The organism is Psychrobacter sp. AOP7-C1-14 (genome assembly GCF_052376135.1).
Classification (GTDB): Bacteria; Pseudomonadota; Gammaproteobacteria; order Pseudomonadales; family Moraxellaceae; genus Psychrobacter.
Genome location: NZ_JBQSVH010000001.1, coordinates 1 through 57,671 on the forward strand (window position 1 = coordinate 1; position 57,671 = coordinate 57,671).

Genomic DNA, 57,671 nt, shown 5'->3' on the forward strand with positions numbered 1-57,671 from the left:
CAATCAGTGCTAATGACGGGTGTACCAAGTGCTAATGACTCTGCAATCACTAAAGCAAATCCTTCTCTATCAGAAGTCAATACTTTAAATTTCGCATGTTTTATATAGGGGAAAGGATTATCATGAAAACCTAAAAAGGTGACCTTTTCTTTCAAGCCCAGTTCTGTCACTAGCTCCTTCATACTATCTTTTAATTTACCTTTGCCCAAAAGAAGTAAGGGTAAAGACTGATCTGTCTTTGCATAAGCTCTTATGAGCACATCATGTCGTTTTGCTTCTTTAAAGCTACCAACATGGATAATATAGTTTTGAAGTTCTGGAACAAATGCGTTAGCTAGTTTTTGAATGCTATCTCTGTCTATCGGATTATGAATGGTAGTTGTGGGCATTGTGCTGCCAAAAATTCCTATAAAATCTTCTTTCACACCGTTACTCACACATACACAACGATTTTTCGAATAAATACGAGCCAGTGCCGATTTTTTTTGATAGTCACTTAAACTCTTATTTTTATGTAGTAGTGATAGCGTAGTATGGATAATATGAACAATGTTATCCATACGGCTATGACTTAACACACTATCTGCGCGATCTAGATTGGACAAAACAAGATCAGGCTTACCAATATATTTTGAGACGTACCTATCCACTATGATTGAAAAGAATTTATCACGACGTTCTAGTTTCGGTATCAACTTGTAGCGCTTGAAATTAAGAAAATGATAGTTCAACTTTGGATTAATCTCGTACTCTACTCTAGGCTTAAATCTTAGAATATGTACATCATAACCTAACTCATGAAAACCCTGACCCAATGTCAATACAACACGTTCAGCACCACCACCTTGCAGACAATTAATGACCAAAAGAACTGTCTTTTTATCTTCTTTAGCTGCTTTTTTCTTGTTTTAATCACACTATTAATCATTTTAAATTTTCTTAGCAACGAATATTTTAGTTATAAAAATAGCTGAGACTATTGAGTAGTCATACCGACTTGTTCAGTGAACTCTACATATTTTGCTGCTATTTTAACTGGTAGTAACGATTCATCGAATGGCGCATGAAACGCTTGCGGATTATTCATAGCCTGACGCATTTTTTTGGCAATGGCATCAACATCGTCCATTGGCATTAAATTATGTTCAGGCAGTAACTCACTTGGACCTGATGGGCATTTGGTACTGATAACAGGCGTACCTAGTACGAGAGCTTCGGCAATAACCAAGGCAAACCCCTCCCAATCAGAGGTCAATATTTTGAACTGCGCATGCTTGATATAAGGGAAAGGGTTATCTCGAAAACCTAAAAATATGACTTTGTCTGTTAGATTCAACTCTGTCACTAGCTCTTCTATCTCACTTTTGTGCTTGCCTTGACCTAAGAGTAATAACGGCATAGATTGATTTGTTTTTGCGTAGGCCTTTACCAATACATCATGGCGCTTAGCATCCTTAAAACTACCAACATGAATGATATAGTTTTGATATTCAGGGACAAAAGCATCAGCCTGTTGTTGAATACTGTCTTTATCAATTGGATTATGAATGGCAGTAGTTGGCGTGATGTGACCAAAGCTCTTGATAAAATCTTTTTGAGCGCCCTCACTCACACAAACACACGGATGCTTAGCATATATCTCCACCATTCTTTTCTTCAGTTGCTCAGCATCATGATTTTTATTAAATTTGTAGAGTAGTGATACTGTGTTATGAATAATATAGGTGATATTAGGCAGTTTGCTACTACTTAAGATACTATCCGCACGATCTAGATTGGACAGTATGATGTCAGGCTGACCAATATGTTGCAAAACGTATTTATCAACCGCACGTGCAAAAATGCTATCACGCCTTTGTGCACCTGGTATTAGTTTGTAGGGCTTAAATTTTAGTACATGATAATTAAGGTTTGGGCTCAAATCGTACTGTACTAGTGGCTTGAATCTCAGAATATGCACTTCATACCCTAATTCATAAAACCCTTGCCCCAATGTCAATACAACACGTTCAGCACCGCCGCCTTGTAAACAATTAATAACGAGTAACGCTATTTTTTTATGCTGCTTCATAAATGACAACCTATGGAGTAAATCTTTGTCTTCTTAAAAGGATTTATCACTGTTTCACTAAAAAACTAGCGTTTGAATAGCTTCGCAAAAAACGACTTGGAAGCCTTTGGACGAGTCACTTTATTGCCAATATATCCTTGTTGCGACTTCTTTGGAAAACTTCCAAAAGGCTCAATTCGATAGCTTTCTAGATCATATCCAGCAGCAAGTGCCTCATTATAATACTCATCAAAAAGGACGACCAAATCTTGTCTTGGATGTGGCATTATTTCGCCATCAAACCAATGCTCGATCCCCTCCTCGCTTACTCTAGGCAATGCATATTTATGACTGAATTGTGTACCCATATCTGAATAGTGCAATATTTTCATGTCTTCGACTGCTAAGTTTTCACCATCTATACAGTTATAACTGTTTTGATAAGGCTCAATCAGCTGTTTATTTTTTTTGAATACAGCCATCATCTCTTTATGGCTTTTGGGATCTTTCCTAAGCTTTTGTATCGGTAGAACAAGGTTCTTTGCAGCGTCACAGTCCCATACGCACGTGCATAGTCGTGTCATGTCAGCATTTGTCTTAGCCGCTACTATAGACTGCCCTTCGATAGGATGTTCCCACAGCTTCACTAAATCATCTAGAATAACAACATCAGCATCCATATATATAGCGCGACCAGAGTAATTGCAATACTCCGGAATTGCCCATCTAAAACCAGAGAAAGGTGTTGACCATTTGGTAGTATCCCAGCCTTTACCTGTCTCAGGATTTGAATACCAGTAGCTATTAGGGTCGCGCGATAACTGCATCCACACTATTTCCACTGGTATGCTGGTATGTTTATGAATACTATAATCTAGAACCATCATCTGCTCTAAATCACAGTTATTTGGGTCGCAGCCAACAAAGACTCTGATGGTATCAGTTGTTGTCATAATTCTATCCATTCACTGGGTAATGTCTCTATCCTTATAAATATAAGGATAGAAAACATCAATACTAATATCTGCTAAGACAATAATAACTACAAAGTTAAACCTACTCTTTCCAGTATTTCTCAATCCAACCTACTGGCAAGATAAAGTGGCGCAAATGGCGCAATGGGCGTTTCAAGTTTTTAGGCTCAGTGAGTCTTCTTAGATGGTCTTTAGCATTGTTGGCAGCGTTTTTATTGTATTTGCCTTCAATAGCATGCGTAGGATACAAATCACCTGGAAAAATAACAATACGAGCACCTTTGGGAATCTTCGGTTCTTTGATATAGTTAAGCGGAAACGGTTGACGACATTTACGTCTAAAGTGTGCCACCCAAGCTTTTGGAAATAGTTTTACACCACCTGGTGCATTGCGAGTGACAAAACGCTGCTCAAAACGATATTCATCAGCGATACCTTGTGGATCAGCTTTGAATTTCTCTTGAAGTGAAACAAGTGACCCTATCTGAAATCTAAAGCAAGAGGTCTGTCCTAAGCGCTCTAGTGGATTACTTGGATTGTAAGACAAGATAACATCATCTGGCTCGCCACATTCGAAAAAAGGATCGAGACTATCAACTATAATCACATCCAAATCTACAAATAATACAGTTCCTGTTAAATTACCAAGCTTTTTACCCCACAAGCGAGATTTTGGCCATTTTCCCAATGTATTGGTTGGCATAGTGACATCTAACGGTGGTAACTCTTGACATTCAATTTCTGGACGTACGTCAGTCGTATCATCGGTAAAACATACGAAGCGAAACGGTGGCGTAATATTACGAGATACCATACCATATAGTTTATTGGCGTAATCAGCACCGTATTTCGTACCCCATTTGATACAAATAATTTGTTTGATATTTTTCTTATCGGCTGCACTAGAATCTATTGGCATTGACTGCTCACTTTGATCGTATGAATAAATATGATGGCTATATTAGCATAAAAAAAAGACTGAACAATTATGTTCAGCCTTTTTGATCTTTAAAGTAACGGCATTGTTAATCAATAAAGCTTAACCAGTCCATATATTTCTCATTGCGACCGTGTACCACATCAAAGTATAAGGTCTGCAACTTTTCAGTGATTTCCCCGCGGCCACCATTACCGATGATACGATCATCATATTCACGGATAGGTGTAACTTCAGCAGCAGTACCTGTCATAAATATCTCGTCAGCTAAGTAGAACTCGTCACGAGTGATACGACGTTCGATGACATTGATACCTAGATCAGCCGCGAACTGCAAGATAGTACGACGAGTGATACCATCTAACGCGCCACCTGATAAGTCTGGCGTATGTAACTCACCATTTTTTACCAAGAATAAGTTCTCGCCTGCGCCCTGACATACAAACCCTTGTGGGTCCATCAAGATAGCTTCATCGTAGCCATTACGCGTTACTTCTTGGTTGGCCATGATAGACACAGGATAATTACTAGACGCTTTAGCCTTACACATAGTCACGTTTGGCATGTGATGCGTATAAGATGAAGTCTTTACACGAATACCATTCTTGATGCCCTCTTCGCCAAGATAAGCACCCCAATGCCAAGCAGCAACCATTGCATTGATACTGTTGTCACGTGAAGACAAGCCAAGTTTTTCTGCACCTACCCAAATGAGCGGACGAATATAGGCTTCTTCCAAATTGTTTTGCTTGACCACATCCTTGTGTGCTTGCTCTAGAGTGGTAGCATCAAAAGGTACGTCCATTTGAAAAATTTTGGCTGAGCCAAGTAGGCGCTCAGTATGTTCTTTTAAACGGAAAATAGCAGTACGATTATCAGCTGTTTGGTAAGCGCGTACACCTTCAAAAACAGCCATACCGTAATGCAAGCTATGTGTAAGCACATGAACTTTAGCATCTGGCTGTTCGATCATCGTGCCATTCATCCAAAGCTTACCATCTTGTGTTGCCATATTCATTTTATTGTCCTTATGCTAGCACTGATGTCTAACTTTTTTTAGGTAGGTTTTATTTAACAGTATTGATCAACATCGTATGATAACACCGCAGCGTCAATTTTTATTGCCTAAACAACAGCTTCATTATAACGAACGACTGACAGTACCATGATGATGTTTGATCGATTATATCACTGGCCGTATTAGCAAATGAAATCTTTTGGTTTGGCACTATATGGTTTTTCATTATATCGTGCCTAGCTACCGTTTCTGTCCATAGTTTTTATCTATAGTTTTTATGCACGGTTTTTATTCATCGCTTTTATACATAGTAGCGCATTACAGTTTAAGCGTCTCTTGGACTATCGGCAAGACCTTAATCATACGAGTTTCGATATTACTCGTCGTCTGTCTCCACGCCCATGAGATGTTGCCACTGTGACTGTACCAACGCTCGCGTCTCCTGCCATAGCGACTCATCAACGAGTAAAGATTGCTCTGATAGTGCCAACTGATGCGTAGCAGCACGTATCCTTAGATAGGCATCGGTCAAATCTTGACAAACCTGATTATCCCAAATACCAAGCAAAGCCACTTCTTCAAAAATTCGCACATTATCGCTCCATTTGGCCAAACTCGGATATTCGTGCGAGTAAGCCAATACAGCAAACTGTGCTAAAAACTCAATATCTACAATACCGCCTGCATCTTGCTTAAGATGAAATTTGGCTGCCTCCCGTTGCCATTGCTTCGTACCAAGATGCTTTTGCATTTTGATACGCATACTAGTGACCTCACTACGCACTTGATCCAGTGTCCGAGGTAGTGACAGTACGTCGCGGCGAATATCACAGAAGCGGGCGGTGACACGCTTATCTCCGCAGATTGCGCGAGCACGTACCAGCGCTTGATGCTCCCATGACCATGCTTTATCCATTTGATAGGTTTCAAAAGCATGACAAGACACCACCATCATGCCAGCATTGCCTGAAGGCCGCAGACGCATGTCAATCTCATAGGCACGTCCATCACGTGTTTGAGTATTGAGATAGTTCATCAGCTTTTGTACCAGACGCGCGGCAAACTTCATACCACTAACTGACTTCTCACCAGTGGTCATGCCCTGCTCTTTTATCTTGTGTAAGAATACCAAGTCCAAATCTGAAGAATACGACAGCTCTAAGCCACCAAGTTTGCCATAACCGATAATCGCAAAGCCGCAGTCCGCTTCAGTTACCGGATCGCCATCTTGTCCAATAGGATATCCATAACGGTTAACAATCTCTGCAAAAGCGCGTTCTAATGCTGCTTCTAGCACCACTTCAGCGATGTAAGTTAATGAATCTGACACCTTCATAATCGGGCGTTCAGCCAATACATCACTAGCAGCGACAGCCAAAACTTGGTTCTTTTTGAATAGTCGCAGGACGGTTAATAGCTCTTCTTCATCATTTGGTTCAACACGCAATAGCTGTTGGCGCAGGATGTCACGCAGCTCAAGTTTTTCTGGCAGATGGCGATAACGCTGCTGTAAGAAAGTATCCAATAGCACAGGGTACTGAGCCAACTCTTTTGCAATCCATGGGCTAGCAGACAGCATTGGAATCAGTTCAATCGTTGCGTTGGGATTTTCAGCAATCATAACCAAATAGATAGAACGACGACAAATCGCTTCAAGCAGTGAAATCAATCGCGGTAAAGCAGCGTTGGCAAGTTGCTGTTGTTCTTGATGCGCTAACAATGCATGAACAATAACAGGATATGCGTCATCTAAGCGCTCTCTGGCCTCATCGCTTAAGTTAGCCACCATTTTTGATTGCCAGAAATTCTGTAGTAACTCGCGATTTTCTTCTGTTAATACCTCATTTAAACGGGCAATTTGCTCCTCTAAATGCTCTGGCTCCAAATCAGTATCTTCGTTGTCAGGTACTTGACGCTCAGTGACCATACGCTCAAACGGCACATTGACACTCTCACGATGACGATTAAGTTGGTCTAATAAGGCACTCCAACTTTCAAAGTTCAGCGTCACTGCCAAATTGTCCTGCCACTGCTCATCATGTGGTAAGCGCTGGGTCTGCTGATCGTTAATTGCTTGAATAGCATGTTCCAGCCGGCGTAAGAACCGATATGCTGCCTGCAGCTGCTCATAAGTTGAATGCTCTAGGTAGCCGAGTTCGCACAATACTTGCATCGCTTGCAAGCAAGGTTTGATTTGTAGCTGTGGATGCCGCCCGCCATAGATCAGCTGAAAGGCTTGTACGATAAACTCAATATCCCTGATGCCGCCAGCACCAAGCTTGATATTATCTAAATCTTCACGTTGTGCAACTTGATTTTGAATAAGAGACTTCATCTCTCTCAATGCCGAAAATGCACTGTAGTCCACGTAATAACGAAAAACAAACGGCTTAATCAGTACTTGTATCTCATCATAAAATGGTTGGTCTATTTGTCCGACCACGCGCGCTTTTAACCATGCAAAACGCTCCCATGCACGCCCATGCATCGTAAAGTATTTTTGTAATGCGGACAGATGAATAGCCAAATCACTGCCATCACCCCAGGGTCGCAGTCGCATATCTACTCGAAAAACAAAACCATCAGCGGTCTTATTATCGAGTAATTTAATGATACCTTGACCCAATCTGTTCATAAAGCGTTTGTTGTCTACGCTACGTGTGCCTTTTGCTTTATTTCCATTGGTTTCGCCGCGTGCTTGATGCACAAAGATTAGATCAATATCACTTGATAAGTTCAGCTCTTGTGCACCGAGCTTACCCATGGCCATAATCGCCATATCATCAATCTGTACATTGCCTTGCGCATTGATAAAGGTCGGCTCACCATACTTAGCAGCCAAGTGTTGATAGGTATAATCTTTAGCAAAGGAGATACAACCATCTGCAAATTCAGACAACTCATCAGTCAGCTGCTCCAAACTGATCGTCTGTAAGGCATCTTGCCAAATCCATCGCATCATCAGCAGCGTACGCAAGTGACGCAGGCCACTCATAACCTTGGCCTCATCAGCGAGTTGATAGTTTTCATCTAGCGTATAATCTTGTATTAGATCATCGATTTGCTGGCGGGTTAACGTACTGTTCAATGGGTAACTGCGCAAAAATGTCTGACATGAAACGGTCCGACTTTCCCAAATTTGATAAGCGAACTCACTCGCTGTTTCTAGGACTTGCAGTTGTTCTACGGTAGGCTGATAATCTGTACCATTGTTAACACGTGAGGGCATAGCAGGTAACATATTGACAAAAACTCCTTACATAGAATGGTAAGACTACGTGAACCTAGCTCATAAGTTTATTGTTTTTTCTTACGAGGCAGTCACAGCATCAAGCAATAATACTCAGTGTGCCTACACTTGAGATAAAACCATGTTAAATAACAGTGACTCTATTTGGTTTGCGGCGCTTTATGTTAGCATAAACATCTTTGATAGAAACGACTCACCTATCTTTTATGACATAACCATATTTGATGTGACAGTATGATCCGCTATACATCATATTATCAGTATAAATTCTGTTTTCTGTCACGAAAGTCCGTACACAAGCGCTATAATAATAACGACCAAATTACTTTATAAAAAGTATTTATAGCAATTCGGCCATGATTTTTAAACTCTTATTTACAATATGTGATACTGCGCCTTATGACAACCACTACCCCATTACTACTGATTACTGCTGATCCTAGTCATCCATTGGCACATTTGGCGTTACGCTACGCACGCGCTTACTTAGAGAACGCAGCGAATAGTCATGATATTAATGACACTGACACTAGTAGTACAGGCAGCAATGATAACGCTACCACTGAACAGCCTCTGCTCAATATCTTCTTCTATGGCGACTCGGCTCATATAGCCAATCGATTGCGTTGGCAGTCAGCCGATCAACTAGACTTGACCAAAGAGTGGCAGTCTTTGGCTGAGCGATACCAATTACCACTACCTGTATGTGTCAGTACGGCACTTAGCCGCGGTGTGAGTGATGTAGACAACAGCACACGCCATCAGCTCGACGGAGCCAATCTTGCGACAGGATTTACGTTAGTGGGACTCAGTGAGCTTGCAATAATGATGCAGGATGACTGTCGTTTGATACAATTTTAATAGCGTGTCGTTTGATAGTGTATCTATTGAGATCACTGGTAGCAGTAAATATTTTTAGGAACAGATTATGAGATTATTAATTCAGCTGCATACGCCCACTGAATCAGCAAGCTACGAAGGCTGTGCGCTGGCGCTAACGTTAGCGACATTTGGTCATGAGGTTCAACTATTCTTAGATGCGCCGGTCTTTGGATTATTGATGCAATCTGACTCGCGGCTGCATGGTATGATTCAATCACTTGAGCTTTACGATATGCCCGCAGCTTGGCTACCCGATGACGTCTTTAGTGGCTGGGTCACTGGTATGTTGCCCACAGATCTGGCATCACAGCTCACACTCATACCAGAAATCATTAACTCACAAGATTTCGAACAGATACTCACCTTTTAAATTACTACATAGCTTAGACTTATAAAATAATAAAGCACGTAATCGGACACCTTTATGGCAACTTTATATCAATTGCATAGCACGATGGATACCCTTAGACGTAGCACCGAAGATATGTCTCGTACTTGGCGCACAGGGGACAGTATACTCTTGCTTGGCAGCACTCCTGCTTTTCTTGATTGGTTCAATGCTTATCTAAATGATAGCGATATGGATGGTATTGCTGGTATGTACGCATTAGCAGATGACATCGCACAGCTCACACCAAATACAACTGGCAAGCTTAATTTAGAGACTAAGTTGACTGCTATTTTAACCGATGCAGAATGGGTTAATCTGACTCATAGCAGTCGGTTTGACAAAGTGGTGACAATTGCCTTATGAGTAATGATATGACCACTCACGACACTACCATAACAGCGACTGATATTGAATTAGATCAAGACGGCCATCTGTGTGACCATACGATTTGGACACCTGTTATCGCGCAGCAATTGGCAGACACACTAGAGGTCAATCTGAGCGATGAGCATTTAGAAATCTTGCTACAAGTGCGCGCGTTTTTTGATAAATTCAATCACGCGCCAGCAACCCGTCCATTAATCAAATGGCTACAAAAGACCTTGCCAGAGCTCGATATTAGCAATCAAAAACTGCAGCAGCTGTTTAATACAGGTTTGGTCGCACGTCATGTCAATCGTTTGGCAGGCTTACCCAAGCCCCCAAACTGTTTATGAGTGATTTATAAGCAATAAGACAAACTAGGTATCATGCTAAATACTCAGTATAAGTGAGTGAATGAGCAGTATCTAATATTTCACTGCTCATTGAGTACGCAAATACTTTTAAGTCCATCGCTACTGTCTTATTAAACGTCTATTTTGGGTCATAGACTGTCAATGTCTCGTATCCGACACTACGACCTTCATCGCCTGCGAATCCTTGCTGTCTCCATATCTCGTACAAACAAATGGCTACGCTATTTGATAAATTCAAACTACGTGAGTCAGCTAACATGGGCAGTCTGAGCCAGTTGTCAGCACCAATATCTTCACGGATGTCATCTGCAAGTCCCGCTGTCTCAGAACCAAACACCAACGCAATATGGGGTGCGGCCGCTTTATCAGAGGCTTTATCAGTAGCTTCGTTGACTTTGGGTCCACCAAAATCATACTCATAAAATGGTTTGCTCAGCTTGGTGGTCAATGCAGTAACGATATGACAGTCGGCGGCTTGTAGGGCTTGCCTTGCTGCGCTCCAATCATCGTGTACTTGCAAATGCGCGTATTCATGATAATCGAGGCCTGCTCGGCGTAGCTTCTTGTCATCCAGCTCAAACCCAAGCGGTCTTACCAAGTGCAGCTGTGCACCGCTATTGGCACATAGCCTAATAATATTGCCCGTATTGCTCGGCATCTTTGGTGCTACTAGCACGATATGAATGGTCATTCTCTCTCCGCAAATATTTAACGCTCTATTATTGAAATTTATGAGCGGTAGGTAAACGAAAGTTACAGTTTACTGCCAATAATTACATTTTGATACTGTGCAGCGTTTTTAACTTTCACTATGATGTCTGTATTGGATAACGCGATAGCATTTAAGTGTGACTGTCTCATCCTATACCCCTTCAGTGACGCTTAGCATCACTGTTGTTATTTATAACCATTCATTTATCTTTGAGGATACTATTATGAAAAAAGTAATCATCGCATCTTTAACTGCTATGTTCGTTCTAACTGGTTGCAACACGTTCAAAGGCCTTGGCCAAGACGTATCAAGCGCTGGAAACGCTGTAACTGGCGGCGCACAAGACGTACAAGACAAAATCTAAGGTTTGATTTTTTTAGATTTTCAAAAGGGCTTATCATTTATTTGATAAGCCTTTTTTAGTTTTTGGCGCTGCTGTATGACTGATCCTTTTGCTTCTTCTACTCTTATTAGCCATCTAATCTAAATGCTCAGCAATAACACACAAACACCAGTCACATGAGTAAATACTATAAAAATGCGCGCAATATTTGATTGAGATAGCGCTGACCCAATACGGTCGGTTGCAACGTTGTATCACTGTCTACCAATAGCCCTTGCTCAACTAAGCTGTCCACTTGCTTAGCTATCCCTTCAAGCGTTAGTCCAGTTCTCTCTGTAAACAACGACCATGCAACGCCGCCGTGCAAACGCAGCGCATTTAGCATAAATTCGCTGACCAATTCATCTGCGTCTATCGCCTGCCAGCCCACCATTTTAGGCGCATGTTGGTTTACATCAGAACGATCTGCTACGTTTGACCCCATATAATCTTTTGGCAAACGTGACTTACTAAAACGATAGATGCCTGACGCTACTAACAAGTCATCTTCCATTTTATTTTTTACTGCTGATGAATCACCACCATTGCTCTCGTTACGACCAATCGTGACTTTGCCATGCGCGCCAGCCCCTATCGCCAGATAATCGCCAAACTGCCAATAGTTGATGTTATGACGACAAGGTTTGTCTGATGCACCTGCCCATGCGGACACCTCATAGTTGCAGTATCCCAATTGCTGCAATAGCGCTTGGCCTGCTTGTTCGATATCGGCCAAGTTGTCTTCATCGGGCAAAATAGGCTGACTGCGGTAAAACACGGTATTGGGCTCAATGGTAAGCTGATACCATGAAATATGCGTTGCGCCAGCCTCATGCGCCATTTGGATATCTGCGAGCGCTTCATTCATGGTTTGCTGCGGGAGTCCGTGCATCAGGTCGACATTGACCCGTGCAAATCCAGCGGCTTTGGCAGCTCGAATGGCTGATAATGCTTGCACAGGATCATGAATACGGCCCAACACTTGAAGCTTATCAGCAGCGAAGCTCTGTACACCAATCGATAAGCGATTGATACCAACCTCTAAATACTGGGCAAATGGCGCATGCTCAAGCGTGCCGGGATTGGCCTCCATCGTGACTTCGATGTCTTCTGTAAATTCAAAACACGTACGTAAACCAGTAAACAGTCGCTGATATTGGGCGATGGGTAGCAACGAGGGCGTGCCACCACCGATAAATATTGAGCCAATTTTTCGGCCTTGAGCCAAGGACCGCTGCATACTTGCATCTAATAAAAGCGCATCGACATACGCTTCATACATAGACAGTGTGTGGTCCATCGGTAGCTCATGCGAATTAAAATCACAATAAGGACACTTTTTTACACACCACGGGATATGTATATAAAGCGCTAGCGGAATATCCTTGACATTTATATCGCCAGTATCGGTCGTTTGGTCATTGGGACGTAGCGTAACAAGACTATCCGGCATACTGTCTGCATTCATTTTGGGCATAAATAAACTTATTTTGTAATGAGCAATAGTGATCGGTATCAAAAGTATCGCTAGGATAACGGCTAGACGACTGAAAGAAAAGCATATCTAACGTAAAACTCTTAACAAAATCACGTATAAATGCCCTATTCACCACGGCAACTTAGGAGCAGTATATAGAGGCCTTTTTATAAAGAGGCTCTACTAAGAGCAAAAACTATTAAAAATATGTTTGAGAGTAAATTAATAGGAACTAACCCTTGTAACTTTAAGAACGAATTGAAGAATAAATAAAGAATCAAAGGACAGATATATGGCGTATTGGTTAATGAAATCCAACCCTAAATTTTTTGGTATTGAAGATTTACAGCGTTTGGGCACCGATGGTTGGGACGGCGTTCGTAACTATCGTGCGCGTAATTTTATGCGCGACGATATGAAAGTTGGTGATAAAGTATTCTTTTATCACTCTAGCGCCAAGCCATCTGGAGTCGCTGGTATCATGACAGTCACTACAGCAGGGTATCCTGATCCTACTCAGTTTCACCCTGAGCATCGTCATTATGATCCTATTGCGACGGAAGAAGAACCTCGCTGGTATATGGTAGATCTTACGTTTGAGCAAGCTTTTATAGAAGTATTACCATTATCAGAGCTAAAGTTTTTACCCGCATTGGAAGACTCATTACTGCTAAGAAAGGGGTGTCAGCAATTAACAGTGATTCCATTAGAGCCCAAACATTGGCGAGCGATTATAAATATGGCAGAGACACTTGAGTTGTTGCCAGAGTGAACGTGTTAAGTCACCTATTGGCTATTGCTTATCGGCTATGAAATAGAGTACAAAAAACCTAAGATTAATACCTGTATAGCGGTGCTAAAACGTTGACATCATAGTGTGGCTTCTTTACCATCTTACTATGTATATGACCTGTCAATCCATTATTTGGATCGGCGGGTTATTTTTATTTTAGTGTCTTTACTTTTATTTTCATACTCTACCTATATAAGCTTGCTCATCTTGTTTATCGGAGTATGGTCATCGGCACTAACCTCTCCTTACTGCGTCAATATTAATCGATTGATGTCAGTGTTTGTTTATTAATAACAACTACTTTAATAACACTTACTGCAAAGAATAAAAAGTTGCTTACCATGGTTTTTCCTTTGTCTTTCAAAGATTTTAAAAGCTACAGCTTGCGTTTAGGCGTACTTGCATTCCCTATTTTAATCACTCAGTTTTGCCAAGCAGCACTTGGGGTGGTCGATGCCATCATGGCAGGTCAAGTCTCGGCGCTTGATTTGGCTGCGGTAGCAGTTGGGTCTGGTATTTGGCTACCGCTGTTTTTATTGGCCACAGGTGTGCTTATCGCAACCACGCCTCTCATTGGTGAAGCGATTGGTCAAGACCAACATGGTCAAGTGCCGCACATCACGCAGCAGTCTTTATGGACTGCAGGTGTCATTGGTATCATCGGTTTTATTATAGTCAATCTGGCTCCCAATGTTCTTGGCATCATGGGTGTACCTGAGAATATTCAACCGATAGCAACGCAATATTTACATGGCGTCTCATTTGGTTTCCCAGCGCTTGCTGTGTATGCCGTGCTACGCAGTTATTGTGAGGCATTAGGCCGTCCTGAGCCTGTCACTGTCATCAGTGTTATTGGTCTACTCGCAGACATTCCTTTGAATTATATTTTTATTCACGGGCTCTTTGGTATGCCCGAAATGGGCGGAGCAGGCTGCGGCGTGGCAACAGCATTGGTATTATGGATAAATGTCCTATTGCTTGCTGCCTATACTAGCTTTACCAAGCGCCGCGAATTTGTGAGCACGCGATTCTTTTATGGTTTTTCAAGTCCCAATCGCACACAGATTAAAAAGCTATTAAAACTTGGTATTCCCATTGGCGTCTCTATCTTTTTTGAAGCCAGTTTATTTAGCTTAGGTGCACTTGTTATCAGTCCATTAGGTGAGCTGGCAACAGCGTCGCATCAGGTGGCACTGTCAGTCACCTCTCAGCTATTTATGATACCGATATCTGTCGCCATGGCGCTCACTATCATGATATCCAATCGATTTGGTCAAAAAAATCTACTAGCACTCCGTCAAGTGCAAGCTACTGGGCTTATTTGGACGGTATTAATTGCTTTGACTTGTATGCTTGGAATATGGTTATTTAGACCAGAATTAGCAGCAGCATTCACTGACAATCCAGAAGTCAGGGCTCAGTCCATGCATTTGCTTATCTTTGCACTTGCCTATCAGTTATTTGATGGCTGGCAAGTCAATGTCGCTGGTATATTGCGCGGTATGCAAGATACAACTATCCCGATGTGGGTAACGCTTTTTTGCTATTGGTTAGTTGCTCTACCGCTGGGTGTCTATCTAGTGCGTTTCACTGACGTTGGTGCTCAAGGCTTTTGGATGGCATTGATTACAGGTTTATTCTTATCATCTATCTTACTTACTTTGCGCCTACGCTATCAGCAAAAACGTTTAACTGTGCTGTGGGGTTAGGCTAACTATTCATGGATTGTATTTTATAGCCATCATTAGTGTCATCTGATCATACAGACTATGAAAAATCGTAGATATTTTCTTGCTAAAAAGATGGCTTACGTCAAAATATGTAAAAATCTTCAGTTAACAACTGTACATTGATTGCTCATTGTCTTGAATCTAGGTATCATTAGCAATTAATTAGACAATATTTAGTTACACTATTTCTCGAATTTAGTACAAGGCCAGATAAAAACTATGGATATTGAAAAAATACGCACCCTCATCGCCCTTATGGAAGAAAGTGAACTGGTTAATTTAGAAATCAGTTCAGACGACGAGCATATTAGCTTAACTCGTCACTATGACGCACCTGCGCCAACTATGATGGCTGCTCCAGCTGCGAGCGCTGCTCCTGCTGCCGCTGTTGAAGGCAAACCTGCAGAAAAAGCAGGTAGCGTTGAGTCTTCACCAATGGTTGGTGTTTTCTATTCAGCACCAAGCCCTAATGACCCACCATTTGTGAAAGTCGGTCAAAAGGTTCAGGCAGGTGATACTTTAGGTATTATCGAAGCCATGAAAATCATGAACCCGCTTGAAGCGACTCAAAGTGGTATTGTTGACGAAATCTTGGTAGATAACTCTGAAGTCGTACAGTTCGGTCAACCTGTCATACGCTACAAAGCGTAACGATATTTGCCATACTTTATTTCATTATGGCTGACTTTTGATATATAACGCATCAAAGCCAAATAACATGATGCCATGTATCGAAACTCAGTCCATGACTGACGCTTCGACAAGGATGAACCCATGATAAAAAAATTGCTCATTGCCAACAGAGGTGAAATTGCTCTGCGCATCGTCCGCGCCTGTAAAGCGCTAGGTATCCAAACGGTAGGTGTCTACTCTACTGCTGATGCCAATCTGATGCACTTGCGCTTTGTTGATGAGGCAATTTGTATTGGCAAGCCTAATGCTAACCAAAGCTACCTTGATATCAACACCATCTTAACCGCTGCTGAAATCACTGGTGCAGATGCTATCCATCCTGGCTATGGCTTTTTGTCTGAGAACGCTGAATTTGCTGAACAAGTAGAAGAAGCAGGATTGACCTTCGTTGGTCCTAATGCTGATCATATTCGCCTCATGGGCAATAAAGTTTCTGCCATCAACGCCATGAAAAAAGCTGGCGTACCAACTGTACCTGGTTCAGTTGGCGCTGTAACCCTGCATAATGCCGAAGAACAAGCCCGCAATATTGGCTTCCCACTACTGATTAAAGCAGCTTCTGGCGGCGGTGGACGCGGTATGCGTGTGGTTGAACGCTTTGATGAACTAATGGGTCAAGTGCAAGCTGCCAAACAAGAAGCTGAGCTATGGTTTGGTGATGATACTGTCTATATGGAGCGCTATCTACAAAACCCGCGCCACGTAGAAGTACAGGTGCTAGGTGATGGTAACGGTAATGCTATTCATTTATATGATCGTGATTGCTCATTGCAGCGTCGCCATCAAAAAGTACTAGAAGAAGCACCTGCCCCAGACATTCCAGATGATGTACGTGAGCCAATCTTAAAAGCTTGCGTAAAAGCATGTGAGCTTGTTAAGTACCGCGGTGCTGGCACGTTTGAGTTCTTATTTGAAAACAATGAGTTTTTCTTTATTGAAATGAACACTCGTGTACAGGTTGAGCATCCAGTGACTGAAATGATCACTGGTATTGATGTCGTCGTCGAACAGCTCAAAATTGCAGCTGGTTATGGCCTGTCTTATCGACAAAGTGAGATTGAGATCCAAGGTCATGCAATTGAATGTCGTATCAATGCCGAAGATGCGGCGACTTTCGTGCCTTGTCCAGGTACTATTAGCCAACTGTTCACGCCAAGTGGTTCTGGCATTCGCTTTGACTCTCATCTATACCCTGGCTATGAAATACCGACCTATTATGATTCATTGATTGGTAAACTGATCTGTCATGGTCAAACTCGTCAGCAAGCCGTTGCTAAGACTATACATGCCCTTGATGAGCTAATTATTGAAGGCATTAAAACCAATATACCTTTGCATCGTGATGTGATTTTAGCCGACGATAGCTTTACCCGTGAAGCGCAAAACATTCACTATCTTGAAAGAGAGCTGTTGAATACGAACAAAGATAAAGAAGAGTCGTAGACTGAAATGCTATAAAGCTCGATAAGCTTAATAAGTTTCACTACAACCCTCATTGGAAAAAGAAAAAAAGCCGCTATCAATATAGCGGCTTTTTTTGTTATCAATAAATTGTCGATTATACGTAAAATACAACGAGCATGCCTGATTACGGCAACACTCTATTGAAGTTCATAAAGCATTCGTTACCATCAGGGTCAGCACACCATTGCATTTGGTTGCCATCATGATTGATAAATGCAATCAACGCTTCATCAGTCTGGTCAATCTGGTTACCTGAGCAATCTATTTCATTATTATCATAAACGGTCTTAATCGCAATAACTGGCAGCCCTTCTTCACGGTGGGTGACTAGATAGCGGCCGTATGTCCACTCTTCGCCACTAACAGACCACATCTCATTATCTGCACTGAAATTATATAACTCACGGCATTGATTAGACTTACCAGCTGACGCCAGTAAGTTTTTGCTAGTCACTGGTTTAATGTTTAGAACCCGCTCTTCACTTTGAGTCAGTACGCCGCCGTCCATGCCTGTCATCACCTTAGGCTCTGCACTGCTGGTCTGTTGTTTACTACTTAACAACTGATTAGCCTCCGCTTCTTTAGCCATCGTGTCACGAGTAGAAGGACCGCTGCTATCCAAGTCTATCTCCCACTGTCCAGCAATAGCTGGACTAATATGAGTGGTAATGGTCGGCTTGGTAATAGCCTCACCATTTGCAGGTATTGAGGCCAAAATAGATGCCAGGGTGAATGAAGCAAATGAGATAGGTTCCATAATTAACCTTTTATTTATAATATTTTAATATATACATTAGCGTAAGTCTTAGACACTAAAAACACAAGTAACATTATGCTATTGCTCATATACATGTAGTCGAAATATCATAGGTCTTTACGGCAAAAAATAACGCCAGCGCTTTACTTGCTAGAGACAAGGAGCGATGGCGTTATTAGCATACAGAATTTTATGTAATATCAGTTGCTACTTAATGCTAAGCAGCTTCTGTATTTAGTGCTTGCGCGAAGGCTGATAATGCCCCTTTGAGCATGGCTGATACCGTGCTACTACAAGTACCGATACCAGAATAGACCTCACCATCAACATTTAGTTGAATGTAAGCTGCCGCATTGGCATTGGTTTTGTTATCGCTATTGGTATCATCGTCGATACCATTGCCACTGTTATGATGCGGGTTAATCGCATGCTCTGCATAGTTAATAATATGTAAGGATTTGCCAGTATGCTGCGCAAGTCCGTCAATAAATGATGATAATGGTCCATTACCCGTACCATCAATATCAATGGTATCGCTATTCATTTGTACTTGACCACTAAAGTAAACCTCACCGCCTTTATTGTTAACACTATAATCTAGTAATTCAAACTTACCTTGCTGCAAATAAGTCTCTTCAAAGGTTTGCAAGATTTCATCGTTCTGCAACTCACGTGCAGCCGCTTCAGCTTGCTTTTGTACCACACGGCTAAAGTCAATCTGCATCCAGCGTGGCAAGTTAAAGCCATAGTTACGCTGCAAGATATATGCAACGCCGCCTTTGCCCGACTGACTATTGATACGTACCACATCTTGATAGCTACGACCAATATGCGCAGGATCAATTGGTAGATACGCCACGTCCCAAACATTGTCTGTTTCGCTCTGATGGCTCTCATTGTAGTCGAGAGATTTTTTGATCGCATCTTGATGTGAGCCACTAAATGCTGTGAAGACCAACTCGCCTACATAAGGATGACGTGGGTGCAATGGTAAGTTATTGCATTCGCTCACAACCTGTACAATTTCGCTCATATTGCTGAAATCAAGCTCAGGATCGATACCTTGACTAAACAAGTTCATGGCCATAACCATAATATCCATGTTGCCTGTACGCTCGCCGTTACCAAGTAATGTACCTTCGATACGATCTGCCCCTGCAAGCACACCTAACTCAGCGGCCGCTACGGCACAGCCACGGTCATTATGAGTATGCAAGCTCACAATCACGTGCTCACGCTGTTTTAGATTGCGGCAAAAGTACTCTACTTGATCAGCAAAGACATTGGGCATAGAAGCCTCAACCGTCGCTGGCAAGTTAAAAATAACTTCCTGACCCTGCTGTGGTTGCCACACGTCACACACTGCATCGCAAACCTCTACAGCATATTCAGTCTCTGTCTGACTAAAACTCTCTGGCGAGTACTGAAATACCCAATCCGTCTCAGGATACTTTGCCGCATACTCTTGTAGTAGCTTGGCACCAGCAATAGCAATCTCTTTGATTTCAGCTTTATCTTTGCCATAGACTTTTTCACGTTGTACACGGCTGGTTGAGTTATAGACATGGACAACCGCACGTTTGGCACCTTTTAATGATTCAAAGGTGCGAGCAATCAAATGCTCACGCGCTTGTACCAATACTTGAAGCGTTACATCTTCAGGTACGTGGTTTTCTTCGATAAGCTTACGTGCAAAATCAAACTCTACCTGCGCCGCTGATGGAAAACCAATTTCAATCTCTTTAAAACCAACATCTACTAAGGTCTTAAAGAAGCGCATTTTTTGTTCAATGGTCATCGGATCAATCAGCGCCTGATTACCATCACGCAGGTCCACACTTGCCCATATTGGTGACTTCTCAATCGTCTTGCTTGGCCAAGTACGATCTGGCAGCGATGGCGCAAATGCAAATGGACGGTATTTACGGAAGTCAAAATCGGCACTTTTTGGTGTGATCTTTGCAGTCCCTGTTGCTGCAGTATGCGTGGCTTGGTCAGACATAATCAATCCTTAGGTGATATGGTTATTTGTATATTTAGCTAGGCGATTAGCTGTTAATTAGACCCGTATTTATCATACGAGATAACTACTGGTCATGCCTTAATAATATCAAAGTTTAATCGAGAGAAACCTGCTTTCTTTTACTTTATTTTCTATTATTTTAGTGGAAAAACACAATTTAGATATTATAATCGAATAAATCCACTATTAAGGCCTTAAAAATGCAAAATAATCATATTGATAGTACAGGGATAGTAGATATAGACGAGATAGATAGACAGTTGCTACGCTTATTGCAAACGCAAGCGCGTATGAGTATTACTGAACTTGCTGAGCGAGTCAATCTGTCTGCTACCCCTTGTGCACGTCGTATCAAACGCTTGGAAGATGCAAATATTATCACCGGCTACCATACCAAAACTGATGCGCAAAAACTCGGCTATCCGCTAGCTGTGTTTATTGCTATTAGTATGGATCGACATACAGCAGAACGTTTTGAACAGTTTGAACGCAAGGTTCAGAGCTTTGAAGAGGTCATTAGCTGTAGTATTGTCACAGGACGTACAGAAGACTATCTTATCAAGGTAAGAGTTCGTAATATGGCACATTATGAAGAGTTTTTATTGCACCGTCTCAATCGTATTGAAGGTGTGGCTCAAGTTCATACCAGTTTTGAATTACGAGAAGTATTTAGCCGTAGTGTGGTTTAAGCGGTCGTTGGCGACTGTCGACGGAACCATATCAATAGCACCAATCCAACCAACAATCCGATAGCAGCGACAAGCAACCCAGCATTGAAATTACCCTCTTTTCCTGCCAGTGCCACCGTGACCAAAGGTCCTAAAAACTGTCCTAACGCATAAGCCAGCGTTGCCAAGGCAATCAACAAATTAGAATAGGCAGGATTGATGTTTTTAAACAGCGTAAGTGTCATCGAAACCATACCGACAAAGGTCAATCCTAAAATCGCAGCATTGCCATATAAGCCAAGCGCCCCATCAAACCATATAGGCAAGCACATCCCAAATGCTTGCAATACCGTCAGCCCCATTAAGGTTTTTAGCTCACCGATACGTTTGGCAAGCGCGCCCCATAGTGGGTTTGACAACATCGCAAAAATACCAACGACCAACCAAATCATCAATCCAGCATACATCTGTGTCGTTAGACGCTGCGCTGCCATGACGGGTAAAAAAGTTGCTGAACTAATATAACCAAACCCTGCGAGTACATAGCTAATAAAAAGCAAAGTAAGCGCTTTATGATGTCCAGAAACTGCTTCATATAAAGAACGTTTGAAGTTTAAATAGGTCTGATGTACTGACACGTGTTGCTTGTCATCAATCTGTTGCGATCCCAAACTCTGTACTTGTCTGGGTTTTACTGTATAAAGTAGCCATACAAGCGGTAAACTAGTGGCACCTGCTACCAGCCAAATTATATCGAAGTGATAGCCCAACTTTAATAGCCACCATGTCACTATGGCAGAGGCACTAATACCAACACCAATACCTGCATAATGGACTGCTGATAATACAGAACGGCGCTTAGGGCTAAGGTTTTGAATCACAAATGATGAACTCAGAATCATCGCTACACCACTTGCAATACCGGCAATTAAGCGAATGATATACCATAGCGTGAGCGACATATTTGGTATAACAAGCAACATCGTAGTGACAACACTTACAACCGCCCACAGTGTCATCGCCTGCCATGTCGAGCGCTGGGGCACAAACATAGCGATGAGAGCGCCGATAAAGTAGCCAATATAATTGATTGATGCCAGCCAGCCTGCAATCGTCGTTGATAGCGACAACTGCACCATAATATCAGGTAAGGTAGCGGTAAAGAGAAAGCGTCCATAACCCATAACGACTGCCATGCAGTACATACCGATACAGGCAATGGCAGCTTCGTTAGTAATTGTCGGGACCATACGGCCTTTAAAAGTAGTCATCATGACAGAGCCATTTTTGTGGCAATTAGCACACAATCCTTTGTGTTAGACAGTCAAAAGCGGTAATAAAAAAACGTAGAAGTAAAGCAATTATTAGGTATATTAGGCCGGCATAAAATATTCGAGAAAATAAAATATTATAGAAACTATGATACGTTTAATGTTGGCGGCTCTATCGTATCTTGTCCTAGCATTTGTACACGCTGATCGCTAAACATGTCCATATCTGGAGCTAGCGTACGCATAAAACGATCAAAATACAACATCTGTTTGGTTAATAACGCAAAGTCGCGCGGGAAATGGATACCATGACGTTTACCAACTTCGACAATCTCAAGCATCATTTGATTAAGCTCATCGGCTTGCTCTTTGCTATTGAAAGGTACACCACTCGTGAAAGTTTTATCTTCTGCCATAATGGTGATCATCATACGCTGAAGGTCATTTCCTAATGCAGCCACATCGACTTTATTACCACCATGCGTCATTTCCATATCAATCATATGACGAGCCATAGCTTGATAGTCACTGTCTTGCATGGCTTGCATCATACCCATGCAAGCCCGCCAGCTCTCAGCTTTTAGTTTGCCGACGATACCAAAATCCAAAAATCCAATACGGCCATCAGTCAATAGCATCAAATTGCCCGCGTGCAAATCAGCATGAAAGCTATTGCATAGCATCAGACTAGCAAACCATGTGTTTAAGGTGTCTGCCATGACTTGAGCGGGATCAGCGCAATACTGACGCATGAGCGATTCATCAACCATAGAGACGCCATATAGACGGCTCATCGTCAGGACACGCTTGGTAGTTAGCGCTTCATATACCGTTGGTGCAACCACGCGGGTATTACCTGATATCGCTAAGAACTGTTGAAAATCGCGGATGTTTTGTGCTTCAGCAATAAAATCAGTCTCGGCAAGCATACGCAGACGAATCTCATCGATAATTGGCGCAATGCTGGCGAACTTCATCGATGGCATAACCATCTCAAGTAGCTTAGTTACGCCATGCAATACACCCAAGTCGGTCTGCATGATGGTTTCGACGCCAGGCTTTTGTACCTTTAGCACCACTTCATCACCATTGTGCAATCGTGCTGCATGCACTTGAGCGATAGAGGCGGATGCTAGTGGCTCTGAGTCAATATGCGCAAACTTATCAGCGAGCGTCATACCATCAATCGCCAGCTCCTCTGTCAGAACTTGCTCGATATAAGCATAAGACAATGGCGTGGTTTGATCCAAACAGCTCTGGAAAGCCTTGACATAATCACGTGGAAACAGCGACGGTGTACTGGCGATAAACTGACCGATTTTGATATAAGTCGTACCTAACTGCTCAAAGGTTTCTTTGAGTAGCATAGCGTCAGGTTTTTCACCTTTTGCCACTCTTAGCGCAGACAGACCTGCCACGCTCGCTGTTTGGCGAACACGATTAACGACATTAAAAGTATGCTTTAATAAATGCGGACGATGAATTTTCATAAAAAACAACTATGGTAATAAGAAGGAGGTTTGAAGATAGGCAATACAATATAAAAGTGCGTTAAAATCAGATTATTCAGTTATAGTCGGTTCGATATAATTTGGATACAAGGAAGGCAAGTGAAAGTACTACAACTCGTAGACTAAGCAAGCTTAACACCGTATCCAATTTATAGAGAGCTGACTATAGGACTGCTACAGACAGGACACTGTGAGTCTTTTCGATAGCCCATCAGCCGCTGCTGCATCTGACTACCATCCCATATGAGCAGCTTGTTTGTCAGTGGATTTTTGGTTAATCCCAAGTACTGCAACGCAGCATTGGCTTGTAGATTACCCATAACCGCAGTGGTACTCGCCAGTACTCCTGAATTGGCACATGTACGTTCGTCAGCGACTTCATCAGGTACTACTGAGCCAAATACGCAATGATAGCAACCAGTGTCGAGCTGAGGTTCGAACAGTGCTAGCTGTCCTTGCATCGCAATTGCCGACGCAGACAATAGAGGGATCTGGTAGCGTACACTAATACGATTGATGATGTCGCGCGTGGCAAAATTATCCGTACAGTCTAAGAGTAAGTCCGGCTTGCCTGCTGCCATATCGAGCAATTCATAAGCGTTGGCTTCATCTAACCTTGCCACTGTTCCGCGAGCTTTTATCAAAGGATTGATACGCGCTAACATATGCGCTGCGGTCAGTGCTTTGGGTCTACCAATATCGTCCGGTAAAAATAGCGTCTGGCGTTGTAAGTTGCTCGCCTCAATCTCGTCATCATCAATCAGATGGACATAACCCACCCCAGCACGCACCAATGTCTCAGACGCAGGACAACCAAGGCCGCCTGCCCCTATTATGACCACACGTGCTGTCTTTAATCGCAGCTGAGCGTCCATATCCCAACCGTCTAATAATACTTGCCGAGCATAACGCAGCAGCTCGTCATCCGATAGCTGTACCATCTCTTCTACCATATTCATCTACAACCTATAATCAAAGAAATCTACTACCAAAAAACTATCTACTGGACTTGCCCTAGCGTAACGCGATCATTATCACCGTAGTCTTTTACGGTATGTACTGATTCAAAACCACTATCCAAAAACAACTTGCGAACAGCATCACCTTGATCATATCCATGTTCAATAGCTAATAACCCACCTGTACAGAGATATGTCGTTGCTTGCTGGACGATATGCTCGATATCAGCCAAACCCTGATTGGATGCACTGAGCGCACTAATCGGTTCAGCTGTTAGACCTGCCAAATGCTCGTCTGTCTCGTCAATATAAGGAGGGTTGGAGACGATGATATCAAACTGCGGCTCATCATTAGTAGGTAGCGCTTGATACCAACTGCTTTGGAAAAATTCGACATTGGCAACATTATTGCTCACGGCATTGTGCTGAGCAACTTTGAGCGCCTCTGACGATAAATCGACTGCCACGACTTGCAAATTAGCGTGTTTTAATTCATGGGCAAGACTGATAGCGATACAACCTGACCCTGTCCCCAAGTCTAGTAATCGTTTATTACTAAGTTGCGCTGGCTGAGCGTTTATCCAGTTCAATACCTGCTCGACCAGTACTTCGGTATCAGGCCTAGGAATCAAAGTATGCTCGTTTACCTTAAAGCTAAGCGACCAAAACTCCTGCTGTCCGGTTAGGTACGCAAGCGGTATGCCTTGCTGCATTTTTACCACGCCGTCATTGAACCGTGCGACCTCACTATCAGTGAGCTGATAATCTTCATCCGTCATCAACGCTATCGCAGGCTTATCAATGACATACAACAACCAATCCGTTAGCCAAAACGACGGTAGCCGATTATTTGACTCACCATTCGTCAGTTGTTGAATCTGCTGCTTGATTTGACGAATGGTCGATATGGTCATAGATAGCTCTTAAATAACAGTGAATGAATAAAGGTAAAATACTGTTTAGCCTACTCTGATGCGCGTGGTGGCTCTTTGGTATCGGTCAGGTTAGGATTGGTTTTGCTCAGTTTGTCACCTACCCCATTGCCGCCGCTACTATCATTATTGTCATCACCATAAATATCATCGTTATCACCAATGACAATATGTCTATCAACAAAGTAAATCAGTGCCAGAATTGGAATACCGATAGCGAAGGTAAAGATAAAGAAAAACGGATAACCCATATTATCGACGATAGCACCAGAATAACCACCCATTACTTTTGGTATCAGGGTCATCAATGAGGAAAAAATCGCATACTGTACCGCGGTAAAACGAATCGATGTCAGTGCTGATAAGAAAGCGATGAATACGGCGCTCGCAAGGCCCGCAGCCAAGTTATCAAATATCACTGCCATATACATGATTGGCAAGCTACCTGGGTTGTACGTCAATACCACAAACAACAGGTTGGTCGCACACGCTAAAATTGCACCAATCATCATGGCATGCATGATACGGAAACGTTGAGCCAAAATCCCGCCCAAGAAGCCACCTGCAATTGCCATAATCACACCGACTAGTTTTACGGCATTGGCGATATCCGTTTTGCTAAAGCCCATGTCTTGATAAAAGACGTTGGAGATCACGCCTGCGACGATATCTGAGATACGGTATAGACCAATCAAGGCTAAGAGTAGCAGGGCTTTTTTGCCATAACGTCGGAAAAAATCTAAAACAGGCTCGATCCATGTTGCCATGGCCACTTCTTTTTTCACCAGTCCTACTTGTACCAGTGCATAACCTGCTGCCATTGCCGCGCCTAGGCTTACTAACAAGTGCAAGGTTTCTACAAAGAAACTAGAAAAAGCGCCTTCAAACTCGGGCAGGACTTGCCCCATCAATATGTAAGCAGCGATAAAGGCAATCACTGAAAATACAAACAACGCTACCAGTCTGACGTAGTCTTCACGAGTTTCAGCAACCAACGGGGCTTTGTTAATGATTTTTGGTTGGTTAATAATGAAGTACAGCAATAACAATGGTGCGCATGCGACCAATGCTAAAAAGTAAAACTTAATCGCTGGCATTACCATTAGTGGTATCAAGGCCACTGTGCTATCAAATACTGTATTGATCAAAATATTAATCAGGTAAATAACACCAAACAGCAGACCTGGGATAAGTAGTAACGCTGAATAAATCAGGAATACTTTTAAGTTACCCTTCTGCTTTTTACTTTGCAGGGTCTCAGCGGTTGGCTCATAACTGGCAAATGTCGTTAATACCCCTAACGTCATAACCCCTGCCATGATGTAATAGGTGTTGCGCCATGCTTCATAACTATAAAATGTCTCATTTGAGCCGAAATAATCAGCCAAATATAACGCGCCTGCCCCTGCGACAATCATACCGATACGGTAGCCTGACACATAGATAGAGGACAGAATAGACTGCATAGACGGCGGCGCAAGCTCAATACGGTACGCATCAATCACGATATCTTGCGTCGCAGAAGAGAACCCAAGCAACACGGCCGCGCCTGCCATATAAACCAAGACATCTTCGCTAACAGGATTTACCCTTGCCATCAAAAAGATTGCCAGCACGATAAGCAGCTGTGATACCACCATCCAACTACGACGACGCCCTAGCCACTTGGTCAAAAACGGTACAGGGAGCGCATCAATCAATGGCGCCCAAATAAACTTGAACGAATACCCCAGTGCTGCCCAGCTGAACATAGTGACGACACTACGATCAATGCCTGCTTCTCTCAGCCATAGCGACAGACTTGAGAAAATCAGCAGAATAGGTATACCCGCTGAAAACCCCAAAAACAGCATAATAATGACACGAGGATCGAGATAAGCTTTTGTAGCCTCGCCCCATGACTTTTTGGCAATTGGTTGATTGGGCGGTACAGATTTGACAGCAGACATAATAACTCACCAACAATTCAGACAAAGAACACAACCGCGCACAATTTTTATCAATCTTTAAAATCAGTTATCGACAAAAGGATCGATAAAAATTGCTCTACGTTGCACCAATATTATCATTACAACAAAATCCAGTTATGGTACTTGAGAACCTTTATCTTGACTAGATGTTTTTGCATTAACTTAGCGATTGCAGACCATGTGCAATCGCTTATATTTCTTAATCGTAACGCAAAAAACCGCAGTGTCTTACCAAGGTTATCTTAGCTCTCTTTTTTATTGCTAATTTCTGTTTTGAAAGATGTCTGACAATGACATTATTTATAGGTAATATAAAGGTAGTAGTAAAACTGACGCAGGCTTCATTAGTTGGGTGTACTCTATTGGTTTATTCTTAATTGGCGATAATAAGCGCGGGCGTTAATAATGATTGAGATAAACAAAACATCAAGTCTTTTATGATTGGTAATTTAAAACTTATAATTCTTATATATTAGTTTTATAAATCTACTCAGCTTAGTTATGCTTTGTACATAAACAACGACTACCGAGATTCACGGTTTGTTCTTTTCTATTATCATAGCCTAGGAGTTATACCATGTCCGACTCAACCAATAACACCACTGACAAAAACACTGCCCCAGATGCTGCTCGTTGTCCTGTAGATCATGAAAGCAACAATAATGCGACTACTAACACAACCTATGACCAGGGTGATGGTCAAGGCCCAACGATTCATAGCGAAAACGTTGATAACTCGCACGAGCCTCAGCGTCCGAGCATGGGTGGCTGCCCTGTAATGCATCAGGCACATACTACCACGGCTTCTGCTGCGACAGATTGGTGGCCAAATGCACTGAACTTAGACATATTGCATCAGCAAGACAAAAAGACTGACCCAATGGGTGAAGACTTTGATTATGCTGAAGCTTTTAAACAGCTAGATCTAGAAGCGGTCAAGACTGACTTAAAAAACCTAATGACTGAGTCGCAAGAATGGTGGCCAGCTGACTGGGGACACTATGGTGGTTTGATGATTCGTATGGCATGGCATTCAGCTGGTACATATCGTCGTTCTGATGGTCGCGGCGGTTCTAATACTGGTAATCAACGTTTTGCGCCATTGAACAGCTGGCCAGATAACGTCAACTTGGACAAAGCACGTCGTCTATTGTGGCCAATCAAGAAAAAATACGGCAATAAATTGTCTTGGGCCGATTTGATGATTTTGGCAGGTAACATGGCTTATGAGTCTATGGGCTTTAAAACTCTAGGTTTTGCTGGTGGTCGTGCTGATATCTGGCATCCAGAAAAAGACATCTACTGGGGTTCTGAGCGCGAATGGCTAGCTGCTACCAAAAACCGTTACGACAGTGATGAGGAGCGCGAATCATTAGAAAACCCTTTGGCTGCTGTGCAAATGGGCTTGATCTATGTCAACCCTGAAGGTGTCGATGGCAACCCTGATCCATTGAAGACTGCTCAAGATATGCGTACTACCTTTGCTCGTATGTCAATGAACGATGAAGAGACTGTCGCCCTAACAGCTGGCGGGCACACCGTTGGTAAGTGTCATGGCAATGGTGATGCGACGTTACTAGAAGACGAGCCAGAAGCTGCTGATGTCAAAGAGCAAGGTTTAGGTTGGCGCAACCCTAAGGGCCGTGGTAATGCAGGTGATACCGTTTCAAGTGGTATCGAGGGCGCCTGGACCACGAATCCAACTGAGTGGAACTATGAGTACTTTGATTTGTTGTTCAACCATGAATGGGCGTTGACTAAGAGTCCAGCTGGTGCGTGGCAGTGGGAACCTGTCGACATTAAGGAAGAAGACCGTCCTTTAGATGCGCATGATCCAAGTGTACGCCGCAACCCAATCATGACTGATGCTGATATGGCGATGATTAAAGATCCTATCTATCGTGAGATTTCAGAGAAGTTCCATAACAACCCAGAGTACTTTGATGAAGTATTCGCTAGAGCGTGGTTCAAACTGACTCACCGTGATTTGGGACCGAAGTCTCGTTACTTAGGTGCCGACGTACCGAGCGAAGACTTTGTATGGCAAGACCCTATTCCTACAGGTAATGCGGACTTGACTGCTGATGATATTGCAACGCTAAAAGCACAGATTTTAGACAGTGACATTAGTCGTCGTGAGTTGATCATTACAGCATGGGACAGCGCTCGTACCTTCCGCGCTTCCGACTATCGCGGCGGTGCCAACGGTGCACGTATCCGTTTAGCTCCACAAAAAGACTGGGCAGGCAACGAGCCAGAACAATTACAGCGTGTGCTTGAGACATTGACCAGCATTCAGTCTGGCTTTGAGAAAGACGTTAGCTTAGCAGACCTTATTGTATTGGCTGGTAACGCCGCTATTGAGCAGGCAGCAAACGATGCAGGCGTAGATATTACGGTACCGTTTAATCCAGGTCGCGGTGATGCTGACGCTGAAATGACTGACGCTGAATCTTTTGCTGATTTAGAGCCGCTACATGATGGTTATCGTAACTGGATTCAGGGCGACTATGCGGTATCACCAGAAGAGATGCTACTTGATCGCACGCAGCTAATGGGATTGACAGCGCCTGAGATGGTCGTATTGCTTGGTGGTATGCGAGTGCTTGATACCAACCACGGTCAGAGCCAACATGGCGTCTTTACGGAACGTGCTGGCGTGCTTACCAATGACTTCTTTGTTAATTTAACAGACATGAACTACACATGGCATCCTGTAAAAGCAGCAGACAACACTGCCAATAGCTACGAAGTACGTGAGCGTGGTACAGGAAACGTCAAATGGCAAGCAAGCCGTGTAGACTTAGTATTTGGCTCTAACTCTATATTACGTGCTTATGCTGAGCTATACGCGCAAGATGATAACTTAGAGAAATTCGTTCGTGACTTCGTCCGCGCTTGGAACAAGGTTATGAATGCAGACCGCTTTGATATTGCACAATAAACCAAGTTTGAAGTTGGTCAGTATCAACTGATTAACAGTAGTAAATATTAATAGTAATAAATAACTTTATAACTGACAAACAGCTATCTTTTAGAAGGTAGCTGTTTTTTTATGCTCAATAATGACCGTTCTTTATGAATTGTTAGGTCAAATGGCTTCATTGACTAGACAGCGTTTACGGAACGGATAATTTTTTAGCATTGCAAAATACAAATTCTATATTCATAATTATCATAAATTGATAGCTATTTATTATATACAAGAATAATAGCTTTGTTTTACACTACTTTATTACTGTATGTTCAGACATTTTTACTTTCATATACAGACGAGGTCTGTATATTTATACAATAGGATTAAGTTATGGCAATCGACGTAGTGGTCAACCAACGGCATTTGCAGATTCAGCTCAAACAGCTAGAAACAGTATGGCATACGGTGATTAACGGTTATAACTTAAGCCAAGCGGCGACCGTGCTACATACCAGTCAATCAAGCTTATCAAAGCATATTGCTGCACTAGAAAACCAGTTAAAGACGGAAGTATTCGTGCGCCAAGGCAAACGCCTGACGGGACTGACCACTATGGGCACAGCGCTCATGCCGCATATCGAGTCTATCTTTGCTGAAATTCGTACCATTGAAAACCTAAGTTTAGACTTTAATAATCCTAATATCGGTACGTTGACGATTGCCACCACCCACACTCAAGCGCGTTATGTACTGCCGCAAGTGGTTAAAGAATTCAAAGATCGTTTCCCAAAAGTAAATTTGATTTTACAACAGGCAGATCCTGAGACTATCGCTCAGATGGTCATCCGTGGTCAAGCCGATATCGGTATCGCCACTGAGTCCTTGCTGCATAACAACTATCTTAGATGCTATCGTTACTATGACTGGACGCATCGTGTCATCGTACCGAGTGACCATGAGCTTGCTAGCCAAGAGTCTATTGACCTGCCCACGCTTGCCAGCTATCCGATTGTAACCTATCACGGTGGTTTTACGGGACGCGGCGCGATTGACAAGACATTTGATGAAGCAGGACTAGAGCCAGATATCGTATTAGCGGCGCTCGATGCCGATGTGATCAGCACCTATGTCGGTCTGGGCTTAGGTATTGGTATCATCGCAGAAATGGCATTTGAGCCAAGCCATTATCAAAACTTGACGGCTATCCCCGTCGATCATTTTGGTCGCTTTACCAGTTGGATGGCGGTACGCGATGATGCAGAAATCCGTCAATATGGTCGCGCTTTCATGGAGCTATGTCAAAAGCAATTTGCAAATTAATGAGCATTTGTTAAATAAAGTATCTCAGACTTGCTAACCCTTACTAGACTGAGCTGTGGATGATAAAATAGATTCTAGAACGTTATTCAATGTTTCTTTTATATATCATTCACACTTGTATTGATATTTGGTCGAATGAAATTGATTTGCGACTAAATATCAATACATATTAACTTGCTCTTTTGTAAACAGGTGATACCGCTCATGGAAAAATTCGTAGCGATCATTATGGCAATTTTTGCCGCCCCTCTACTCATTGGCGGCGCTTATTTATTGTCCTTAGGCGGTAGTCCTTACTACCTCATTGCTGGCGTCATTATACTAACGACAGCTTTTTTATTGTTCAAAAAACACTGGAGTGCTTACGGGTTATATGCACTATTTATCGTAGCAACCATGGCTTGGGCGCTTTGGGAATCTGGGTTCTATTGGTGGGCGCTAGCACCTCGAGTTGGCTTCCCGCTTATATTTGGTTTGCTCATGCTACTGCCATGGGTATCCAACAAAATGCGTGGGCCTAAAACTCACGTAGCCGCAAATGTTGCAGCTACAAACAACGTTAAGAAAAGCCCTCTGTACTATTGGGGTCTGCTCGTAAGCGTGGCCGTAGGTGCACTACTCTCTTTTGGTAGTTTAGCCAACAATGCCACCGACAAACTCGGTGAGCTTGATTTGACTGCTGCAAATGATGACGAGCAAAACGTCAGCTCAGATGAGACGTCAGCTAACCTTGGTGATCCGTTATCAAACGGTCAGCAAACACCAGATGGCGAATGGAGCGCGTATGGTCGTACTGATTATGGTCAGCGCTACTCACCTCTAGATAAAATCAATACCGATAACGTCAAAGATTTAGAGCTAGCATGGCAAATCCAAACAGGTGACGTCAAAGGGCCTAACGATGTCGGTGAGACCACTTATCAAGCAACACCATTAAAAATCGGCAATGCGCTGTACCTATGTACGCCTCATAACTGGGTACTAGCGCTAGATGCCGACTCTGGTGAGACGCTATGGAAGTTTGATCCTCAAGTAGGGGAAAACTTACAACGACAGCATCAAACTTGCCGAGGTGTGTCTTATTATGCGGGTCAAGCGACCAGTCCTGACCCTATCGCTAGCGCTGCTAATAATTCAGCAGAGAGTAGCAACAGTACAGCTAGCCCCGTGCAAGTACAGAAAATTGCTGGCAATACCTTTGAAAACGCGTCTAAGCAATGTGATGCCAAGATATTTATCCCAACCTCTGATGCGAAGTTATATGCACTTGATCCAAACACTGGGCAACGCTGCCAAGACTTTGGGGATGATGGTGCACTAGACTTGATGCATAACATGCCGTTTAATCAAGCAGGTTACTATTACTCGACGTCACCACCAGTCATCGCGGGTGATACCATCATCGTCGCTGGTGCTGTCAATGACAATTACGACGTCAACTCGCCTTCTGGTGTGATCCGTGCGTATGATGTCAATACCGGTGAGCTGCTTTGGAACTGGGACTCAGGTGATCCTGACAATACAGCACCTTTCGATGTCAATGATCCAACCCAAACTTATAAGACCAGTTCGCCAAATTCATGGTCAGTCGCTACTGCCGATGAAGAGCTTGGATTGGCCTACTTCCCTATGGGTAACCGCACACCGGATCAGCTAGGTAGCTACCGAAATGCCGCTGAAGAAAAGTATGCAACGTCTGTTGTCGCTCTAGATATCGAGACTGGTGAAGCACGCTGGGTTCAGCAGTTTGTCCATCATGACCTTTGGGACATGGACACGCCTGCGCAGCCAACCTTACTTGATCTAGATACGGCCGATGGTGTACAGCCTGCGCTAGTTGTACCAACCAAACAAGGTGATGTATACGTCTTAAACCGCGCAACGGGTGAGCCTATTGTACCGATTAAAGAACGTCCTGCACCGCAAGGCTATCTCATAGCGGGAGAGCACGCAGCGCCAACTCAGCCTTATTCTGGCTTGAGCTTTGAGCCTGAACCACTGACTGAAAAAGACATGTGGGGTGCCAGTCTCGTCGATCAAATGATGTGCCGTATTGAGTTCAATCAGCTCAACTATGATGGTCGCTATACCCCACCATCAACCAATGGTAGCTTGGTCTATCCTGGTAACTTTGGTACCTTTAACTGGGGCGGTATCGCAGTCGATCCTGAGAATGGCGTGATGTTCGGTATGCCGACATATTTGGCATTCAAATCAAAACTCATTCCTAGAGACACGTTGGGCGATGCAGAAACCAATAAAGGCGAGCAAGGCGTCAATGCCAATAAAGGTGCAGATTATGCAGTAGAATTGGGGCCCTTCTTGTCACCATTAGGCGTACCTTGTCAGCAGCCACCATGGGGCACGATCGCTGGTGCTGACCTAGCCACAGGTGATATCGCTTATCAACGCAAAAATGGTACGGTACAAGACTTGTCTCCTATTCCGATAAAACTAGAATTGGGCGTACCTGGTATCGGTGGACCTATCATCACTAAAGGTGGCGTCGCGTTCTTGTCAGCGGCGACAGAAAACAACTTCCGAGCTTATGACTTGAAAAATGGCGACGTACTATGGAATGTCCGTATTCCAGCAGGTGGTCAAGCCACGCCAATGACTTACTTGAACTCTAAAGGTGAGCAAATGGTCGTATTGGTCGCAGGTGGTCATGGCTCAGTTGGCACAACCATTGGTGATTATGTCTTAGCTTATAAGCTTAGCGACCAAGATAAATAATGTTGCATTTGGCGCTTAAGATAATGATAAATTAAATAACCATTATCTTATAATTGACTAATTAGATAAGCAGGTAACCTAGGTTGCCTGCTTTTTTTAATGCCATCTTTTTTTAATGCCATAGTATAATGCTGCTAAATCCTTTTATTACCTTACTTATGGTTTATTTATCGCTTATTTTGACAAACGACAACCTTTATAAATACACCTTAATAATTGTTAAGCGAGCTTAAAAACAGAGTTAACTGACTTTGTTATGATTCATTAACAGTGACTAGCGGCACTTGAAACTACCACTGACTATAAGCATATCAGTAGAAAATAATTTACACGCTACTGGAACATTTATGAGTAATAAAATCCCTTTGTCTTTCCTAGACCTCGCACCCGTCCCTCAAGGCAAAACCATCGCTGAAGGCATCGCCCAAACAGTGGAAACCGCGCAGCAAGCAGAAAAATCAGGCTTAAACCGCTACTGGATGGCAGAGCATCACAATATGCCGGGCATCGCCAGTGCAGCCACCTCAGTACTACTATCGCATATCGGTAGTAAAACCGACCGTATCCGTATTGGTGCTGGCGGCGTTATGCTACCGAACCATGCCCCTCTCGTGATTGCTGAGCAGTTTGGTACTTTGCAGGCATTATATGGTGACCGTGTGGACCTAGGCCTAGGCCGTGCACCTGGTACTGATGGTGCGACGTTTCAGGCACTTCGTCGACAAATGAAAGATGCCGAACGCTTTCCACAAGATGTGCAAGAGCTGATGTATTTCTTAGGTAATGATACAGATGGCAGCCCTGTACAGGCATTCCCTGGCGCAAAATCAGGCATACCGATTTGGATATTAGGCTCTTCTCTATTTGGTGCGACTTTGGCTGCACATTTAGGACTACCTTATGTGTTTGCCTCTCACTTCGCCCCGCAAATGCTTGGGCAAGCAATTGAGGCTTACCGTGAACAGTTTAAACCGTCTGTCTATCTAGATAAGCCTTATGTGATGCTAGCTGCAAACTTATTGCTGGCTGATGATGATGCGACCGCTCAATATCATTTTACTTCAGCACAGCAGAGTTTTGTACGTCTGCGCCGTGGCGAAACAGGTCAAATGCCTAAGCCTACCCACGATATGGACAGTATCTGGAGTCAAGCAGAGAAAATGATGGTAGACAATGCATTGTCAGTATCATTCATTGGCTCTGTCGACACGGTCAAACCAAGACTCGCTGCATTTTTGGCAACCTATCAGCCAGATGAGCTGATTGTGACGGCTAATATCTATGACCAAGCTGCTCGCATCCGTTCACTTGAACTTACACCGGCGCTAAACTTATTTACTTTACAATGATAACGGACATTTGCATAATTATTGATACACCCTAATAAGAATAAAACTATGGAAACTTCTACGTTTATTGGTTCGTCAATATTTTTGTACATTGTCGCATTTATTGTTGTAATGGTTATTGGTGGCTATCTAACCTATCGTACCAGTCCAAAGCGCAAGCAGCGCCGTGAAGACAAACGTAATAAAGACAATTTAAACTGATATAAAAATTCCCCTTCTCATATCCAAAAAGGGGAATTTTTAATTTTAACCAACTATAACGACATCATTTATTACTTTTCAACGACAAGCAACTCTACCAATCAACTAAAGAACCAAGATTCTGTTTTTGAGCTTGTTTCGCTACATGTAATGAAACTACCGCATCAAAACTAGCCGCACCGACCGATTTAAATAGTGTAATAGCTTTATCGTCTTTAGTATTTTCCTCTTCGTTAGTACTGCCCTCCTCTAATGACGCTGTGACTAATGCCTGCAAGTCACCACTCAAGTCATTCCATACCCACGTACAATCTTCGCTCTCATGCGCCTGAATCAAGTCACCTGCTTCGTGATGACTGCCAATTAAGTCGTCAACAATGACCATTTTACTGTTGGCAATAACATCATTGCTTATCTCTTTCATAGAAGGCTGATAAGCGCCGACTGCATTGATATGTACCTCAGATTTTATTTGATCAACACTAAATAAACCGTCAGTTGCACGTGTGGCTACATTAATAATATCTGCATTACAAATGGCATCGTCTAATACTTCACAGACCTTAATATCCACGTTCCATTGAGCATAATCACGGGTAAAACGTGTTTTAAATTGTTGAGCGCCTTCAGTATGTCTATTCCATAAATACACCGTCTTGATCTCTGGGCGTACCGTTAGTACCGCATGTAGTTGCTCATAAGCCATGCCACCACAACCGACCACCGCCACACTCTGACAATCGGGCTTTGCCATATACTTGGTCGCAATACCTGAAAGCGCGGCAGTACGTACCTGCGTAATATAAATACCATCCATCATCGCTAGTATGGCGCCGTTATCATTATTTGAAACAGTAATGATAGCCGTGGTCGTTGGCAGATCGCGGCTAGGATTATCAGGACAAATAGTCACTAGCTTTACGACTGTGTATTCGTTCTCACCATCATACATTGTGGCTGGCATAGATAGATGCGAGCCTGAACGATGACTATCAGAATCAGTAAAGGTGTTTATTACCAACCGTTCAGGTGATTTAGTCCAACTAGGGTGTGCTGCTTGCTAATGCAACAATGCCTCTATCACATCAATGGCTGCTTGCATATTGAGATGCTCTGTCACGACTGCTTTATTTAACAATTGCACGATTAGCGCTCCTATTTAAGGGTTTGTTATTCAAATCGTATTTCGTTTTAAAGAACCACGAGAGTGATTACATCATACCTAGTCCGCGTAAGGTGGCCGCACCAATTGCCATGCCAAACATACCAACGACTGTGGTAAACGCTAAAATATTAGCAGCGAGTATGTCATTACCACCCATCGCTTTTGCCATGACATAACTGGCAGCGGCGGTTGGTGATGCTACCATCAGAAACAGTACGCCCATATGCACACTAGATAGACCAAATGCTAAGCCAATGACGATAGCTACAATCGGTGCAATAATAATACGCCCTATACTGGCCTGCATAGATAGCCCTGACGGATGTAGCATTGACTTCATATCAATGCTAGCACCTGCACAAATAAGTGCTAATGGCAAAGCGACCGCTGCCAATAAATCGCCGGTCGTATGAATGACACCAGTGATAGGCGGCAATGGCAGCGCTTTATAGACAAATGCCCCAACCAATGCCAAAATCAGTGGATTGGTTGATAATTTTTTCACGATCATAGTGCCACGACTAATCCATGTATCATCCACACTTTTAGATACACGGCTTAGGGTAATGACCGCTAAGACATTAAACAGTATCGTTACCACACCCATATAAACAGCACCGATACTTAGGCCTTGTGTGCCGTAAGCATTAGCTACCGTTGCAAGGCCAATGATAGCCATGTTGCTACGGAACACGCCTTGTACAAAAACACCTTGGTCCTCAGGACGCTCAACAAAGCGTTTGGCGTAAAACTCTGCGCCAATAAATAATATGAACGTCACCAAGATGCCAACAAGGATAAGCGTGATTTGCTTAGCATAATCGACGTCACTATCAACCACGCTAAAAAATAATAAACAGGGCAAGCAATAGTTAAAGACAAAACTTGATGCCTGATCGATAAAAGTTTTGCTTGCCTCACCGCGTCGTTGCATAAAAAAACCCAACCACATTAAGGCAAGGTTGGGTAAGACAATGGTAATAGCAAAAACAATAGCATCAATCATAAGTAGACTCAGTTCGGTGACAAGCCCATCAATATATGGACATCAGCGAGAAAAATTAACAAGTAGTAAGAAAATTTACTGACCTAGTATAGAGACAAAGTAGCAAGTAGGACAAGGTTACATATGATTTTCTTTCAAAATCGATCATTTTTTTTGACAAACAAAAGCCCGTAACGAAATGTCGTTACGGGCTTTTTATACGATAAGTGCTTTATAATAAAAGGCTTTGCTACACTGTTATTATGAGTCTAATGCAGCCTTTGCTTTTTTGTGCTTTTTAACCGTCATTGCCAACAGCTGTATAGCTGCGGGGGTGACACCACTGACACGTCCCGCTTGCGCTAGCGTCGCGGGACGAACTTTCGTCAGTTTCTGCACAATCTCATTTGATAAGCCTGACACGACGCTATAATCAAAATCTAGCGGCAACGCTGTATTTTCTAGACGTTTCATTTGATCGATATCTTCTTGCTGACGATCAATATAGCCTGCATATTTAACAGAAATCTCTATCTGTTCTCCTACTTGCGCATCAACGGTTGAATCGGTGATAGCAGCAATGTCAGCAAAATGTATTTGCGGACGTTTAAGCAAATCAAAAGCAGTCGACTCTTTAGACAGTACCTCTCCTGTTTGCTCGGTCACTTGTTTACCTAAAGCATTAGCAGGCGTGGCCCACATATCTTTTAAGCGTGATGTTTCTGTAGCGATAGATTCCATCTTTTCTTGATAAGCTTGCCAGCGTATATCGTCCACTAAACCCAGCTTACGGCCAGTCTCTGTCAAACGTTGATCTGCATTGTCTTCACGTAAGAGCAAGCGATATTCTGCGCGGCTCGTGAACATACGATACGGCTCAGTGGTGCCATGGGTAATCAAATCATCAACCAACACACCAAGATACGCTTCATCACGGCGCGGTGTCCACGTGTCAAACTCACTATTATTGGTCGTTTCGAGTGCAGCATTGGTACCTGCGAGCAAACCTTGTACGCCTGCTTCTTCATAGCCTGTCGTACCATTGATCTGACCAGCAAAATACAGGCCATCGATAGACTTTGTTTCAAGCGTTGGCTTTAAGTTTTGCGGATCAAAATAATCATACTCAATCGCATAACCTGGACGAGTAATATGTGCATTCTCTAAGCCTTTCATACTATGGATAAAGTCTAACTGCACATCAAATGGCAAACTGGTTGAGATGCCGTTTGGATATAGTTCATGCGTGGTCAAACCTTCTGGCTCGATGAAAATCTGATGGCTGTCTTTATCCGCAAAACGATGAATCTTGTCTTCAATCGACGGACAATAACGTGGACCTACGCCTTCGATTTTGCCAGAAAACATCGGTGAACGGTCAAGATTTTCACGAATAATGTCATGGGTGCGCGCATTGGTATGCGTAATATAGCAGTTGACCTGTTCAGGATGCATAGAGACGTCACCCATATAGCTCATCACTGGCAATGGCGTATCACCCGGCTGCACCGTCATCACACTAAAGTCAACACTACGCGCATCGATACGTGCTGGTGTCCCTGTTTTTAAGCGCCCTACTGGTAGTTTCAGCTCACGCAGACGGTCAGCAAGTTTAATAGAAGGCTGATCCCCTGCACGGCCACCTTTAGAGTTCTCAAGTCCGATATGAATGACACCGCCTAAGAAAGTCCCTGATGTTAGAACTACCGTTTGCGTCTTGAAAATAATACCTGTAGAGGTAACAACTGCTGTGGCACGACCATTCTCTACTAATATATCGTCCGCTCCTTGTTGAAACAAATCAAGGCTAGGTTGGTTCTCTAAGGTATGGCGGATAGCGGCTTTATAAAGAATACGATCCGCTTGAGCACGTGTGGCTCGTACTGCTGCGCCTTTACGGCTATTTAGTACACGGAACTGGATACCCGCTTTGTCTGTCGCCAATGCCATTGCACCGCCTAGCGCATCAATTTCACGCACCAGATGCGATTTACCAATACCACCAATCGCAGGATTACAGCTCATCTGCCCGAGTGTTTCGATGTTATGCGTCAACAGTAAGGTCTGTGCGCCCATACGTGCAGCCGCTAGAGCAGCTTCTGTACCAGCGTGACCACCGCCGATTACTATCACGTCATAATGTTTTGGGTATTGCATGTGTGCCTCACTTGACTCATAACGTTGCTGACTGTCGTATCCTATCGTTAGATAAAATAATAGACAGTGAGCAAATAAACGTCAGTCGTATTTATAAAAAAGATAACGACTCAGTTAAGTCGTTCATAACTGGTTAGATAACCTGTCATTATAACAATTTTTTGATGCTTAAAAAACGTTGGAACAAAAACTATTATAATTAAGCGAAAAGATATCTACCTTAGTAATTATAGATCTAATCAACCACTAACTACTTTGGTTACTGCCTCTGTAGTTGTTATCTTATTATTCACTATTTTGATTATCATTTTGGCTGTTGTTACCAGGGCTAAGCGGTACGATCTGATCTGACTGACCACTAGACAGCATATGATGGCTACCATATCCTTCTGGATTGATCTGTAAATAGGCATTCATTTGACCAATCGCTTCACCATCATCACTCGCTAAAATCTGCGCTTTGATAAGCTCAACTGGCGGTAATGGTAAGTTTTTAAGCAATGCTAAACGCTGATGGTTATCACCTTTGTTGACTACTAATTCGATAAGCTGACGGGCATCAATTGGCAAATCTGGTGTGTTTTGTGCTAATAATGCCAAATGATAAGCACCTGTAGGATCTTGATCTACCACGACGCGCTGCTCGATGGCCACATAAGTCGCTTCAGTTGCACCACCTGCCACACTAAGCTGATGGATACATTTAAGTGCTGAATATGACTCATTATTAGCAATCTCAATAATGCGAGTAGACTCATTTTTTAAACGCTCACGGCGCTTTTCAATCGCCGCTTGCTCAGCAGTTTCTCTTTGCTCGCTTGACTGGTCTGTGGTTTGGTTACTCATAAAGCTCTCTTACTCATCTGATAATTATTATTTATATAGCTGATATCTTGGACATTATATGGGGGGTGTATCCTATAAAAACAATGAAGTCTAAAGACACTAAAATATAGAGTTAATAAGGGCACCAGTAAACACGATATCAGCGGCAATAAAAAACCCAAATAGCCATCAAATGACTATCTGGGTTTGCTGTGCTTGTGTCTTGCAAAGGCTAGTTGAACATTAAAGACGTCCAATTCGCACTTTCAAGTATTAAGCAGCAGGACTGTTTGCTTCAACCAACGGCTTTAGCTCACCTGATTGATACATTTGCAAGATGATGTCTGATCCACCCATCAATTCGCCATCAATCCATAATTGTGGAAACGTAGGCCAGTTCGCAACTTTTGGCAACGTTGCACGGATTTCTGGGTTTTCTAAAATGTTTACAAACGCAAATGGGCGACCAATCTGAGTCAACACTTCGATAGAGCGTGCTGAAAAGCCGCACTGTGGAAATTGTGGCGTACCTTTCATGTAAATAATAACTTTATTGTCACGGATTTGATCACGGATCAATTGTTCAACGTCGTTTGCAGCAGTGTTTGGGGTTTGCTCACTCATAAAAGCTCCTATTGATAAAATGATTATTTATATAAAATAATTGTGTAAAGACGTGGCTGATACATGGGGCAACTGCCACTGTATTACAAGCACAAATTTCGATCTATATCGGTTCGACAGTGTTAGGGACTAATAATACCACGGCGTTGGCCATGATGCCCTCTTGTCGACCCGTAAATCCCAATTTTTCAGTCGTAGTGGCTTTCACACTGATATTGCTGCTATCTGTTTGTAAATCGCTTGCGATATTGGTACGCATTGCTAGATTATGTGGCGCCAACTTTGGACGCTCACACATCACCGTGATATCAGCATTGCCTAGGCTATAACCAGCCTCTTGCACTTTGCTATAGACATAACGCAGTAGCACTCGTGAATCCAAACCAGCATGTGCCGCATCGGTATCAGGGAAATGCTGCCCGATATCACCAAGCGCCAATGCGCCAAGTAGCGCGTCAGCAAGCGCATGCAACACCACATCCCCGTCAGAATGTGCGAGCAAACTGTGAGTATGCTCAATGGTCACACCTGCTAGCACCACATATTGCTGCTGCTGACCGTTGTTATGAAAAGCGTGAACGTCGATACCTTGACCAATTTTTATCATTATTATTCCAAGACGAGTTAAAGATGATTAAAATAATTCAAAACCATTATCTGAATTTTCAAAGTGGTTTTCCTAGTAGCCAGACACCATCGGTCGCCACCCGTTTCAATTAACTGGTATAATATGACGTTTATTTTATCATAATACCAGATCCAAAAGACAAGCTGACGTTATGGTGCTGATACTGCGCATTGTAGTAATGACTCAACTCGTGACGTCGAGCTGTAATTTGGACAACGTATAAATAATTGAGCCGTTTTATGTCAGCCATACAAAATACCTCAAGCACCACCGTTTCTGAATCTTTTAATACTCATCGCCCTTTAACACTTGCTGATGTCGAAAACCCTAGTACCAAGCATGTGATCGTCGGTATGTCAGGCGGGGTCGACTCTTCTGTATCCGCCGTTCTACTTCAACAAGCCGGCTTCAAGGTCGAAGGCTTATTTATGAAGAACTGGGAAGAAGATGACGGCACCGAATACTGTACGGCGATGGATGACCTAGCAGACGCGCAAGCCGTATGTGACAAAATCGGTATGAAGCTGCACACAGCCAACTTTGCTATGGAGTATTGGGATCGTGTATTCGAGCATTTTTTAGCAGAATATAAAGCAGGACGTACCCCAAACCCTGATATTTTGTGCAACAAGGAAATCAAGTTTAAGGCGTTTTTAGACTATGCATTGACTCTTGGTGCTGATTATATCGCGACTGGTCACTATACGCGCCGCAGTGTGAACTACAAGAACGAAGACGGTACTGAGGTTGCCCAGCTCTTACGCGGTCTTGATAATAATAAAGACCAAAGTTACTTCTTGCATGCGGTTGGCGGCGATAAAATCGCTAAAACGCTATTCCCAGTCGGTGAGCTTGAAAAGCCAGTGGTACGTCAGATTGCTGAAGAGCATGACCTAGCGACGGCTAAAAAGAAAGACTCTACGGGGATTTGCTTTATTGGTGAGCGCCGCTTTAAAGACTTCTTGCAGCAATATCTGCCTGCCCAAAAAGGCGAGATACTTACTGATGACAATAAAGTTATCGGTACTCATGACGGCCTTATGTATTACACACTGGGTCAACGCGGCGGCATCGGCATTGGCGGTGTCAAAGACCGTCCTGAAGAACCGTGGTTTGTATTGGCAAAAGATTTAGAGAAAAACCGTTTAATCGTCGGTCAAGGTCATGAACATCCCATGCTAATGAGCAACGAGCTAAAAGCTTATAAGCTCGATTGGACGAGTGGTCACGCCCCTACAGATGTATTTAGTGATGAAGGTCTAGCCTGTGTGGCAAAGTCTCGCTATCGTCAGCCAGATCAAGCATGTCGTGTATTTGCGACCAATGCTGATGGCAGCGAAGTGCGCGTGGTATTTGATGAGCCACAGCGCGCTGTCACCCCTGGTCAGTCAGCGGTATTTTATGTCGATGAAGTATGTCTAGGCGGCGGTGTGATTGAATCTATCGATGCACCTTGCGGATTTTAATTGATTCCTAAGACTACAACCTAAAGCACAGATGTTGATGCAGTGAATAACATAATTTTAACGATCGTCAACATCGCTTTATTTGCATAGACCGCTTTTTTAATATCATATTTCTGCTATATTACGCGCAACGATTTTGACGTCGTTTATTATATGGTAATTTTTTATCTCGACTCTTGCAGTTTTTTATTTCATAACTACTGAGGCATAACCATGACCCCACTTACCGCTCTCTCTCCAATTGATGGTCGTTACGCATCAAAGGCTGACAGCTTACGTCCTTATTTATCTGAATTTGGTCTAATCAAAGCTCGCGTTACGGTAGAGATTCGCTGGTTGCAGTCTTTGGCTGACAACAGCGCAATTGGTGAATTAGCAGCATTTGATGACCAGACCAACGCTTTTTTGAATGCAATCGTTGATGACTTTAGCGAAGCAGATGCTCAAGCTATCAAAGACATCGAAGCGACGACCAATCATGATGTAAAAGCGGTTGAGTACTTTATCAAAGACAAGTTCCGTGGTCAGGATGCCTTAATCGATTCACTTGAGTTTATTCACTTTGCCTGTACCAGTGAAGACATCAATAATCTATCGTATGCGTTGATGCTCAAAGACAGTCGCGAGCTAGTCGTTGCAAAAATGCAGCAAGTGACTGATAGCATCGTTGATTTATCTATTGCTCATGCTGACCAACCAATGCTATCACGTACGCATGGTCAGACAGCCAGTCCAACGACATTGGGTAAAGAGATGGCAAACGTGGCCTACCGCCTAGCCCGTCAAATCAAGCAAATCAATCAAGTAGAGCTATTAGGTAAAATTAACGGCGCCGTTGGTAACTACAATGCCCATTTTTCAGCATACCCTGATGTTGACTGGCAGACTCACGCTGAATCATTCATCAATCAGCGTTTAGAGTTAACGTTTAACCCTTATACGACTCAGATTGAGCCGCACGATTATATCGCTGAGTTGTTTGATGCTGTTAAACGCTTCAATACAATCTTGATCGACTTCAACCGTGATATTTGGCAATATATTAGCTTAGGCTATTTTAAACAGCGCCTTAAAGATGGTGAAGTTGGATCTTCTACCATGCCGCATAAAGTTAATCCAATTGACTTTGAAAACTCTGAAGGTAACTTAGGCGTTGCCAATGCGATGCTGGCCCATTTGGGTGAGAAGCTACCAATTTCACGTATGCAGCGTGACCTATCGGACTCAACGGTGCTGCGTAATATCGGTGTTGGCCTAGCACAGAGCATGATAGCGTTTGACGCTTGTCTAAAAGGCGTGGGTAAACTTGAGCTAAATGCACAGCGTTTAAATGATGACTTGAATCAAGCGCAAGAAGTGTTGGCAGAGCCGATTCAAACGGTCATGCGTCGCTACCGTGTTGAAAACCCGTATGAAAAACTAAAAGCCTTGACTCGTGGTAATGCCATGACTCGTGAAGCCATGCTAACCTTTGTCGAAAGCGATGAGCTATCGGCAGTTAGCGATGCGGATAAAGAACGCTTGCGTGCATTGACGCCTGCCACTTATATCGGTAATGCCGCTGAGCAAGCACGCGCTATTAAAGAATGGATTTCCAAGCTTTAATAACTGATAAGAGCATACTGATAATAAGATCGGACTAGAAAGGTAGGAGCGCATAGTATTATTTACTGGCTCCTATCTTGATAGTAATTTTATCTTATTCAGTTGTTATCTTAATAGCTATTATCTGAATAACTATTAACCTTACTTTGAACGCTATGATTGGTTTTGATTCGATTGCTTTTGATTCAAAACCCATAGTTGATAAGTAAGGTTTTATTTTTTATCATCATCGTCATCACTGTCGCCCGGTATGATGGCTTTACCCACAGCAACGGTTCCTTTTACCACACCTTTGGTAGTTTTATAAGCGATTTTTGCGGGTACTGTGACGATTTTATGGACACAGGCTTGTAGCAAAAACACGCTAGCGATGATGACAACAAAATGTAGCTTTTTCATAACTTTCCTACGATTGAATGGATGCTCTGATGACAGCTATTGTTTTGATAATCGTTATTGCTTATATGTGCTATATAAACGTCACCAAAATAATAGACATCAAATAGATGACAATCTTAAACTATTAAAACCTTCCTATAAAGCATCCCTTATTATTAATCTTGTACACCGCCAAAATATGGATTTATCAATGACTTCTATTCCTCTTTGTTTACCCGACTCTATCACGCCTGAGCAATTTTTGACTGAATACTGGCAAAAGAAGCCATTGCTTATTAAACAAGGGTTGCCGCAGCTAGTTAATATGTTTGAGCCAGATGACATGATTGGCCTGGCGCTTGAAGAAGATGCTAGCGCAAGACTGCTGACTCAAGCAGCCAGTAAAAAAGAAGGTCAGGCACAGTGGCAACTTAAAAAAAGTCCATTGAATGAGACTGATTTTGAAAATCTACCAGAGCAATGGACCGTATTGGTACAGAATCTTGAACAATGGTCTCCAGAGCTTGGTCAGTTATGGCAAGCATTTGACTTTATTCCGCAGTGGCAGCGCGATGACATCATGGTCTCTTACGCACCAGCAGGTGGGTCGGTCGGTAAGCATTATGACGACTACGATGTGTTTTTGGCACAAGGGTACGGCTCTAGACGCTGGCAGTTAGGCAAATTCTGTGATGACCAGACAGAGTTTGTTGCTGATGAGCCTCTGCGCTTGTTTGACGACATGGGCGAGCTTATCTTTGATGAGATACTAGAAGCGGGTGACGTCCTTTATGTACCGCCGAAATTATCACATTTCGGTGTGGCACAAGATGACTGTCTGACTTTTTCTTTTGGTTGCCGTCGCCCAAACCTCATGCAAATCATCGATAGTATGGCCGATATTGCAACCAATGACAGCAAATTATTTATTCCGATGCTACTACCCCAAACGCTACAAGCATCAGGTAAATTACAAGCGGATAGTATTACGGCTATTAAAACTCAATTGTTAGAGATGCTACAATCTGATCGCGGTGATGATATGATTCGCCAAGCAGTTTCTGAAGTAGTTAGTAAACGCCAATATGATGCGCTGATGCCAGAAGAGACGTTAGATACCGATGAGCTAATACAGGCCCTATCAGAAGGGGCCACATTGCAGGCGGACTATAGCAACCGCCTACTCTATAGCCAGACCGATGATGGCACTGTACTGTATGCTAATGGTCAACGTATCGATGGGCTTGATGAATCGGCGATAGCAGTACTAGTACGCTTGGCCAATGGTGAAGCATTACAACATAGCGACGTCACCGATGTTGATGCAGATGATTTGAGCGAATGGCTAGAGAACGGCTGGGTATGGGTAGATATTGCTGAGTAAAGCTCTACAATCAAACTTCAGCTAGAGCCATAAATAAAAAAAACCGCTATCTGATAATTACTCAGATAGCGGTTTTTTCTTATACATCTTATGCAATCACTAGTTTGGTAGTTATAGCGCTACCAAACACCGCTTAGCCTTTATAAAAGTTGATATAAAAGCGAAGCGGATTCGTAATTAATGCAGTGATTCTACTCTGTACCAAGCTCAAGCAAGCTCGCGTTACCACCGATTGCTGTGGTATTGATAGTCTTGACTCGCTCAGTGACAAAACGATGCAGATAATCAGGCGTTAGCATTTCTGACAAGCCTTCCATATCAGTAACACTAATAACCTGCGTCAAAATACCGTCTGTATTAGCAAGCTCTTGACTGATGGCTTGTACTTCGCTGCGGCTACCAGAGACAGCCACTTGCGCTAGACGATCGATATATAATAGCGTGACCGTTTGCGAGTCGTTAGCCACACTCAATACATCTTCGCTGATACCTGTATCGTACAATATCTTGGCAGCTTCATTGCACATCTCATCTTGACTTGGGCAATGCAATATAACTTCATTACCTGTCAATAATGCCGCGATAAGCTGACCCAGTACTGCCATGGCTCTAGCAGATTCGCCACCGATGACCATCGTCTTACCACGACCAGTGACATACAAGTCATTAGACTCGCCCGTCGCACCCGTCAAACGATGCATCTCATCCAAGCTAGGCGCAGCGCTCAACAAATGGTTGAACAAACGCTTTGCTTTGTTGGCATCACCAGTAAGCAGTGCCAGTTTTGGAATGGCTGCTTGTAGATACGTTGCGCGGTTGACTGCGCCGAGTAGTCGCCAAGATTCACAAACCTGGGCATGATTTTTTTTGAATTCAGTCGCCATGTTGCTACTCCTTATGCGAGTTCTGTTTGAGTGGTAGTTTGGGTTTCGGTCGCTGTCATGTGAGCCTCTGACTGTTCAGCGTTTACTGATTCTGAGCTAAGCTGCATTAAACGCGCGACATAGTGCGGGCCACCAGCTTTAGGGCCAGTACCAGATAGACCACAACCACCGAATGGCTGTACGTTTACAACCGCGCCGATTTGGTTACGGTTGATATAAGTGTTACCGACAAAGGCACGGCGTTCGATATGCTCAACAGTATTCTCGATACGGCTATGAATACCTAACGTCAAACCAAAGCCTGTGTTGTTGATGGCATCAATCAGCTTATTCAAATCACGCGCTTGATAACGCAGTACGTGTAAAATTGGGCCAAAATGCTCACCACCGATCACATCAATACTATTCACTTCGATTGCTGTAGGCAATACAAAAGTAGACTTCTCTTGACTGACGACTGAGCTTGAGCTCATTGGCGTCTGTGCCAAAATAGTAGCGGTCGGCTCAGCACTCATACGTTCAATATGCGCCTCTAAACCCTCTTTGGCATCAGCATCGATGACTGGGCCTACATCTGTAGCAGCGTATAGCGGATTGCCGACAGATAGCTCAGCCATGTTACCTTGTAATAACTCGATTAAACCATCAGCCATCTCTTCTTGCACACACAATATGCGACAAGCTGAACAACGCTGACCTGCTGAACCAAATGCTGAGAGTACTGCATCTTTAACAACTTGCTCTGGCAATGCCGTTGAATCAACGATCATCGCGTTTTGACCGCCAGTCTCAGCGATAAAGACAGGCAGCTCACCACTGGTTTGTGCATGATCATTCAAGCTTTGGTTGATACGTTGTGCAGTTTGAGTAGAGCCTGTAAATATCACACCTGCAATATTGTCAGCAGCCGTCAAAGCCCCACCTACGTCGCCTGCACCAATCACTAACTGCAAAGCTTCTGCTGGGATACCCGCTTGATACATTAACTGCGCACCAAAGTGTGCAACCAAGCTGGTTTGTTCGGCAGGTTTGGCTACTACGGTATTACCTGCAGCAAGTGCAGCTACAATCTGTCCTGTGTAGATAGCCAGTGGGAAGTTCCATGGGCTGATACACACGAAGGTGCCACGTGGTTTATATACTTGGCGAGACTGCTTGCCAGCCAAATCTGTAAACTCATGTACAACATCATCTAGACGCTCTGCTTCATCGGCATAAAAACGACAGAAATCAACAGCTTCTTTGATTTCATCGATACCGTCCTGCATGGTTTTACCCGCTTCAACTTGGCATAGTGCCATTAGCTCAGCGTAGTTTTCCTCATATAGTTCACCAATCTTGCGCAAGATTGCTGCACGCTCAGCAGCTGGCACATTTTGCCATACATCTTGACCAGCAACTGCAACGTCGATCGCTTGGCGAGCGACTTCAGCGTTAGCATAAGTTACTTCACCAGCACTAACTTCGTGATTCCAAGGCGCAAGTACAGTCTGCTTATCAAGCTGATTTGTTTGACCATCTACTTCGTATGTATCAACAGCTTTACCATTAATGATAGAGGTTGCTGACCAAGTTTTGTTTAAATGACTGTCGATTGCCGCTTTGAAACGTAACCACTGCGACTCTACAAAGATATTCGGGCCAAAACTTGCACGACGCTCACCGTAAATATCTAACGGTAACGGGATGTCTGTATTGTGCAATGTTGCATTACCAAGCAGCTTGTCATATGGATGCACCGTTAGCTTTTCAATTGGGTAAGACTTGTCTAGCAACTGATGAACAAATGAGCTATTAGCACCGTTTTCTAATAAGCGACGTACCAAGTACGGCAGCAAGTCTTTATGTGCACCCACCGGCGCATAGATACGTACAGGAATCTGATACGCTTGCAAAATATGATCATAAAGTGCATCACCCATACCATGCAGACGTTGGAACTCAAAGTCTCTATGTGCACTCATGGTAATGATTGACGCAAGTGTGTGCGCATTATGCGTCGCAAACTGTGGCCAGATTAGCCCGCGCAGATGGTCTGACAATAAGAAACGCGCACAAGCAAGATATGCCGTATCCGTACCTTCTTTGCGTGTCCAAACTGGATAGCCTGATAGACCTTTTTGCTGAGCAAGTTTGATCTCAGTATCCCAATAAGCGCCTTTTACTAGACGAAGTGGAATACGGTCACCGACCTCAGTAGATAAACGAGCAAGCCACCCTAATACAGCGATTGCGCGCTTAGAGTAACCTTGCACGACGATACCTAAACCATCCCAGCCCGCCGTCAAATTATCACGGTACAAAGACTCAAACAGTTTCAAAGAAATCTCAAGGCGATCTGCTTCTTCAGCATCAATACTGATATCGACATTGACTTCACGTGCCGCTTCAATCAATAGCAGGCAGCGCTGACGCAATAAGCCCATTACCTGAGCTTCTTGCGTCGCTTCATAGCGAGGATGCAGTGCTGATAATTTGATAGATACTGATGGCTTTGGCATGCCTTCTTTTACTTTGACGTTGGCAGTAGCTCTGATCGCATGTAGATAGTCGTTGAAATATTTTTCAGCGTCTTGGTGCGTAATAGCCGCTTCACCTAACATATCAAATGAATAGGTATATCCTCTATTACGATATGGCTGACTGTTTTTGTTAGCTTCCTCAATGGTCTCACCCAATACAAACTGATGGCCCATGATACGCATGGCTTTTTGCATCGCGCTACGAATGACAGGCTCACCCATCTTTTTCGTCATACGATCCAAGAAACCTGATGCCGTGGTACTGCTGTCAATACTGACAACACGACCGGTCATCATCATGCCCCAAGTAGAGGCATTGACCATAAACCCATTATCATTTTTAATGTGCTTTTTCCAGTCGGCTACACTCATTTTGTCATGAATCAACGCATCAGCCGTATAGTTGTCTGGTACACGAATCAAGGCTTCTGCTAAGCTCATTAGCAAGATACCTTCTTGGGTATCAAGGCTATACTCGAGCAATAATGAGTCAACCATCTTGACGGCTTTACCATCATTACGCACGTGCTCGACCAGTTTGCGCGTTTGCTCAGCAGCAGCATCGCGTTCTTCTATACTGGGTTTGGCAAGTGGCAATAACTCAGACAACCAACGTTCTTCATCGGCGCTATATAGCGGTGAGATACGCTTATTTAGCGCTTCTGCTGACTGGGCGAGATACTCAGGCGACAGCATATCAACAGGATTAAACAAGATCGGCTCTTGCGGGGTAAACTGGTCTACTGGGTTCATAATAACTCCATAACTATCGTTTAAAAACCATAATAAATGGTGCTTTAGGAAGTCTGATCGTCCTGTATAACTGCTCGTAACCGCTATCAAAAAATAGGGGTTATTGACGGATATTCACAGCAATAATCAAAAGACCAAACGGCGCCATCACAAAACTAAAAATCCAGCATAGGCTGGAGACGGTTAAGTAGGTCGTTCGACTGTTAAACGGGCTACGTTAACAATACAAAGGCAACAACGAAAAGCTAAGCGGCATTAGTGCCTTCTTCTTGTTAGTAGTGAAAGGAGTGTGATGACCAAATATCGCCTTATTGAACCGAAAAATCGCTCTAATAATCACAAATCTGTCATCTTTGGTGATGCTAATTCACTGTAAGAAAAACCTCTACGGCGTTGATTGAGGTGATGCGCTTAACTCGGCTATAATATCACGAAAGTTTTTTTCAAACTAACGAAATTTATTATTTTCATAAATTAATATATATCTAAATAACAATAACTTACAAGCACTTTATTGGCCATGACGCTTTGGTTACGTTTTTTTGTTTACTATTGCCCATAGTTTGGCATCACCCTACTTAATACTGGTATCAGAAATACTAAACATTCATGCCAAGGATACTGAGCTCAAATTAAAACGATAGGCTTATAATGCTGACAAAAAAAACCCTCCTTATCATCAGCTGATAAGGAGGGTTTCTTGTTTAAGACGCTATTAATGTCTTACTACACGTTGCATTATAAGAAAATAATCTTGAACAATAATATAGCAGTCAAAATCCAGACAGCGATACTGATATCTGCAAACTTGCCTGCAATTGCTTTTACAGCCGTAAAGGTAATAAAACCAAGTGCGATGCCGTCAGCGATAGAGTATGTAAGCGGTGTGAATAGCAATACCACGACCACTGGTGCTGCTTCTGTTAAGTCGCTCCAGTTAATGTCCTTTAGGGTACCCATCATAAGTACGGCTACATAAAAGATAGCGCCAGCCGTTGCATAAGCTGGAATCATACCTGCTAGCGGCGAGAAGAAAATACTGAACAGGAATAGCACACCTACCGTAACAGCCATCAAGCCTGTACGGCCACCTGAGGCGATACCAGAGATACTCTCAATATAACTGGTCGTCGATGAAGTACCCAGTAAAGAACCTGCTACTGTCGCTGTTGAATCAGCGAGTAGTGCCTTGCCCATGTTCGGGATATTGCCATCTTTGTCCGTTAGTTTTGCTTGGCTAGTGGTAGCAATCAAAGTACCAGCAGTATCAAATAAATCGACAAATAAGAAAGCAAAGATAACACTAATCATGCCCACATCAAATGCACCAGCAATGTCTAACTGCATAAGCGTCGGTGCAATAGAAGGCGGTGAAGAGATGATACCTGTGAACTGCGTATAGCCCATTAATAAGCTAATCAGTGCAACCAATAAAATACCAATGGTTACCGCACCTGGGACTCTCTTATAAGACAGGCCAATGATAACAACAAAACCTAATGAAGCCATGACAGGACCAAATGATGTCATGTCACCAAGGCCAACTAAGGTTGCATCATGATTGACGATGATGCCTGCGCTTTGCAATGCAATAAACGCCAAGAACGCACCAATACCAGCGACTACGCCGTTTTTGAGAGACGTTGGAATGGCATTAATGATTGCTTCACGAATCTTGAATAGACTCAATAGTACGAAGATACAACCAGACAAGAACACCGCACCTAACGCTGTCTGCCATGCGTAGCCCATACCAAGCACCACACCATAGGTAAAGAAGGCATTAAGACCCATACCTGGTGCGAGCGCAACTGGTAGTCGGGCGTAGATACCCATGATGAAACAACCTACTGCTGCTGCTATACAGGTCGCTACAAATACGGCCCCTTTATCCATACCTGCATCGGCTAAGACGTTAGGGTTGACAAAGATAATATAAGCCATCGTCAAGAACGTGGTTATACCAGCGATGATTTCTGTTTTGATCGTGGTATTTTCACCATTAATCCCAAAATAGCGTTCAATTGCATTCATAAGTGTCGCCCCCGACTGGCTAATAAAAAGTCATCATTACCTAAAATTGAACATGACCTCAGCGAAAAAATAACGATGCCACAATAAGAATAATGTAGTAACAAAGCGTAACATATTAGACCAGTTATCTTACAAACTCAATCGTTGATAATGTCTATCTCGTATAAAGCTGAATTTTGAGAAGCTGTGAAACTACAGCATAGAAAAACGATATAAAGCCATACATAGTCGTATTGCTTTAAGCTATTCAACAAACTGTTTTCTACTCATTATTGAGATGGTATTCGGTTTGAGTCATAAATTTTAGGCAATCACTGTTTGCTCTGTCATTATTCATGTTATTCAACTAACTACTGACTTAACCAATAGCAGCCCAACTAAATAGTCATTTAACACATTAATAATGACCTTTTTCTCATTTAGAAGTAAACTAGGGGGCTATTATACCGATGCCTATATGGCGATACTTATTGTTGAAGCTTTTTTCTCAGCACAGTTACAAATTTCTGGTGAAGAAATCTACTACGTATTAAAAAATAAACAGTGTTTGTTTAAAGGTTGTCTGGTTTGGACGACACTATTCCAGCCAGCTGTTATCAATTATCCGTGAGTCCATTACATGCCTGAATCATTAAATATTGTCGATCTTATTACCCAAGCCAGTCTACTGGTGCAGATTGTGATGGCACTATTGTTATTAGCTTCTTTGCTCAGCTGGGTTATGATCTTTCGCATGAGTGCGCGACTTGGTACAGCCAAAAACTTTGATCAACAATTTGAGACTTGGTTTTGGTCAGGTGAAGACTTGGCTAAACTATATCAAGGCATCCAAGGATCGCCTGATCGTCAGGGACTTGAGCAAATTTTTTATGTAGGCTTTTCAGAATACCTGAGAATGCATAAAAAGCGTCAACCTAAAGACGACATTATCGATGGTGTTGAACGCAAGTTACGCGTCGGTCTAGGACGCCAGCAGCAATTGCTAGAGTCAGGGCTGACGACGCTAGCCAGCATTGGCTCCGTTGCACCATATATTGGACTGTTCGGTACAGTGTGGGGCATCATGAATGCCTTTTTGGGACTGTCTCAAACTGAGCAAGCTACCCTCGCCTCGGTAGCGCCAGGTATCGCTGAAGCCCTGATTGCTACAGCTATGGGTTTGTTTGCGGCTATCCCTGCGGTATTGGCATACAATCATTTCACAGCAAAATCGAGCCAATTATACGACTCGCGTGCCTTATTTTGTGATGAAATGACAGGAATGCTACAACGTGAGACCAGCGTACAAGCGCCTATTAGCAAAGAAACCCAAGTTACTGCAGGTCAGGTGACAGGGCTATGAAACCAAACCCCTACGGCCGTGAAAAAAAAGCGCTCAATGCAGAAATGAACGTCGTTCCTTATATTGATGTCATGCTTGTATTATTGGTGATATTTATGGTGACAGCGCCGATGCTGATTACAGGTGTCGATGTCGACCTACCAAAAGAGCAAACCAATACTATCAGTCAAAGCCAACTACCTGTGATTGTTTCTTTGACTGACAGTGGTGATATCTTTATAAGTTATGAAAGCAATGTCGACGTGCCAGTAAGTGAGCCTGAGCTGATTAATACATTATCTAACCTACAGTCTCAAAGCGACAATAATAACGCTGAGCCAGTACAAGTGATGATCAATGCGGATCAAAACAATCAATACGGTGCCATCATGACACTCATGGCAACCTTGCAACAAGCAGGTATTGAAAAAGTAGGGTTACTGACCGGTGCGCCTCTACCTACACCTTCCTTATAGTGATAAGCATCACTTGAGACACGCTTCACATAGTAATAACTAATACTAGTAGTCAATCCGACACACCACGTTCATGAGTATCCTTACTATGCATAATGCTCCTGCCGTCTATGTACCTACCGAACCAGAAAGCAACGGGCTCACATTACCTACGTTGCTCAGCTTGCTGGCGCATGGTCTTATTATCGGCATATTGGTTTATAACTATCAAACCACTGAAGTTGAGACTGCTGGTAGTATTGAAACGGTCATGGTATCTCCTGAGCAACTTGCTGAAATGCAAGGACAAATATTGGCCAACCGTGCAGCAGCCAATACGATGCCAATGAATAGTAGCACTAGCGGCTCGTCTAGTAATGCCCAGCCACAGGTATCTAGTGTTAGTACGCAAACTACAAGCCAGACAACCTCTCAGCGTGACCCTGTATTTACACGATCTGAGGAGCCTGCGAGTCAACCTATACTGATGAGTGAAGACCATCAACAACGTCTGCTTGAGCAAAATCAAGAATATGAGCGCAAAATGGCTGAGTGGGCAGCACAATTAGATGAATCCGCTATGGAAGAGCTTGACCAAATCGATCAAAGCAAACGTGATCAGCTCATAGAAGAACAAAAAAGGCTGGGAGAGTTTCGTCAAAAGCAAAACAATTCACCAAAGATAAAACGTCCCACTGCTAGCGATCGTAACATAGAGATTGATACCGACGGCTCTGGCAATGCAGGGAAAACCTTTAGCCTGTCAGATGGTCAGTCTACTGTGTCTGGTGACACATCAACCTCTAGTATATCCAAAGGCAGTACTCGCTCTGCATCGAGCGACAGTCGTGGTACCAGCAACAATGAAATTATCAATTTAATCAAACGCAACTATACGCCACCTACCGCCGCGCGAGGCTCTACCCAACGCGCAACCTTGACTATCACTGTCAATGCCAATGGCGATGTAGTCAACGTGACAGTTTCCGGACCTGATAGTACGGTCAACGAAGCGGCAAGACAGGCAGTACTCAATATTGGTAGTCTCCCGATTGATGCTGATGACCCTAAATACCCGACTTTTACCATACAGTTTAAAGGCAGTAATTAATCAGTTGCTAGGTCTTTGTAAGATTGGTAACGTAACGTTAGGCGGCTTGTCTCGCATAGGTTGCTGCTCATCTAGATGCCTGTCTCATTAAGTACAAAAATGAATATCACACTAATTTTAGGAGCTCGATTTACTCATGCGTACCCATAACAAGTTACTAGTCTCATTACTCGCCAGCACTTCAGCATTAATAGCGTCGCAAAGCGTGCTTGCAGCACCTGTTGTATTAGAGTTGGACTATGAGATTCCTGTTCAACAAAACCAAGTCGCATTTGTATCGTTTGCAGGTGACTCTGTGTTATCACCGATTATATTAAATGACTTGAATAAAACAGAGCTTAAAGTAACCAATAAAGATCTGCCGCAGCAGCCACATAGTAGTAAAGAGCTGACAGGTACCTTACCTGTCTGGCAAAGCATGGGGATACCGTATCTAGTCGTCGGCAGTACACGTACTAATCGTGGCAAAATAGTCACTGATTATGAAGTCATCGATGTCAAATCTGGTCGTGTGATACAAGGCAAGCAAAGCCTAACCGCTGACAATAATAGAGAGAGTATGCGTTATGCTGGTCATGTTATCGCCGACAAAGTATACGAGCTGATTACTGATACTCCAGGAGATTTCTCAGGGCGTATTGCTTACATTGAGGAATCAGGGACTGGCAAGCAAAAAATCTCTCGTCTCAAGGTGATGGATGCCGATGGCGAAAATGCGAGAACCATTACTGAAGTGGCTGGCTCTATTTTTTCACCAGCATGGTCGCCTGATGGTAACCGTATCGCCTATTCAGTACAACGCGAAAAATCATATCCTGTTATCTACGTCCAAAACGTCAGTGGCGGCGGCGCAACTGCCCTAACGCCGTTTTCAGGTAGTAATTTAAGTCCTTCATTCTCCCCTGATGGTAGCAAAATACTATTCTCTAGTAGCTTTGAAGGCAGTGCCGATATCTATGAGATGAGCGCTAGCGGCGGCACGCCTAGGAGACTCACCAATTTACCAAGTAGTGAAGTACAGCCAAGCTATGCACCAGACGGTAAATCTTTCGTGTTTGTCAGTGATAAAACTGGCTTTAACAAGCCGCAAGTTTATCGCTACGAGTTCGGCTCAGGACGCATCACTAAAGTATCAAACGGGGGTTATGCAACCAGTCCGCAATTTAGCAGTGACGGTACACAAATTGCTTTTTTGAGTGGGCGCTCAGCGGCTATTATGAATAGTAATGGCGCGGTCACTACCAATCTTGGTAATACGGGTATCGACGAA

At 43.2% G+C, this 57,671-nt stretch carries 47 protein-coding genes (1 of these 47 running past the window's edge); 22 read left to right on the forward strand and 25 right to left on the reverse strand.

All coding sequences use genetic code 11. From position 1 onward, the window contains the following. The 6 genes from ACT3QN_RS00005 to glnE form a co-directional block, all read right to left on the reverse strand. A partial coding sequence (locus tag ACT3QN_RS00005; RefSeq protein WP_444528708.1) for a glycosyltransferase occupies positions 1-866 on the reverse strand: 866 nt, incomplete at its 3' end. Between the two features lie 110 nt (positions 867-976). After that, positions 977-2,071, reverse strand: coding sequence for a glycosyltransferase (locus tag ACT3QN_RS00010; protein ID WP_444522066.1), 1,095 nt, complete (start codon positions 2,069-2,071; stop codon positions 977-979). A 65-nt stretch (positions 2,072-2,136) separates the two neighbouring features. Next, a complete protein-coding gene (locus ACT3QN_RS00015; protein ID WP_444522065.1) occupies positions 2,137-3,003 on the reverse strand; it encodes a glycosyltransferase in 867 nt (288 codons plus the stop codon). Between the two features lie 103 nt (positions 3,004-3,106). Continuing rightward, on the reverse strand, positions 3,107-3,943 hold the full coding sequence (locus ACT3QN_RS00020) for a glycosyl transferase (RefSeq protein WP_444522064.1): 837 nt from the start codon (positions 3,941-3,943) through the stop codon (positions 3,107-3,109). Positions 3,944-4,049: 106 nt separating this feature from the next. Next, positions 4,050-4,979, reverse strand: coding sequence for a branched-chain amino acid transaminase (locus tag ACT3QN_RS00025; RefSeq protein WP_444522063.1), 930 nt, complete (start codon positions 4,977-4,979; stop codon positions 4,050-4,052). A gap of 376 nt (positions 4,980-5,355) precedes the next feature. Then, on the reverse strand, positions 5,356-8,220 hold the full coding sequence (gene glnE, locus ACT3QN_RS00030) for a bifunctional [glutamate--ammonia ligase]-adenylyl-L-tyrosine phosphorylase/[glutamate--ammonia-ligase] adenylyltransferase (RefSeq protein WP_444522062.1): 2,865 nt from the start codon (positions 8,218-8,220) through the stop codon (positions 5,356-5,358). A gap of 408 nt (positions 8,221-8,628) precedes the next feature. Between glnE and tusD the strand changes: the two genes are divergently transcribed. From tusD to ACT3QN_RS00050, 4 genes are all read left to right on the forward strand, one after another. After that, positions 8,629-9,090 (forward strand): sulfurtransferase complex subunit TusD, encoded by a 462-nt coding sequence (tusD, locus tag ACT3QN_RS00035; RefSeq protein WP_444522061.1) that lies wholly within the window; start codon positions 8,629-8,631, stop codon positions 9,088-9,090. A 67-nt stretch (positions 9,091-9,157) separates the two neighbouring features. Then, positions 9,158-9,481: a hypothetical protein gene (locus ACT3QN_RS00040; RefSeq protein WP_444522060.1), complete on the forward strand. Its 324-nt coding sequence runs from the start codon at positions 9,158-9,160 to the stop codon at positions 9,479-9,481. Between the two features lie 54 nt (positions 9,482-9,535). Further along, positions 9,536-9,865 carry a hypothetical protein gene (locus ACT3QN_RS00045; protein WP_444522059.1) on the forward strand — a complete coding sequence of 110 codons (330 nt, stop codon included), beginning with the start codon at positions 9,536-9,538 and terminating at the stop codon, positions 9,863-9,865. An 8-nt stretch (positions 9,866-9,873) separates the two neighbouring features. Further along, positions 9,874-10,218 (forward strand): TusE/DsrC/DsvC family sulfur relay protein, encoded by a 345-nt coding sequence (locus tag ACT3QN_RS00050; protein ID WP_444522058.1) that lies wholly within the window; start codon positions 9,874-9,876, stop codon positions 10,216-10,218. 139 nt (positions 10,219-10,357) lie between these two features. Here ACT3QN_RS00050 and ACT3QN_RS00055 read toward each other — a convergent pair whose 3' ends face one another. Continuing rightward, complete coding sequence (locus ACT3QN_RS00055) at positions 10,358-10,930, reverse strand: tRNA (cytidine(34)-2'-O)-methyltransferase (protein ID WP_444522057.1); 573 nt, start codon at positions 10,928-10,930, stop codon at positions 10,358-10,360. Between the two features lie 244 nt (positions 10,931-11,174). On the opposite strand from ACT3QN_RS00055, the gene ACT3QN_RS00060 reads away from it, so the two are divergent. Next, positions 11,175-11,315 carry an entericidin A/B family lipoprotein gene (locus tag ACT3QN_RS00060; protein WP_101204419.1) on the forward strand — a complete coding sequence of 47 codons (141 nt, stop codon included), beginning with the start codon at positions 11,175-11,177 and terminating at the stop codon, positions 11,313-11,315. Positions 11,316-11,481: 166 nt separating this feature from the next. Here ACT3QN_RS00060 and hemW read toward each other — a convergent pair whose 3' ends face one another. Then, a complete protein-coding gene (gene hemW / locus ACT3QN_RS00065) occupies positions 11,482-12,786 on the reverse strand; it encodes a radical SAM family heme chaperone HemW (RefSeq protein WP_444522135.1) in 1,305 nt (434 codons plus the stop codon). Between the two features lie 316 nt (positions 12,787-13,102). Here hemW and ACT3QN_RS00070 point away from each other — a divergent pair, with 316 nt between their 5' ends. The 4 genes from ACT3QN_RS00070 (at position 13,103) to accC (ending at position 17,469) form a co-directional block, all read left to right on the forward strand. After that, a complete protein-coding gene (locus ACT3QN_RS00070; protein ID WP_444522056.1) occupies positions 13,103-13,582 on the forward strand; it encodes an EVE domain-containing protein in 480 nt (159 codons plus the stop codon). A gap of 362 nt (positions 13,583-13,944) precedes the next feature. Next, complete coding sequence (locus ACT3QN_RS00075; RefSeq protein WP_444522055.1) at positions 13,945-15,312, forward strand: MATE family efflux transporter; 1,368 nt, start codon at positions 13,945-13,947, stop codon at positions 15,310-15,312. 240 nt (positions 15,313-15,552) lie between these two features. Continuing rightward, positions 15,553-15,984, forward strand: a complete 432-nt coding sequence (gene accB, locus ACT3QN_RS00080; protein ID WP_102092842.1) for an acetyl-CoA carboxylase biotin carboxyl carrier protein — start codon at positions 15,553-15,555, stop codon at positions 15,982-15,984. 123 nt (positions 15,985-16,107) lie between these two features. Continuing rightward, a complete protein-coding gene (gene accC, locus ACT3QN_RS00085) occupies positions 16,108-17,469 on the forward strand; it encodes an acetyl-CoA carboxylase biotin carboxylase subunit (RefSeq protein ID WP_444522054.1) in 1,362 nt (453 codons plus the stop codon). 145 nt (positions 17,470-17,614) lie between these two features. On the opposite strand, the gene ACT3QN_RS00090 is transcribed toward accC, so the two are convergent. After that, positions 17,615-18,247, reverse strand: coding sequence for a hypothetical protein (locus ACT3QN_RS00090; RefSeq protein WP_444522053.1), 633 nt, complete (start codon positions 18,245-18,247; stop codon positions 17,615-17,617). A 217-nt stretch (positions 18,248-18,464) separates the two neighbouring features. Beyond that, positions 18,465-20,249, reverse strand: a complete 1,785-nt coding sequence (gene leuA, locus ACT3QN_RS00095; RefSeq protein WP_444522052.1) for a 2-isopropylmalate synthase — start codon at positions 20,247-20,249, stop codon at positions 18,465-18,467. A gap of 221 nt (positions 20,250-20,470) precedes the next feature. Between leuA and ACT3QN_RS00100 the strand changes: the two genes are divergently transcribed. Next, positions 20,471-20,959, forward strand: a complete 489-nt coding sequence (locus ACT3QN_RS00100) for an Lrp/AsnC family transcriptional regulator (RefSeq protein WP_444522051.1) — start codon at positions 20,471-20,473, stop codon at positions 20,957-20,959. On the opposite strand, the gene ACT3QN_RS00105 is transcribed toward ACT3QN_RS00100, so the two are convergent. The 5 genes from ACT3QN_RS00105 to ACT3QN_RS00125 all read right to left on the reverse strand — a co-directional run bounded on the left by ACT3QN_RS00105 (position 20,956) and on the right by ACT3QN_RS00125 (position 27,560). Next, a complete protein-coding gene (locus tag ACT3QN_RS00105; protein ID WP_444522134.1) occupies positions 20,956-22,209 on the reverse strand; it encodes a YbfB/YjiJ family MFS transporter in 1,254 nt (417 codons plus the stop codon). The two genes, ACT3QN_RS00100 and ACT3QN_RS00105, sit on opposite strands and share 4 nt — an antisense overlap. A 146-nt stretch (positions 22,210-22,355) precedes the next feature. Then, the gene (locus tag ACT3QN_RS00110) at positions 22,356-23,699 is read right to left on the reverse strand and encodes an ABC1 kinase family protein (RefSeq protein WP_444522050.1); all 1,344 of its coding nucleotides are present in this window, start codon (positions 23,697-23,699) and stop codon (positions 22,356-22,358) included. Between the two features lie 170 nt (positions 23,700-23,869). After that, on the reverse strand, positions 23,870-24,679 hold the full coding sequence (locus tag ACT3QN_RS00115) for a HesA/MoeB/ThiF family protein (protein WP_444522049.1): 810 nt from the start codon (positions 24,677-24,679) through the stop codon (positions 23,870-23,872). A 41-nt stretch (positions 24,680-24,720) separates the two neighbouring features. After that, on the reverse strand, positions 24,721-25,593 hold the full coding sequence (gene prmC / locus ACT3QN_RS00120; protein WP_201571438.1) for a peptide chain release factor N(5)-glutamine methyltransferase: 873 nt from the start codon (positions 25,591-25,593) through the stop codon (positions 24,721-24,723). Positions 25,594-25,643: 50 nt separating this feature from the next. Beyond that, positions 25,644-27,560 carry an AmpG family muropeptide MFS transporter gene (locus ACT3QN_RS00125; RefSeq protein ID WP_414558579.1) on the reverse strand — a complete coding sequence of 639 codons (1,917 nt, stop codon included), beginning with the start codon at positions 27,558-27,560 and terminating at the stop codon, positions 25,644-25,646. 781 nt (positions 27,561-28,341) lie between these two features. Here ACT3QN_RS00125 and katG point away from each other — a divergent pair. The 5 genes from katG to ACT3QN_RS00150 all read left to right on the forward strand — a co-directional run bounded on the left by katG (position 28,342) and on the right by ACT3QN_RS00150 (position 36,104). Then, a complete protein-coding gene (katG, locus tag ACT3QN_RS00130; protein ID WP_444522133.1) occupies positions 28,342-30,525 on the forward strand; it encodes a catalase/peroxidase HPI in 2,184 nt (727 codons plus the stop codon). A gap of 363 nt (positions 30,526-30,888) precedes the next feature. After that, on the forward strand, positions 30,889-31,818 hold the full coding sequence (locus ACT3QN_RS00135) for a LysR substrate-binding domain-containing protein (RefSeq protein WP_057759664.1): 930 nt from the start codon (positions 30,889-30,891) through the stop codon (positions 31,816-31,818). A 204-nt stretch (positions 31,819-32,022) separates the two neighbouring features. Next, positions 32,023-34,554 (forward strand): membrane-bound PQQ-dependent dehydrogenase, glucose/quinate/shikimate family, encoded by a 2,532-nt coding sequence (locus tag ACT3QN_RS00140; protein WP_444522048.1) that lies wholly within the window; start codon positions 32,023-32,025, stop codon positions 34,552-34,554. Between the two features lie 347 nt (positions 34,555-34,901). After that, positions 34,902-35,903, forward strand: a complete 1,002-nt coding sequence (locus ACT3QN_RS00145; RefSeq protein ID WP_444522047.1) for an LLM class flavin-dependent oxidoreductase — start codon at positions 34,902-34,904, stop codon at positions 35,901-35,903. Positions 35,904-35,951: 48 nt separating this feature from the next. Continuing rightward, positions 35,952-36,104: a hypothetical protein gene (locus tag ACT3QN_RS00150; protein WP_444519714.1), complete on the forward strand. Its 153-nt coding sequence runs from the start codon at positions 35,952-35,954 to the stop codon at positions 36,102-36,104. A gap of 94 nt (positions 36,105-36,198) precedes the next feature. Here the strand turns inward: ACT3QN_RS00150 and ACT3QN_RS00155 are convergent, their stop codons facing one another. The 6 genes from ACT3QN_RS00155 to ispF all read right to left on the reverse strand — a co-directional run bounded on the left by ACT3QN_RS00155 (position 36,199) and on the right by ispF (position 42,467). Beyond that, the gene (locus tag ACT3QN_RS00155; protein WP_444522046.1) at positions 36,199-37,125 is read right to left on the reverse strand and encodes an ornithine cyclodeaminase family protein; all 927 of its coding nucleotides are present in this window, start codon (positions 37,123-37,125) and stop codon (positions 36,199-36,201) included. Positions 37,126-37,315: 190 nt separating this feature from the next. Then, a complete protein-coding gene (locus ACT3QN_RS00160) occupies positions 37,316-38,275 on the reverse strand; it encodes an AEC family transporter (RefSeq protein WP_444522045.1) in 960 nt (319 codons plus the stop codon). A 240-nt stretch (positions 38,276-38,515) separates the two neighbouring features. Continuing rightward, positions 38,516-40,411 carry a tRNA uridine-5-carboxymethylaminomethyl(34) synthesis enzyme MnmG gene (gene mnmG, locus ACT3QN_RS00165; RefSeq protein WP_444522044.1) on the reverse strand — a complete coding sequence of 632 codons (1,896 nt, stop codon included), beginning with the start codon at positions 40,409-40,411 and terminating at the stop codon, positions 38,516-38,518. Positions 40,412-40,696: 285 nt separating this feature from the next. Further along, positions 40,697-41,257: a hypothetical protein gene (locus ACT3QN_RS00170; RefSeq protein ID WP_444522043.1), complete on the reverse strand. Its 561-nt coding sequence runs from the start codon at positions 41,255-41,257 to the stop codon at positions 40,697-40,699. Between the two features lie 252 nt (positions 41,258-41,509). Next, positions 41,510-41,860 carry a Grx4 family monothiol glutaredoxin gene (gene grxD / locus ACT3QN_RS00175; RefSeq protein WP_193012410.1) on the reverse strand — a complete coding sequence of 117 codons (351 nt, stop codon included), beginning with the start codon at positions 41,858-41,860 and terminating at the stop codon, positions 41,510-41,512. A gap of 103 nt (positions 41,861-41,963) precedes the next feature. Next, entirely contained in the window at positions 41,964-42,467 is a 504-nt protein-coding gene (gene ispF / locus ACT3QN_RS00180) for a 2-C-methyl-D-erythritol 2,4-cyclodiphosphate synthase (protein ID WP_444522042.1), read from the reverse strand. A 374-nt stretch (positions 42,468-42,841) separates the two neighbouring features. Here ispF and mnmA point away from each other — a divergent pair, with 374 nt between their 5' ends. Both mnmA and purB read left to right on the forward strand, forming a co-directional pair. Further along, a complete protein-coding gene (gene mnmA, locus ACT3QN_RS00185) occupies positions 42,842-43,954 on the forward strand; it encodes a tRNA 2-thiouridine(34) synthase MnmA (RefSeq protein ID WP_444522132.1) in 1,113 nt (370 codons plus the stop codon). A gap of 213 nt (positions 43,955-44,167) precedes the next feature. Continuing rightward, positions 44,168-45,559 (forward strand): adenylosuccinate lyase, encoded by a 1,392-nt coding sequence (purB, locus tag ACT3QN_RS00190; RefSeq protein ID WP_444522041.1) that lies wholly within the window; start codon positions 44,168-44,170, stop codon positions 45,557-45,559. A 213-nt stretch (positions 45,560-45,772) separates the two neighbouring features. Here the strand turns inward: purB and ACT3QN_RS00195 are convergent, their stop codons facing one another. Further along, entirely contained in the window at positions 45,773-45,958 is a 186-nt protein-coding gene (locus tag ACT3QN_RS00195) for an NF038104 family lipoprotein (protein ID WP_057759633.1), read from the reverse strand. A 190-nt stretch (positions 45,959-46,148) separates the two neighbouring features. Between ACT3QN_RS00195 and ACT3QN_RS00200 the strand changes: the two genes are divergently transcribed. Then, the gene (locus ACT3QN_RS00200) at positions 46,149-47,321 is read left to right on the forward strand and encodes a JmjC domain-containing protein (RefSeq protein WP_444522040.1); all 1,173 of its coding nucleotides are present in this window, start codon (positions 46,149-46,151) and stop codon (positions 47,319-47,321) included. 191 nt (positions 47,322-47,512) lie between these two features. Here the strand turns inward: ACT3QN_RS00200 and ACT3QN_RS00205 are convergent, their stop codons facing one another. The 3 genes from ACT3QN_RS00205 to ACT3QN_RS00215 form a co-directional block, all read right to left on the reverse strand. Beyond that, positions 47,513-48,205: a 1-pyrroline-5-carboxylate dehydrogenase gene (locus tag ACT3QN_RS00205; RefSeq protein WP_444522039.1), complete on the reverse strand. Its 693-nt coding sequence runs from the start codon at positions 48,203-48,205 to the stop codon at positions 47,513-47,515. Between the two features lie 11 nt (positions 48,206-48,216). Next, positions 48,217-51,480 carry a bifunctional proline dehydrogenase/L-glutamate gamma-semialdehyde dehydrogenase PutA gene (gene putA / locus ACT3QN_RS00210; protein WP_444522038.1) on the reverse strand — a complete coding sequence of 1,088 codons (3,264 nt, stop codon included), beginning with the start codon at positions 51,478-51,480 and terminating at the stop codon, positions 48,217-48,219. 738 nt (positions 51,481-52,218) lie between these two features. Next, a complete protein-coding gene (locus ACT3QN_RS00215; protein ID WP_101204806.1) occupies positions 52,219-53,514 on the reverse strand; it encodes an NCS2 family permease in 1,296 nt (431 codons plus the stop codon). Positions 53,515-54,133: 619 nt separating this feature from the next. On the opposite strand from ACT3QN_RS00215, the gene tolQ reads away from it, so the two are divergent. The 4 genes from tolQ to ACT3QN_RS00235 form a co-directional block, all read left to right on the forward strand. Next, positions 54,134-54,856, forward strand: coding sequence for a protein TolQ (gene tolQ, locus ACT3QN_RS00220; RefSeq protein WP_444522037.1), 723 nt, complete (start codon positions 54,134-54,136; stop codon positions 54,854-54,856). Then, entirely contained in the window at positions 54,853-55,311 is a 459-nt protein-coding gene (tolR, locus tag ACT3QN_RS00225) for a protein TolR (protein WP_444522036.1), read from the forward strand. Before tolQ ends, tolR begins: the two co-directional genes overlap by 4 nt. Positions 55,312-55,399: 88 nt before the next feature. After that, positions 55,400-56,401 (forward strand): cell envelope integrity protein TolA, encoded by a 1,002-nt coding sequence (locus tag ACT3QN_RS00230; protein WP_444522035.1) that lies wholly within the window; start codon positions 55,400-55,402, stop codon positions 56,399-56,401. A 136-nt stretch (positions 56,402-56,537) separates the two neighbouring features. Beyond that, on the forward strand, positions 56,538-57,671 hold the 5' portion of the coding sequence (locus ACT3QN_RS00235; RefSeq protein ID WP_444522034.1) for a translocation protein TolB. It continues 159 nt past the right edge of the window; 1,134 of the gene's 1,293 nt are visible here — the first part of the coding sequence; it begins with the start codon at positions 56,538-56,540; the stop codon falls past the right edge of the window.

What these genes read in the sequence shown, in the direction of transcription:
- mnmG (WP_444522044.1), bottom strand. Translation starts at nt 40,411, where the DNA reads ATGCAATACCCAAAACATTATGACGTGATAGTAATCGGCGGTGGTCAC.
- grxD (WP_193012410.1), bottom strand. Translation starts at nt 41,860, where the DNA reads ATGAGTGAGCAAACCCCAAACACTGCTGCAAACGACGTTGAACAATTG.
- ACT3QN_RS00205 (WP_444522039.1), bottom strand. Translation starts at nt 48,205, where the DNA reads ATGGCGACTGAATTCAAAAAAAATCATGCCCAGGTTTGTGAATCTTGG.
- prmC (WP_201571438.1), bottom strand. Translation starts at nt 25,593, where the DNA reads ATGACCATATCGACCATTCGTCAAATCAAGCAGCAGATTCAACAACTG.
- purB (WP_444522041.1), top strand. Translation starts at nt 44,168, where the DNA reads ATGACCCCACTTACCGCTCTCTCTCCAATTGATGGTCGTTACGCATCA.
- ACT3QN_RS00160 (WP_444522045.1), bottom strand. Translation starts at nt 38,275, where the DNA reads ATGATTGATGCTATTGTTTTTGCTATTACCATTGTCTTACCCAACCTT.
- ACT3QN_RS00060 (WP_101204419.1), top strand. Translation starts at nt 11,175, where the DNA reads ATGAAAAAAGTAATCATCGCATCTTTAACTGCTATGTTCGTTCTAACT.
- glnE (WP_444522062.1), bottom strand. Translation starts at nt 8,220, where the DNA reads ATGTTACCTGCTATGCCCTCACGTGTTAACAATGGTACAGATTATCAG.
- katG (WP_444522133.1), top strand. Translation starts at nt 28,342, where the DNA reads ATGGGTGGCTGCCCTGTAATGCATCAGGCACATACTACCACGGCTTCT.
- ACT3QN_RS00230 (WP_444522035.1), top strand. Translation starts at nt 55,400, where the DNA reads ATGCATAATGCTCCTGCCGTCTATGTACCTACCGAACCAGAAAGCAAC.
- ACT3QN_RS00040 (WP_444522060.1), top strand. Translation starts at nt 9,158, where the DNA reads ATGAGATTATTAATTCAGCTGCATACGCCCACTGAATCAGCAAGCTAC.
- ACT3QN_RS00020 (WP_444522064.1), bottom strand. Translation starts at nt 3,943, where the DNA reads ATGCCAATAGATTCTAGTGCAGCCGATAAGAAAAATATCAAACAAATT.
- ACT3QN_RS00015 (WP_444522065.1), bottom strand. Translation starts at nt 3,003, where the DNA reads ATGACAACAACTGATACCATCAGAGTCTTTGTTGGCTGCGACCCAAAT.
- ACT3QN_RS00075 (WP_444522055.1), top strand. Translation starts at nt 13,945, where the DNA reads ATGGTTTTTCCTTTGTCTTTCAAAGATTTTAAAAGCTACAGCTTGCGT.
- leuA (WP_444522052.1), bottom strand. Translation starts at nt 20,249, where the DNA reads ATGTCTGACCAAGCCACGCATACTGCAGCAACAGGGACTGCAAAGATC.
- ACT3QN_RS00045 (WP_444522059.1), top strand. Translation starts at nt 9,536, where the DNA reads ATGGCAACTTTATATCAATTGCATAGCACGATGGATACCCTTAGACGT.
- ACT3QN_RS00150 (WP_444519714.1), top strand. Translation starts at nt 35,952, where the DNA reads ATGGAAACTTCTACGTTTATTGGTTCGTCAATATTTTTGTACATTGTC.
- ACT3QN_RS00200 (WP_444522040.1), top strand. Translation starts at nt 46,149, where the DNA reads ATGACTTCTATTCCTCTTTGTTTACCCGACTCTATCACGCCTGAGCAA.
- ACT3QN_RS00010 (WP_444522066.1), bottom strand. Translation starts at nt 2,071, where the DNA reads ATGAAGCAGCATAAAAAAATAGCGTTACTCGTTATTAATTGTTTACAA.
- ACT3QN_RS00145 (WP_444522047.1), top strand. Translation starts at nt 34,902, where the DNA reads ATGAGTAATAAAATCCCTTTGTCTTTCCTAGACCTCGCACCCGTCCCT.
- tusD (WP_444522061.1), top strand. Translation starts at nt 8,629, where the DNA reads ATGACAACCACTACCCCATTACTACTGATTACTGCTGATCCTAGTCAT.
- putA (WP_444522038.1), bottom strand. Translation starts at nt 51,480, where the DNA reads ATGAACCCAGTAGACCAGTTTACCCCGCAAGAGCCGATCTTGTTTAAT.
- ispF (WP_444522042.1), bottom strand. Translation starts at nt 42,467, where the DNA reads ATGATAAAAATTGGTCAAGGTATCGACGTTCACGCTTTTCATAACAAC.
- ACT3QN_RS00025 (WP_444522063.1), bottom strand. Translation starts at nt 4,979, where the DNA reads ATGAATATGGCAACACAAGATGGTAAGCTTTGGATGAATGGCACGATG.
- ACT3QN_RS00170 (WP_444522043.1), bottom strand. Translation starts at nt 41,257, where the DNA reads ATGAGTAACCAAACCACAGACCAGTCAAGCGAGCAAAGAGAAACTGCT.
- ACT3QN_RS00070 (WP_444522056.1), top strand. Translation starts at nt 13,103, where the DNA reads ATGGCGTATTGGTTAATGAAATCCAACCCTAAATTTTTTGGTATTGAA.
- accC (WP_444522054.1), top strand. Translation starts at nt 16,108, where the DNA reads ATGATAAAAAAATTGCTCATTGCCAACAGAGGTGAAATTGCTCTGCGC.
- ACT3QN_RS00110 (WP_444522050.1), bottom strand. Translation starts at nt 23,699, where the DNA reads ATGAAAATTCATCGTCCGCATTTATTAAAGCATACTTTTAATGTCGTT.
- ACT3QN_RS00115 (WP_444522049.1), bottom strand. Translation starts at nt 24,679, where the DNA reads ATGAATATGGTAGAAGAGATGGTACAGCTATCGGATGACGAGCTGCTG.
- ACT3QN_RS00125 (WP_414558579.1), bottom strand. Translation starts at nt 27,560, where the DNA reads ATGTCTGCTGTCAAATCTGTACCGCCCAATCAACCAATTGCCAAAAAG.
- accB (WP_102092842.1), top strand. Translation starts at nt 15,553, where the DNA reads ATGGATATTGAAAAAATACGCACCCTCATCGCCCTTATGGAAGAAAGT.
- ACT3QN_RS00215 (WP_101204806.1), bottom strand. Translation starts at nt 53,514, where the DNA reads ATGAATGCAATTGAACGCTATTTTGGGATTAATGGTGAAAATACCACG.
- ACT3QN_RS00100 (WP_444522051.1), top strand. Translation starts at nt 20,471, where the DNA reads ATGCAAAATAATCATATTGATAGTACAGGGATAGTAGATATAGACGAG.
- tolQ (WP_444522037.1), top strand. Translation starts at nt 54,134, where the DNA reads ATGCCTGAATCATTAAATATTGTCGATCTTATTACCCAAGCCAGTCTA.
- mnmA (WP_444522132.1), top strand. Translation starts at nt 42,842, where the DNA reads ATGTCAGGCGGGGTCGACTCTTCTGTATCCGCCGTTCTACTTCAACAA.
- ACT3QN_RS00135 (WP_057759664.1), top strand. Translation starts at nt 30,889, where the DNA reads ATGGCAATCGACGTAGTGGTCAACCAACGGCATTTGCAGATTCAGCTC.
- ACT3QN_RS00105 (WP_444522134.1), bottom strand. Translation starts at nt 22,209, where the DNA reads ATGACTACTTTTAAAGGCCGTATGGTCCCGACAATTACTAACGAAGCT.
- ACT3QN_RS00055 (WP_444522057.1), bottom strand. Translation starts at nt 10,930, where the DNA reads ATGACCATTCATATCGTGCTAGTAGCACCAAAGATGCCGAGCAATACG.
- ACT3QN_RS00050 (WP_444522058.1), top strand. Translation starts at nt 9,874, where the DNA reads ATGACCACTCACGACACTACCATAACAGCGACTGATATTGAATTAGAT.
- tolR (WP_444522036.1), top strand. Translation starts at nt 54,853, where the DNA reads ATGAAACCAAACCCCTACGGCCGTGAAAAAAAAGCGCTCAATGCAGAA.
- hemW (WP_444522135.1), bottom strand. Translation starts at nt 12,786, where the DNA reads ATGCCGGATAGTCTTGTTACGCTACGTCCCAATGACCAAACGACCGAT.
- ACT3QN_RS00090 (WP_444522053.1), bottom strand. Translation starts at nt 18,247, where the DNA reads ATGGAACCTATCTCATTTGCTTCATTCACCCTGGCATCTATTTTGGCC.
- ACT3QN_RS00140 (WP_444522048.1), top strand. Translation starts at nt 32,023, where the DNA reads ATGGAAAAATTCGTAGCGATCATTATGGCAATTTTTGCCGCCCCTCTA.
- ACT3QN_RS00195 (WP_057759633.1), bottom strand. Translation starts at nt 45,958, where the DNA reads ATGAAAAAGCTACATTTTGTTGTCATCATCGCTAGCGTGTTTTTGCTA.